This is a genomic window from Alteromonas sp. CyTr2 (assembly GCF_947311905.1).
Classification (GTDB): domain Bacteria; phylum Pseudomonadota; class Gammaproteobacteria; order Enterobacterales; family Alteromonadaceae; genus Alteromonas; species Alteromonas macleodii.
Genome location: NZ_CAMZMZ010000003.1, coordinates 115,344 through 173,014, shown reverse-complemented (window position 1 = coordinate 173,014; position 57,671 = coordinate 115,344). Strand labels below are relative to the sequence as shown.

The 57,671-nt window shown below is 45.2% G+C and carries 51 protein-coding genes, 7 tRNA genes and 1 pseudogene (2 of these 59 cut by a window edge); 39 read left to right on the top strand and 20 right to left on the bottom strand.

Annotated features, from left to right (window positions below; all coding sequences use genetic code 11):
• The 3 genes in view from QME20_RS03435 to QME20_RS03425 are tightly spaced (at most 1 nt apart) and all read left to right on the top strand, a layout consistent with a single transcriptional unit that may run on beyond the window.
• Positions 1–200 carry the 3' portion of a HAMP domain-containing sensor histidine kinase gene (locus tag QME20_RS03435; protein ID WP_014948855.1) on the top strand. It extends 1,198 nt beyond the left edge of the window, so the window shows 200 of its 1,398 coding nt (coding positions 1,199–1,398); its start codon lies off the left edge, out of view; the stop codon is at positions 198–200.
• A gap of 1 nt (position 201) precedes the next feature.
• Positions 202–786, top strand: coding sequence for a hypothetical protein (locus QME20_RS03430; protein ID WP_281715456.1), 585 nt, complete (start codon positions 202–204; stop codon positions 784–786).
• Positions 783–2,123: a sigma 54-interacting transcriptional regulator gene (locus tag QME20_RS03425; protein ID WP_014948857.1), complete on the top strand. Its 1,341-nt coding sequence runs from the start codon at positions 783–785 to the stop codon at positions 2,121–2,123. Before QME20_RS03430 ends, QME20_RS03425 begins: the two co-directional genes overlap by 4 nt.
• A 50-nt stretch (positions 2,124–2,173) precedes the next feature.
• Here the strand turns inward: QME20_RS03425 and QME20_RS03420 are convergent.
• Positions 2,174–3,025 (bottom strand): annotated as a pseudogene (locus QME20_RS03420) (DUF72 domain-containing protein).
• A 247-nt stretch (positions 3,026–3,272) separates the two neighbouring features.
• Here QME20_RS03420 and aspS point away from each other — a divergent pair.
• The 20 genes from aspS to QME20_RS03320 all read left to right on the top strand — a co-directional run bounded on the left by aspS (position 3,273) and on the right by QME20_RS03320 (position 15,938).
• The gene (aspS, locus tag QME20_RS03415; protein WP_014948860.1) at positions 3,273–5,033 is read left to right on the top strand and encodes an aspartate--tRNA ligase; all 1,761 of its coding nucleotides are present in this window, start codon (positions 3,273–3,275) and stop codon (positions 5,031–5,033) included.
• A 3-nt stretch (positions 5,034–5,036) separates the two neighbouring features.
• Positions 5,037–5,477, top strand: a complete 441-nt coding sequence (gene nudB / locus QME20_RS03410) for a dihydroneopterin triphosphate diphosphatase (protein ID WP_039216775.1) — start codon at positions 5,037–5,039, stop codon at positions 5,475–5,477.
• A complete protein-coding gene (gene ruvC / locus QME20_RS03405) occupies positions 5,477–5,995 on the top strand; it encodes a crossover junction endodeoxyribonuclease RuvC (RefSeq protein WP_039216777.1) in 519 nt (172 codons plus the stop codon). The genes nudB and ruvC overlap by 1 nt, the downstream gene beginning before the upstream one ends.
• A 36-nt stretch (positions 5,996–6,031) precedes the next feature.
• Positions 6,032–6,652, top strand: a complete 621-nt coding sequence (ruvA, locus tag QME20_RS03400) for a Holliday junction branch migration protein RuvA (protein WP_014948863.1) — start codon at positions 6,032–6,034, stop codon at positions 6,650–6,652.
• A gap of 68 nt (positions 6,653–6,720) precedes the next feature.
• A complete protein-coding gene (gene ruvB, locus QME20_RS03395; RefSeq protein ID WP_039216778.1) occupies positions 6,721–7,725 on the top strand; it encodes a Holliday junction branch migration DNA helicase RuvB in 1,005 nt (334 codons plus the stop codon).
• Positions 7,726–8,311: 586 nt separating this feature from the next.
• Positions 8,312–8,710, top strand: a complete 399-nt coding sequence (ybgC, locus tag QME20_RS03390) for a tol-pal system-associated acyl-CoA thioesterase (RefSeq protein ID WP_014948865.1) — start codon at positions 8,312–8,314, stop codon at positions 8,708–8,710.
• Complete coding sequence (gene tolQ, locus QME20_RS03385; RefSeq protein ID WP_014948866.1) at positions 8,700–9,389, top strand: protein TolQ; 690 nt, start codon at positions 8,700–8,702, stop codon at positions 9,387–9,389. The genes ybgC and tolQ overlap by 11 nt, the downstream gene beginning before the upstream one ends.
• A 30-nt stretch (positions 9,390–9,419) precedes the next feature.
• Entirely contained in the window at positions 9,420–9,839 is a 420-nt protein-coding gene (gene tolR, locus QME20_RS03380) for a protein TolR (RefSeq protein ID WP_061485248.1), read from the top strand.
• Positions 9,840–9,846: 7 nt separating this feature from the next.
• Positions 9,847–10,740 (top strand): cell envelope integrity protein TolA, encoded by an 894-nt coding sequence (gene tolA / locus QME20_RS03375; RefSeq protein ID WP_278344751.1) that lies wholly within the window; start codon positions 9,847–9,849, stop codon positions 10,738–10,740.
• Between the two features lie 4 nt (positions 10,741–10,744).
• Positions 10,745–12,100 (top strand): Tol-Pal system beta propeller repeat protein TolB, encoded by a 1,356-nt coding sequence (tolB, locus tag QME20_RS03370; protein WP_281715455.1) that lies wholly within the window; start codon positions 10,745–10,747, stop codon positions 12,098–12,100.
• Positions 12,101–12,140: 40 nt separating this feature from the next.
• A complete protein-coding gene (pal, locus tag QME20_RS03365; protein WP_014948870.1) occupies positions 12,141–12,707 on the top strand; it encodes a peptidoglycan-associated lipoprotein Pal in 567 nt (188 codons plus the stop codon).
• Complete coding sequence (ybgF, locus tag QME20_RS03360) at positions 12,707–13,501, top strand: tol-pal system protein YbgF (RefSeq protein WP_014948871.1); 795 nt, start codon at positions 12,707–12,709, stop codon at positions 13,499–13,501. Before pal ends, ybgF begins: the two co-directional genes overlap by 1 nt.
• Before the next feature lie 292 nt (positions 13,502–13,793).
• Positions 13,794–13,869, top strand: a tRNA-Lys gene (locus QME20_RS03355).
• 24 nt (positions 13,870–13,893) lie between these two features.
• Positions 13,894–13,969: transfer RNA gene (locus QME20_RS03350), tRNA-Lys, on the top strand.
• Positions 13,970–14,007: 38 nt separating this feature from the next.
• Positions 14,008–14,083, top strand: a tRNA-Lys gene (locus QME20_RS03345).
• A gap of 38 nt (positions 14,084–14,121) precedes the next feature.
• Positions 14,122–14,197 (top strand) — tRNA-Lys (locus QME20_RS03340).
• A gap of 38 nt (positions 14,198–14,235) precedes the next feature.
• Positions 14,236–14,311 (top strand) — tRNA-Lys (locus QME20_RS03335).
• A 38-nt stretch (positions 14,312–14,349) separates the two neighbouring features.
• A tRNA-Lys gene (locus tag QME20_RS03330) sits at positions 14,350–14,425 on the top strand.
• A 244-nt stretch (positions 14,426–14,669) separates the two neighbouring features.
• Positions 14,670–15,725: a quinolinate synthase NadA gene (nadA, locus tag QME20_RS03325; RefSeq protein ID WP_014948872.1), complete on the top strand. Its 1,056-nt coding sequence runs from the start codon at positions 14,670–14,672 to the stop codon at positions 15,723–15,725.
• A 122-nt stretch (positions 15,726–15,847) separates the two neighbouring features.
• A tRNA-Ser gene (locus QME20_RS03320) sits at positions 15,848–15,938 on the top strand.
• Positions 15,939–16,125: 187 nt separating this feature from the next.
• Here the strand turns inward: QME20_RS03320 and QME20_RS03315 are convergent.
• Together QME20_RS03315 and QME20_RS03310 are read right to left on the bottom strand one after the other, a co-directional pair.
• Positions 16,126–16,560 carry a hypothetical protein gene (locus QME20_RS03315; RefSeq protein WP_039233464.1) on the bottom strand — a complete coding sequence of 145 codons (435 nt, stop codon included), beginning with the start codon at positions 16,558–16,560 and terminating at the stop codon, positions 16,126–16,128.
• Between the two features lie 236 nt (positions 16,561–16,796).
• Positions 16,797–17,966 (bottom strand): patatin family protein, encoded by a 1,170-nt coding sequence (locus tag QME20_RS03310; RefSeq protein ID WP_281715454.1) that lies wholly within the window; start codon positions 17,964–17,966, stop codon positions 16,797–16,799.
• Positions 17,967–18,186: 220 nt separating this feature from the next.
• On the opposite strand from QME20_RS03310, the gene QME20_RS03305 reads away from it, so the two are divergent.
• On the top strand, positions 18,187–19,203 hold the full coding sequence (locus QME20_RS03305) for a 2-dehydropantoate 2-reductase (protein WP_281715453.1): 1,017 nt from the start codon (positions 18,187–18,189) through the stop codon (positions 19,201–19,203).
• Between the two features lie 163 nt (positions 19,204–19,366).
• On the top strand, positions 19,367–20,557 hold the full coding sequence (locus tag QME20_RS03300; protein WP_281715452.1) for a porin: 1,191 nt from the start codon (positions 19,367–19,369) through the stop codon (positions 20,555–20,557).
• A gap of 286 nt (positions 20,558–20,843) precedes the next feature.
• On the opposite strand, the gene asd is transcribed toward QME20_RS03300, so the two are convergent.
• Entirely contained in the window at positions 20,844–21,968 is a 1,125-nt protein-coding gene (gene asd, locus QME20_RS03295) for an aspartate-semialdehyde dehydrogenase (RefSeq protein WP_281715451.1), read from the bottom strand.
• 483 nt (positions 21,969–22,451) lie between these two features.
• Here asd and QME20_RS03290 point away from each other — a divergent pair, with 483 nt between their 5' ends.
• Complete coding sequence (locus QME20_RS03290) at positions 22,452–23,018, top strand: cytochrome b (protein WP_049585883.1); 567 nt, start codon at positions 22,452–22,454, stop codon at positions 23,016–23,018.
• On the opposite strand, the gene QME20_RS03285 is transcribed toward QME20_RS03290, so the two are convergent.
• Complete coding sequence (locus QME20_RS03285) at positions 22,995–23,192, bottom strand: diguanylate cyclase (protein WP_262385675.1); 198 nt, start codon at positions 23,190–23,192, stop codon at positions 22,995–22,997. The genes QME20_RS03290 and QME20_RS03285 overlap by 24 nt on opposite strands.
• A 328-nt stretch (positions 23,193–23,520) precedes the next feature.
• Between QME20_RS03285 and QME20_RS03280 the strand changes: the two genes are divergently transcribed.
• On the top strand, positions 23,521–24,018 hold the full coding sequence (locus QME20_RS03280) for a YgjP-like metallopeptidase domain-containing protein (protein WP_049585887.1): 498 nt from the start codon (positions 23,521–23,523) through the stop codon (positions 24,016–24,018).
• A 112-nt stretch (positions 24,019–24,130) separates the two neighbouring features.
• On the top strand, positions 24,131–24,550 hold the full coding sequence (locus QME20_RS03275) for a CBS domain-containing protein (protein ID WP_049585888.1): 420 nt from the start codon (positions 24,131–24,133) through the stop codon (positions 24,548–24,550).
• Positions 24,551–24,653: 103 nt separating this feature from the next.
• Here QME20_RS03275 and QME20_RS03270 read toward each other — a convergent pair whose 3' ends face one another.
• Both QME20_RS03270 and QME20_RS03265 read right to left on the bottom strand, forming a co-directional pair.
• Entirely contained in the window at positions 24,654–27,695 is a 3,042-nt protein-coding gene (locus QME20_RS03270) for an efflux RND transporter permease subunit (protein WP_281715450.1), read from the bottom strand.
• Between the two features lie 3 nt (positions 27,696–27,698).
• A complete protein-coding gene (locus tag QME20_RS03265) occupies positions 27,699–28,781 on the bottom strand; it encodes an efflux RND transporter periplasmic adaptor subunit (protein WP_281715479.1) in 1,083 nt (360 codons plus the stop codon).
• A gap of 210 nt (positions 28,782–28,991) precedes the next feature.
• On the opposite strand from QME20_RS03265, the gene QME20_RS03260 reads away from it, so the two are divergent.
• Complete coding sequence (locus tag QME20_RS03260) at positions 28,992–29,606, top strand: TetR/AcrR family transcriptional regulator (RefSeq protein WP_014948887.1); 615 nt, start codon at positions 28,992–28,994, stop codon at positions 29,604–29,606.
• Positions 29,607–30,114: 508 nt separating this feature from the next.
• Positions 30,115–32,196, top strand: a complete 2,082-nt coding sequence (locus tag QME20_RS03255; protein ID WP_281715449.1) for a TonB-dependent siderophore receptor — start codon at positions 30,115–30,117, stop codon at positions 32,194–32,196.
• Positions 32,197–32,290: 94 nt separating this feature from the next.
• Here the strand turns inward: QME20_RS03255 and QME20_RS03250 are convergent, their stop codons facing one another.
• The 7 genes from QME20_RS03250 to QME20_RS03220 form a co-directional block, all read right to left on the bottom strand.
• Positions 32,291–32,782 (bottom strand): GNAT family N-acetyltransferase, encoded by a 492-nt coding sequence (locus QME20_RS03250; RefSeq protein WP_239247238.1) that lies wholly within the window; start codon positions 32,780–32,782, stop codon positions 32,291–32,293.
• Between the two features lie 93 nt (positions 32,783–32,875).
• Positions 32,876–36,055 (bottom strand): efflux RND transporter permease subunit, encoded by a 3,180-nt coding sequence (locus QME20_RS03245; protein WP_281715448.1) that lies wholly within the window; start codon positions 36,053–36,055, stop codon positions 32,876–32,878.
• Between the two features lie 9 nt (positions 36,056–36,064).
• Entirely contained in the window at positions 36,065–37,213 is a 1,149-nt protein-coding gene (locus QME20_RS03240; RefSeq protein ID WP_281715447.1) for an efflux RND transporter periplasmic adaptor subunit, read from the bottom strand.
• A gap of 139 nt (positions 37,214–37,352) precedes the next feature.
• Entirely contained in the window at positions 37,353–38,468 is a 1,116-nt protein-coding gene (locus QME20_RS03235; protein WP_239259109.1) for a GGDEF domain-containing protein, read from the bottom strand.
• A gap of 2 nt (positions 38,469–38,470) precedes the next feature.
• Positions 38,471–39,082: an ABC-type transport auxiliary lipoprotein family protein gene (locus QME20_RS03230; protein WP_239259111.1), complete on the bottom strand. Its 612-nt coding sequence runs from the start codon at positions 39,080–39,082 to the stop codon at positions 38,471–38,473.
• A 177-nt stretch (positions 39,083–39,259) separates the two neighbouring features.
• A complete protein-coding gene (gene pqiB, locus QME20_RS03225; RefSeq protein WP_281715446.1) occupies positions 39,260–40,912 on the bottom strand; it encodes an intermembrane transport protein PqiB in 1,653 nt (550 codons plus the stop codon).
• Positions 40,909–42,051 carry a paraquat-inducible protein A gene (locus QME20_RS03220; RefSeq protein WP_239247232.1) on the bottom strand — a complete coding sequence of 381 codons (1,143 nt, stop codon included), beginning with the start codon at positions 42,049–42,051 and terminating at the stop codon, positions 40,909–40,911. Before QME20_RS03220 ends, pqiB begins: the two co-directional genes overlap by 4 nt.
• Positions 42,052–42,375: 324 nt before the next feature.
• On the opposite strand from QME20_RS03220, the gene QME20_RS03215 reads away from it, so the two are divergent.
• Positions 42,376–42,756, top strand: coding sequence for a hypothetical protein (locus QME20_RS03215; protein WP_053103808.1), 381 nt, complete (start codon positions 42,376–42,378; stop codon positions 42,754–42,756).
• 17 nt (positions 42,757–42,773) lie between these two features.
• Here QME20_RS03215 and asnS read toward each other — a convergent pair whose 3' ends face one another.
• A complete protein-coding gene (asnS, locus tag QME20_RS03210) occupies positions 42,774–44,171 on the bottom strand; it encodes an asparagine--tRNA ligase (RefSeq protein ID WP_014948897.1) in 1,398 nt (465 codons plus the stop codon).
• Positions 44,172–44,495: 324 nt separating this feature from the next.
• Between asnS and QME20_RS03205 the strand changes: the two genes are divergently transcribed.
• Positions 44,496–44,984: a hypothetical protein gene (locus QME20_RS03205; protein WP_281715445.1), complete on the top strand. Its 489-nt coding sequence runs from the start codon at positions 44,496–44,498 to the stop codon at positions 44,982–44,984.
• 185 nt (positions 44,985–45,169) lie between these two features.
• Here QME20_RS03205 and QME20_RS03200 read toward each other — a convergent pair whose 3' ends face one another.
• The gene (locus QME20_RS03200) at positions 45,170–46,138 is read right to left on the bottom strand and encodes a calcium/sodium antiporter (protein WP_049585898.1); all 969 of its coding nucleotides are present in this window, start codon (positions 46,136–46,138) and stop codon (positions 45,170–45,172) included.
• A 252-nt stretch (positions 46,139–46,390) separates the two neighbouring features.
• Between QME20_RS03200 and QME20_RS03195 the strand changes: the two genes are divergently transcribed.
• Together QME20_RS03195 and QME20_RS03190 are read left to right on the top strand one after the other, a co-directional pair.
• Positions 46,391–47,878 (top strand): RimK family protein, encoded by a 1,488-nt coding sequence (locus QME20_RS03195; RefSeq protein WP_281715444.1) that lies wholly within the window; start codon positions 46,391–46,393, stop codon positions 47,876–47,878.
• Complete coding sequence (locus QME20_RS03190; protein WP_281715443.1) at positions 47,875–49,149, top strand: GNAT family N-acetyltransferase/peptidase C39 family protein; 1,275 nt, start codon at positions 47,875–47,877, stop codon at positions 49,147–49,149. The genes QME20_RS03195 and QME20_RS03190 overlap by 4 nt, the downstream gene beginning before the upstream one ends.
• 125 nt (positions 49,150–49,274) lie before the next feature.
• On the opposite strand, the gene QME20_RS03185 is transcribed toward QME20_RS03190, so the two are convergent.
• The 3 genes from QME20_RS03185 to bioA form a co-directional block, all read right to left on the bottom strand.
• On the bottom strand, positions 49,275–49,556 hold the full coding sequence (locus QME20_RS03185; RefSeq protein WP_262385672.1) for a hypothetical protein: 282 nt from the start codon (positions 49,554–49,556) through the stop codon (positions 49,275–49,277).
• 469 nt (positions 49,557–50,025) lie between these two features.
• The gene (locus QME20_RS03180; protein WP_014948903.1) at positions 50,026–50,547 is read right to left on the bottom strand and encodes a DUF2937 family protein; all 522 of its coding nucleotides are present in this window, start codon (positions 50,545–50,547) and stop codon (positions 50,026–50,028) included.
• Between the two features lie 175 nt (positions 50,548–50,722).
• The gene (gene bioA / locus QME20_RS03175) at positions 50,723–52,048 is read right to left on the bottom strand and encodes an adenosylmethionine--8-amino-7-oxononanoate transaminase (protein ID WP_281715442.1); all 1,326 of its coding nucleotides are present in this window, start codon (positions 52,046–52,048) and stop codon (positions 50,723–50,725) included.
• Between the two features lie 38 nt (positions 52,049–52,086).
• Between bioA and bioB the strand changes: the two genes are divergently transcribed.
• Genes bioB through bioD form a run of 4 tightly spaced genes read left to right on the top strand, consistent with a single transcriptional unit; the run spans position 52,087 to position 56,424 of the window.
• On the top strand, positions 52,087–53,211 hold the full coding sequence (gene bioB, locus QME20_RS03170; protein WP_049585902.1) for a biotin synthase BioB: 1,125 nt from the start codon (positions 52,087–52,089) through the stop codon (positions 53,209–53,211).
• On the top strand, positions 53,211–54,572 hold the full coding sequence (locus QME20_RS03165) for an 8-amino-7-oxononanoate synthase (protein ID WP_281715441.1): 1,362 nt from the start codon (positions 53,211–53,213) through the stop codon (positions 54,570–54,572). Before bioB ends, QME20_RS03165 begins: the two co-directional genes overlap by 1 nt.
• Before the next feature lie 2 nt (positions 54,573–54,574).
• Positions 54,575–55,657, top strand: a complete 1,083-nt coding sequence (locus QME20_RS03160; protein ID WP_281715440.1) for a methyltransferase domain-containing protein — start codon at positions 54,575–54,577, stop codon at positions 55,655–55,657.
• On the top strand, positions 55,654–56,424 hold the full coding sequence (gene bioD, locus QME20_RS03155; protein WP_281715439.1) for a dethiobiotin synthase: 771 nt from the start codon (positions 55,654–55,656) through the stop codon (positions 56,422–56,424). Before QME20_RS03160 ends, bioD begins: the two co-directional genes overlap by 4 nt.
• Here bioD and pepE read toward each other — a convergent pair.
• Positions 56,395–57,117 carry a dipeptidase PepE gene (gene pepE / locus QME20_RS03150; protein ID WP_061094642.1) on the bottom strand — a complete coding sequence of 241 codons (723 nt, stop codon included), beginning with the start codon at positions 57,115–57,117 and terminating at the stop codon, positions 56,395–56,397. The two genes, bioD and pepE, sit on opposite strands and share 30 nt — an antisense overlap.
• Positions 57,118–57,210: 93 nt before the next feature.
• Between pepE and QME20_RS03145 the strand changes: the two genes are divergently transcribed.
• Positions 57,211–57,671, top strand: the 5' portion of a protein-coding gene (locus QME20_RS03145; protein ID WP_014948910.1) for a low molecular weight protein-tyrosine-phosphatase. It continues 16 nt past the right edge of the window; 461 of the gene's 477 nt are visible here — the first part of the coding sequence; the start codon lies at positions 57,211–57,213; its stop codon lies off the right edge, out of view.

Below are 57,671 nucleotides of genomic sequence, written 5' to 3'. Positions count from 1 at the left end.
TTGCTCCAGAGTCAGTACATACTTTATTTGAACCTTTTATCCGAGGAACCGAGCCGAGAAACGACAATGTCATTGGGACGGGTTTAGGGTTATCAATTGTTGCCGATTGCGCTCGACTGATGCATGGTGATGTGCGTGTTGTAGATGTAGACTATGCCGATGTTTGCTTTAGAGTGACCATTGGGCAACAGGAAAAATAAAATGAGAATAAGTGGTTTAATTGTCGCCTTACTGGTGCTGACAGGATGTCAGAGTTTAACCAGGAACAACGACAACGCAGGTGAGCCAGAAAAGGTGACGCCTGTAGCTAAAATAGAACGTGGCCTTTGTTTATTTGTTGAGCCTCCACAGGGGTTCGAGCACAATTGCGATGCAACGTATTGGCTAAACACGTGGATTTCTGCAGCTAATCAACCTTGGTTAGAGCGAAAGCAGGCATTAAAAGCATTGGGCGACTCGGCTTTCGATACGCTGCATGCCTACATTTTAACCTTACCTACTGACACCCCTTATCAAGACAGATTACGCGCGCAATTGGCCGTAGACGATATCGCTAATAAATTCACACCAACAGCTCAGGAAGTAATTAACGTTATTGCTGGGTCGCATAACAACCAGATCATGCAGCTTGAGTCTGCCATGGTGGTATTAGAGCAGGAAAATACTTCTCGTGGTGAGAAAGTAAAAGCACTTGAAATTGAAGCAGTTAACCTGCGCAAAAAACTAGAAGAATTGTTGCAGATTGAAGCAACACTGATGGATAAAAACAGGAGTACACAACAGTGAGCGAAAAGGCGAGTAGTAACCCTAACTTATTGTTGGTAGATGACGATAAGAGCTTATTGCGCTTATTAACCATTCGTCTGGAAGGTGAAGGTTATGAGGTGACCGCAGTGGAAGACGGTCAATCAGCGTTAAGAAAGCTTCAAAACGACAACTACGATGTAGTATTAAGTGACTTGCGTATGCCGGGCTTAGATGGTCTGAGTTTGTTTGAAGAAATTATGGGAATTAGAAAAGATATTCCTGTAATTCTGATGACGGCTCACGGCACCATTGCTGATGCGGTAGCAGCCACTCAGCGTGGTGTATTTGGGTTTTTGCCTAAACCTGTCGATCACGACGAATTACGCGCGCTGCTGCAAAAAGCACTTAGCCAGTCTCAAGCTGCACAGCCTGGGGATTGGGCAAAGGACATCATTACCCGTTCTCCAGAAATGCTAAATGTACTAGACCAGGCGTTCCGCATAGCTCAGCGTGAAGTGTCTGTGCTTATTAGCGGCGCGAGCGGTACAGGTAAAGAGTTACTTGCTAATGCCATTCATAAAGCCAGTAACCGCAGCGACAAACCATTTGTGGCTATTAACTGTGGAGCATTACCTGAAAACTTGCTTGAGTCTGAGCTATTTGGTCATGCCAAAGGTGCGTTTACCGGTGCTGTAGCTGCTCACCCTGGTCTGTTTAGAGAAGCCGACGGCGGTACCTTGTTCTTGGATGAGATTGGCGATATGCCGATGACGCTGCAGGTAAAACTGCTGCGTGCATTACAAGAGCGTCAAATTCGTCCAGTAGGTAGTAGCAAGCACGTAGACATCGATGTGCGTATCATTTCTGCAACGCACAAAGACTTGCACAAAGAAATGGAAGAAGGCACCTTCCGCGAAGACTTGTATTACCGACTAAATGTAGTCAATCTCAAGCTTCCTTCGCTGAAATCGCGTAGCGAGGACATCCCTTTACTTGCGCGATCATTACTACAACAAAGTGCGCAGCGTCATGGCGTAAACGTAAGTCAGTTCTCAGATGACGCAATGCAGCAGTTAGTGACCTCATCTTGGCCAGGTAACGTACGCCAGCTAGTGAACGTGGTTGAACAGTGTGTGGCGTTAACACAAACGCCGGTTATTCCGCTTCATTTGGTCGAGCAGGCTCTTTCAGCAACCAAGCAAAGCTGGCCTACGCTCACAGAAGCGCGCGATGCCTTTGAGCAACAATACCTTCACAAGCTTCTTAAAATGACCGACGGCAACGTAACGCGCGCGGCAGAGCTTGCTGGTAGAAATAGAACTGATATGCACAAGCTTATGAAAAAGCACGAGCTAGACGCAGCTGATTTCAGATAGACATAGTCGAGCTTAGAGAGTTATTAAACGCATCACTGTTTAGTGATGCGTTAAAACAAGGCATTCTGCTCTGGTTGGCTTTTGATAGATAGGTTATTTAGCACAAGTGATGGATTATCGTTGTTATACAAATCGATAAACTGCTGCGCTAACCAGGGAGCATCTTTGTTGTCTGGGCGGTGACAAAAAAAGTACACGTCTTTTCCTTCACTTTGCCAAATCTTCACTTTTTTCACCCAAGGCAATAAACAGCGTTGGTTGTCATCATCAACATCATTGCCTACAAAGCGCACAATGGGAGTATGGCCTGTAGCAATAACATTTACTGGTACACGAGGCTTTTTCTCTCGCACTTCCTCTAGCATCGCACGTCTATTTGTTCACCCTGCGTCTAAAGAGCCAGTGAAAAGCGCTCGGGTGTCCATAATGATTCTGTTCGCACCGTGGCGGATCAAAAGTTGATTAAGCGCCTTTTCCTCGTCACCCTTTGCAAAAAACGCCAAGTGGCGCACTTCAACCGCTATGTTTAATTCTTGAGGTAACGCCGCTAAAAAGGTATCCAAAATGGATAGCTTTTCTGGCCCAAAAGAAGCGGGCAGTTGCAGCATCATGACTCCTAGCTTTTCTTTTAACGGGCTTAATAAAGCAAGCTGTTGGGCAACCTCTTCATAACAATGCTGTAATTGATGTACATGAGTAATGTTCTGGTGAAATTTGAAAGTAAATCTAAAGTGATCGGGTGTTGAATTGCACCATCTTGCTACAGCGTCTTGGTGAGGAAGAGAGTAAAATGTGGTATTCCCTTCAACCGTATTACACTCCTTAGCATACAGCGACAATCCATTATCAGACTTGGGATAATTAGCAAACCACGTGCTTGGCCAATGGCTGTGTTGCCACATTGGTAATCCAATATAGAGATTTCCTTGTGATATGGCTGATTTGTTCATATTTGTCATTGGGCTTTATCAAGCATTTGTTTATACTATGCGGCCTTTAAATCATTACATTATGCATGTTGTGGGCGGGCCAGCTTATTGGCCAGCAAGTTTACGCGATTTTTGGCAAAGTCTTAAGCCCAAAAGTAAGCGGTTTTGAACGCCAATTCACTGCATGCGAAGCAAGAAAAAACATCAGGGGTCAAGGACCATGCGCACAGATTACTGTGGGAATATCGATTCATCATACATTGGACAAGAAGTTACCCTTTGCGGGTGGGTTAATAAGCGTCGCGATTTAGGCGGTGTAATTTTCATCGACTTACGCGACCGCGAAGGTATCGTACAAGTGGTGTTCGACCCAGATTTACCAGACGTGCTATCGGTTGCTAACACGTTGCGTAGCGAATTCTGCGTAAAGCTAACGGGTAAAGTGCGTGCGCGCCCTGAAGGTCAAGTAAATAAAGACATGCGCACTGGCGAGATTGAGATCCTAGGCACAGGCCTTGAAGTGATCAACAAGTCTGACGTGCTTCCACTGGACTGGAACCAAGAAAACTCCGAAGAACAGCGCCTTCGCTATCGTTATCTAGATCTTCGCCGTCCTGTAATGAGCCAGCGTTTACAATTCCGTGCAAAAGTAACCGGTGCTGTACGTCGCTTCCTAGAAGAAGAAGGTTTCCTTGATATTGAAACCCCTATTCTTACAAAGGCAACGCCAGAAGGTGCACGTGACTACCTAGTGCCAAGCCGCACGCACAAAGGTGAGTTCTTTGCACTTCCGCAATCGCCACAGCTTTTCAAACAGCTTCTGATGATGTCGGGCATGGACCGTTACTATCAAATTGTTAAGTGCTTCCGCGACGAAGACTTACGTGCCGACCGTCAGCCAGAATTTACCCAAATCGATATTGAGACCACGTTCTTAGATGCCGATGGCGTAATGTCTATTACCGAGCGCATGATCCGCGACTTGTTCAACAAAATGCTAAACGTTGACCTTGGCGACTTCCCGCGCATGACGTACAAAGAAGCCATGACGCGCTTTGGTAGCGACAAGCCAGACCTACGTAACCCGCTAGAGTTAACAGACGTTGCAGACCTGCTTGCTAACGTTGACTTTAAAGTATTCAGCGGCCCGGCAAACGACCCTAAAGGTCGCGTAGCAGCTATTCGCGTACCTGGTGGGGCGTCGCTTTCGCGTAAGCAAATAGACGAATACACTAAATTTGTAGGTATTTACGGCGCGAAAGGTCTGGCTTGGATTAAAGTTAACGATGCTGGTGCAGGTCTTGAAGGTCTACAGTCGCCAATCCTTAAATTCCTAACTGAAGACATCACTAACGCCATGCTAGAGCGCACTGGCGCACAAAGTGGCGATATTCTATTGTTTGGTGCAGACAGCTACACTGTGGTTACCGAAGCGATGGGCGCACTTCGTCTTAAGCTTGGTGAAGACTTTGAGCTTCTTGAAGGCGAGTGGAAGCCACTTTGGGTTGTTGACTTCCCAATGTTTGAAGAGTTTGACGGTCAGCTTCACGCTATTCACCACCCGTTTACCGCGCCACGTGGTTTAACGCCAGAAGAACTTAAAGCTAACCCAGCTGAAGCCTTATCTGACGCTTACGATATGGTATTGAACGGTGTTGAATTAGGCGGTGGTTCTGTACGTATTCACAATGAAGACATGCAGTCTACGGTATTCAACATTCTTGGCATTGACGATGAAGAAGCGAAGAACAAGTTTGGCTTCTTGCTAGACGCACTGCGCTTTGGTGCGCCGCCGCATGCAGGTCTTGCGTTTGGTCTAGACCGTCTGGTAATGCTTATGACTGGCGCGACGTCTATTCGTGATGTTATGGCATTCCCTAAAACGACCACAGCGGCATGTCCGTTAACATCGGCGCCTAGCCCTGCAAATCCACAGCAGCTTGAAGAGCTAGCTATTGCAACGGTGAAAAAGCAATCGTAATTTATGGCGTATAAGAAGCCTGAATCTGCACTGGTAGTGTTGTATGACCAACACTACCGAGTGCTGCTTTTGCAACGACAAGATGACCCCACCTTTTGGCAGTCGGTAACCGGCGCGTTAGAAGAGGGGGAGTTACCCTTAGAAACAGCATATCGTGAAGTGTGTGAAGAAATTGGCATCGATGCCAAAGCGCACGGCTTTGTGGTTAACGATCACGATAAGCAAAACCAATACGAAATTCGTAGCCGCTGGCTACATCGCTATCCTCCTGGTACTGTGCACAACACAGAACACGTATTTTCCCTTCAAATAAACAGCGAATTACCCATTGTTTTGACAGAGCACTTGCAGTACGAATGGGTGTCGAAAGAGGAAGCGCTAGCGCGTTTATGGTCTCCCTCTAATAAAGAAGCGGTATCTTTGTTTGTACCGAGTGTGCCTTAATGGTTATACTGGGTATAGATCCAGGTTCTCGGATCACAGGCTACGGTTTAATTGCACGCAAGCAAGGTAAACTGGTGTATTTAGCAAGCGGATGCATTCGCGTTGGAACGGCAGATTTGCCTTCTCGTCTTGCTAATATTTTTACCGGGGTTGGCGATATTATTCGTCAATATAAACCCGACCAATTTGCTATTGAGCAAGTATTTATGGCGAAAAACCCTGATTCAGCGTTAAAGCTTGGTCAGGCCAGAGGTGCCGCCATTGTGGCAGCCACCCAAGCGCAACTTCCTGTTGCTGAATACAGCGCAAGGCAAATTAAGCAGTCGGTAGTTGGAAAAGGTGGCGCAGATAAAACGCAAGTTCAGCACATGGTAAAACACCTGCTTAGCTTAAGCGGCACGCCACAGGCCGATGCTGCCGATGCATTAGCCGTTGCCTTGTGTCATGCACACACCGAACAGAGCCTGATAAACATGGCAGGGCAAGCCCGAAAAACCGTTCGTGGTCGTTTGCGCTAGTACTGCTTAAAGCTCACGCTTTTACAGAGATAATTCATGATTGGACGAATTCGCGGTACGTTGGCTGAGAAACAGCCTCCAGAAATTCTTGTAGATGTAGCCGGTGTTGGCTACGAAATTCACATGCCTATGACCAGTTTCTACCAGCTTCCCGCGGTGGGTGAAGAAGTGGTGGTGTACACACATTTTGTGGTTCGTGAAGACGCCCAATTGCTGTTTGGTTTTGCTGATAAAATGGAAAGAGGGCTTTTCCGAGAATTGATCAAAGCCAATGGTGTAGGCCCAAAGTTAGGCCTTGCTATTTTATCTGGAATGTCGGCAAGCCAGTTCTTGGCAAGTGTACAAAATGAAGATGTTTCTGCACTCGTCAGCTTACCGGGTATAGGTAAGAAAACCGCAGAGCGTTTAGTGGTAGAGCTTAAAGACCGCCTAGCAAAATTTGGCAAGGCGCAGAGTATTGCTGTACCACCTCCAAGTGGCGACTTGCTATCCACCAACACTATTGTTGCTGTAAACGACGCTCGGGAAGAAGCACAAAGCGCGCTTATTGCACTGGGCTATAAACCTGCTCAAGCGAGCAAGCTAGTTGACAGCGTATATAAAGAGGGCATGGAAAGTGAAGCCCTTATTCGCGAATCATTAAAAGCGGCCATATAATGGCGCTCAACGAAGACAGCGGTTCTTAGTCTGCCTGTCTTCACGTCACCGTTTAAAGTAGAACTATCATGATTGAAGCCGACAGACTGATTACGCCTGAAGCCAGCACCGAAGACGAGGTCATCGACCGCGCCATTCGCCCTAAAATGCTGGAAGACTATACGGGGCAGCCTCACGTATGTGAGCAAATGGAAATTTTTATTCAAGCTGCGCGTAATCGCGACGATGCGCTAGACCATCTACTTATTTTCGGTCCGCCAGGACTGGGTAAAACCACGCTTGCGAACATTGTGGCAAATGAAATGGGCGTAAACATTAAAACCACGTCAGGCCCTGTGCTTGAGAAAGCTGGCGACTTGGCTGCACTGCTTACCAACCTTGAGCGCAATGATGTATTGTTCATAGACGAAATACATCGCTTAAGTCCAGTGGTAGAGGAAATTCTTTATCCTGCCATGGAAGACTATCAGCTTGATATTATGATAGGCGAGGGGCCTGCCGCCCGTTCAATTAAGCTAGACCTTCCTCCTTTTACACTGGTAGGCGCTACCACCCGCGCAGGCTCGCTAACGTCGCCATTACGCGACCGTTTCGGTATTGTTCAACGCCTTGAGTTTTACAACGTAAAAGACCTCACCAGTATTGTGGCAAGAAGCGCGAGCTATCTGAATTTAGACATGAACGAGGAAGGTGCGCAAGAAGTGGCACGTCGCTCGCGGGGCACGCCGCGTATCGCCAACCGTTTGTTACGCCGTGTTCGGGATTATGCTGAAATTAAATCTGACGGCACGGTGGGCGCCGACGTTGCGGCCAAAGCTTTAGATATGCTTGATGTAGACAAAGAAGGCTTTGACTACATGGACCGCAAATTGCTTACTGCTATTATCGAAAAGTTTGATGGTGGGCCAGTAGGCTTAGACAATTTGGCAGCAGCCATTGGTGAAGAGAAAGAAACCATAGAAGACGTGATTGAACCCTTCCTTATTCAACAGGGCTTTTTACAGCGCACGCCTCGAGGCCGTATTGTGTCTCAGCGAGCCTATCTTCACTTTGGCTTCGCTCCGTCTGAATAATCTACCGTCCCTTTGTAAGAAGCAACAGATTCGTTTTAAAGGCCTAGCTGGATTGCTGGGCTTTTTTTGGTAACACCGAGAATACAGAAGCCGTTTCAAACGCTACAAGTAAATGCTCGTATGGGGGGAGCTGTCATTCCAGAGCATTGAAAGTGGATGGCGAATTATCGCATAGCCCAAGTTAAGCATGGGCCGCCAATATTTTGTTTTGTACAGATGCTAAATTACAGGCAAAAAAAAGCCCGCTCATTGAGCGGGCTAAAACAACAAGTGTTGAAGGAAATAAATCCAGGGAACTCATGTCTAACAGGAGAATAACTCTTGCATGACCGTGCTAAGCACCATCACGCTCTGTACGACTGATGCTGTGCATTATAGGGAGAGCATAAAAAACTACAATTGAGTAAAATTGTTGGTTTGAATTAGAAAAACTAATGTGTTAACTGGATGTTTCGCATTGGTTTATTTTTGATTAAATGTTAGCTTTGGTGGGCTCTGTGGGGAGGTTTTGTTCTGCATTTTGTCGCGCCAATTAGTTATTTTAACTCCGCTTTGGATTATTAAATTTTTGGGTGAAGGAATAGTTATGCATTTACATCAGGTAAGAGTGTATTACGAAGATACCGACGCAGGCGGTATCGTCTATTATGCGAATTACCTAAAGTTTATGGAGCGAGCCCGTACAGAGTGGCTTCGCGAGCTAGGTTTTGAACAAGACACGCTGATGGAACAATCCATCGCTTTCGTCGTCAAACACGTTGAAATGCATAACTATGCGCCTGCGCGGTTCAATCAACTGTTGAGTATTGAAACTCGCGTTGTAGAATTGAAAGGCGCTAGTATGACGTTTCAACAAATTATTAAAAATGAACAAGGCGTTACATTGGTATCGGGAGATATCAAGGTTGCCTGCGTCGATTTGGCCGTTATGAAGCCAAAAAGATTACCACGTACTTTGTTAGGGGAAATTTCGCGTGTCATCTGATCTCACTTTTATTGGCTTGTTTTTACAAGCGAGTTTTATTGTTCAACTAGTTATGCTTTTGTTATTAAGCGTGTCGATAGCCTCGTGGACATTTATTTTCCAACGCAGCAAGGCGTTGTCGGCGGCACGCAACGAAATGCGTCAGTTTGAAGATAAGTTCTGGTCAGGCGCTGATCTTAACCGTCTTTATCAAGAGCTTTCTGCCAGAACTAACCTAACAGGCATGGGCAGCATCTTTTGCTCAGGCTTTAAAGAGTTTGTTCGCCTGCGCAAATCTAACACCGCTACCAACGGTATCGTCGACGGTACATACCGTGCTATGCGCGTTTCTATGTCTCGTCAAGTCGAAGAACTAGAAAGTCGTTTACCCTTTTTAGCAACAGCAGGCTCAATCAGTCCTTACATTGGCCTATTCGGTACTGTGTGGGGGATCATGAACGCCTTCATCGCACTAGGTGAAGTGCAACAAGCCACCCTTGCGATGGTAGCGCCCGGTATTGCAGAAGCACTAATTGCAACTGCTATCGGCCTATTTGCTGCCATCCCAGCCGTAATTGCATACAACCGCTTCAGCCATCAGGTTGAGAAGCTAGAAAATAGCTATGGCAACTTCATGGAAGAGTTCTCTGCAATCCTTCATCGCCAAGCCGTTGCTGCGCAAGCACAACAACAAGCCTAAGCGTTTACATTCCAAAACGGAGGACTTGTTATGTATGTAAGAAAACGCCGCAGGCCGGTATCTGAGATAAACGTAGTGCCCTACATCGACGTAATGCTGGTGCTACTTATTATCTTTATGGTAACGGCGCCGCTTATTTCTCAAGGGGTAAAGGTAGATTTGCCTAAAGCAAGTGCCAACCCGATAGAGCAAGAAGATACACCACCTATTATTGCGTCAGTGGATGTTAAAGGTCGCTACTTCCTTAATGTAGGCGAAGACCAGGAATCGCCAATTAGCGAAGATGAGCTTGGCGCTATTGTAAAAGCACAATTGACCAAAGAGCCCAATACGCCCGTAGTGGTAAAAGGCGATGGACAAGTAGCGTATAACGAAGTGATACAGCTAATGGTGTTATTACAGCAGGCGGGTGTGCCTTCAGTAGGGTTAATGACGGATCCGGTTGAGTAATATAGATATGTCGAAACCTGAAGTGTCGAAAAGCACATCAACCGCTAGCCACTCAAACAACGCCAGTAACGGTGTAAGTGGTGATAAAAAGAACGGCAAAAGTGCCAAGCAAGCCAACAGTATAAGCCCAGAACAATTAGGCTTGTACAAGTCCATTGGTTTGCATCTTTTTATTGCTGCGCTGTTGCTAATTAGCGTCAGTTTCTCTCCTGACCCTTTGCCAAGTATGCCGTCGAATGCGCCTGTGATAGAAGCGACGTTTATTGATGCGCAAGCGATTGCGGATCAAAAAAGGGAGCAGGCACAAGCTGAAGCTCAAGCGAGAGCCGAAGAGCAAGAAAGGCAAAGAAAAGCAGAAGCCGCGGCAGAGAAAAAACGCCAGCAGAAGCTAGCAGCCAAGCGTGCGAAAGAGAAGCGTGAAGCAGAAGCGGCTGAAGCGAAACGTCAGAAAGACTTGGAGCGCTTAGCGGCGCAGAAGGAACAAGAGCGTAAGGAGCGCGAAGCAAAAGCGAAAGCTGAGGCTGAGCGAAAGAAAAAAGAAGCAGCTGAACGCGCTGAAATGGAAAGGATCATGCAAGAGCAGCTTGCAAAAGAACAAGCTGCTCAGCAAGAACGTAGGCGAAAACAGGTACTTACTGAAGTAGAGCGTTATACCGCGCTTATTCAGCAAACCATAAAGCGCAATTTGTATTCGGACGACAGCTATCAAGGCAAAACCTGTCGATTGAATATTCGGTTAGCAACGACAGGGTTTGTTACGAGTATTCGTGTACTCGGCGGCAATGATGCGCTGTGTAGAGCGGCTGAAAGCGCGGTTCGCAGGGCCGAAAAGTTACCGGTATCTGATGCGCCAGACGTTTACGAGCAGTTAAAAGACATTACTTTAAAAGTGGAATTATAGTGGTATGAAAAAACTAGGTTTATGGATAGCGCTTATTACGATGGCATTCAGTGCCAACGTGTTTGCATCCTTAGAAATTGTGATAACCGAGGGCGTAGATAGTGCACGTCCAATCGGGGTTGTGCCATTTAAATGGAAAGGTCAAGGCAGTATGCCTGGCGATATTTCTAAAGTGGTGATGGCCGACTTAATGCGTAGTGGTAAGTTCAATCCGGTATCTGTCGACAAAATGCCACAGTACCCAGAGACAGCGGAGCAAGTGTCTTTCACTGCATGGGCAACCTTAGGTGTGGACACGGTTTTAGTAGGAAGTATTGAGCCACAAGCAGGCGACCGTTACCTTGTATCCTATGAGTTGATTGATGTACTTAAAGGGCAAGTTGACAATGGGCAGGCTAAAGTACTCAAAGACGGCAAGTTGGTATCGAGTAATGATCACGTACTAGCTGCCCGTCAGGCAGTGATCAACGGTCGAGATTTTCGCCAGTATGCGCATCGAATTAGCGACATTGTGTATGAAAAATTGACCGGTGTTCGCGGTGCCTTTTTAACGAAAATTGCTTACGTCATTGTTCGCGACCGTGACACGGTTGAAAAACCTTACCAATTAGTCATTGCAGACTACGATGGTGAGAACGAAACGCGCTTGTTGTCTTCGCCAGAGCCGCTTATGTCGCCAGTGTGGTCGCCTGATGGCGAGAAGCTTGCCTACGTTAGTTTTGAAAATCGTAGACCGCAAATATTCATTCAGAATATCTACACCAGCGAGCGTACGCGCATTACTGATTTCCCTGGAATAAATAGTAGCCCGGTGTTTTCACCAGATGGCAAGCAACTTGCAATGGTTTTATCGAAAGATGGAAACCCTGAACTCTATGTGATGGACTTAGCGACAAAAAATCTTCGCCGAGTAACACGAAATAGAGCGATTGATACGGAGCCCGCGTGGCTACCAGACGGCAGTGGGTTAATATTTAGCTCGGAACGGGGTGGTAAACCCCAGATATATAGCGTAAATTTAAATTCTGGGAAAGTAAGGCGAGTTACCTTTGTAGGTGAACAGAACCTTGGCGGTACGATTTCCCCAGACGGCAAGCAAATGATTATGGTAAACCAAACTAATGGGAACTATCACATTGCGAAGCAGTCTTTGGATGGTGGATCACCTCAAGTACTGACACGGACGTACTTAGATGAATCACCAAGTGTAGCGCCGAATGGAAGCATGATTATATACAGCACCCTTCACGAGGGAACCCAAGTGTTGTCACTGGTTTCTTTAGATGGGCGTTTTAAAGCTAGGTTACCAGCAGCCAATGGGCAAGTTAAATCGCCAAGTTGGTCACCATTTTTGTTCTAACAATTTAACGACTAAACAATAAAATTTAAGGATTAGTAGGATGCAAATGAATAAAGTGATGAAGAGCTTCATTATCGCATTGCCAGTAGTGACAATGATGGCATGTTCTTCAGGCCCTAGCGAAGAAGAATTGGCAGCAGAGCGTAACCGCCTTGCACAAGAACAAGCGGCTGCGGAAGCGGAAGCACGTGAAGCTGAAGCACAGCGCGTTAAAGCAGAAGCTGCACAGCGTATGAAGCGTCAGGAAGAAATGGTTCAGCAAGAAATGGAAGCGCTGAAAAACGAACAAACCGTTTACTTTGACTTTGACCGCTCAAGCATCAAGCCAGAGTTCCAGCGTATTCTAGACAAGCACGCGGCGTTTTTGGTGAAAAACCCAAGCACTAAAGTGACTATTGAAGGTCACACTGATAGCCGTGGCACGCCAGAGTACAACATCGCGCTAGGCGAACGTCGTGCACAGTCTGTTGAAACTTACCTACTTAATGCTGGCGTAAGCAGCAGCCAAGTAACAGTAGTTTCATACGGTGAAGAAAAACCAGCAGTGATGGGTTCTACTGAGTATGCATTTGCTCAAAACCGTCGCGGAGTGGTTGTTTACCGCTAATGACTATTCTAACGAATAAGACATTAAAAATGGGCGTCACTTTATGTGCCGCCCTTGCTGTTTCTACCGCATTTGCGCAAGCGCCTGTGGTAGACGCCAATGGCGGCAGTGAATTAGAGCAGCGTATTGTTGTACTAGAGCGTATTGTTAAGAGCCGAACCGAAATGCAACACAGGCTTCAAACGCAGCTAGACAATATGCAAATGGAAGTCGACCAGCTGCGTGGTGCGGTTGAAGTTAATACCAATGAACTTCAAAAAGTACTTGAGCGTCAACGTGAGCTTTATCTTGAAATAGATAAACGCGTGGAGGCACTTAAGCAAAGCGGCGCGCTACAAGGTAGTGCCATGCCTAGTGCAGGTGTTGATTCGGGCTCTGTGAGCTCTCCAACAGCATCTACACCAACGCAAGCACCGCAAGCAGGTGAAGATGAAGCCTACGAAAATGCGGTGAATTTGATCCTTAAGTCTCGTGAGTACGATAAAGCCATTCCTGCGTTTCAATCGTTCATTTCACGCTTTCCCAACAGTGGTTACGCACCAAATGCGCACTATTGGTTAGGGCAACTGTTGTTTAATAAGCAGCAGTGGAGCGAAGCAAGTGAACAATTTAATATTGTAGCTAATCGCTTTACCGATTCTTCCAAGCGTCCTGATGCCTTATTAAAACTAGGTGTCATTGCTGAGCGAACGGGAGACAGTTCAACAGCACGTCAGCTGTTCCAACAAGTTGTAAATGATTACCCTGATTCTTCGGCGAAACGCCTCGCTGAATCTCGGTTAAATAACTTGTAATGAACAAAGCCTCTTTTAAAGAGGCTTTTTTATGAGTTAGAGAAAAGTTTTTTTCAAAAAATTCCATTTAGAGTGCATAAAACTTCTGCACCAAATTTCACTGTATTTCGTAAAAATCTGACTAAACTCAATTAGCACTGGTATAAATACTCAGCGATTTGTTTTCATTTTGACCGTTTAGTCGTAATTTGACAGAAAAATGAAAATAAAAGGACGTTATGGGTTGCGTCGAATAAAAATCTGAGTATTATATGCCGCCGTTGCCAAGACACAGGCAACAACAGGAAAGAAAGGGTCGTTAGCTCAGTTGGTAGAGCAGTTGACTTTTAATCAATTGGTCGCTGGTTCGAATCCAGCACGACCCACCACTTTCTCTCCTAGCATCAAATGATGGGTCGTTAGCTCAGTTGGTAGAGCAGTTGACTTTTAATCAATTGGTCGCTGGTTCGAATCCAGCACGACCCACCATCATTTGAATTGCGAAACTTATCTGTGTGTCACTTGATGGGTCGTTAGCTCAGTTGGTAGAGCAGTTGACTTTTAATCAATTGGTCGCTGGTTCGAATCCAGCACGACCCACCATCATTTGAATTGCGAAACTTATCTGTGTGTCACTTGATGGGTCGTTAGCTCAGTTGGTAGAGCAGTTGACTTTTAATCAATTGGTCGCTGGTTCGAATCCAGCACGACCCACCATCATTTGAATTGCGAAACTTATCTGTGTGTCACTTGATGGGTCGTTAGCTCAGTTGGTAGAGCAGTTGACTTTTAATCAATTGGTCGCTGGTTCGAATCCAGCACGACCCACCATCATTTGAATTGCGAAACTTATCTGTGTGTCACTTGATGGGTCGTTAGCTCAGTTGGTAGAGCAGTTGACTTTTAATCAATTGGTCGCTGGTTCGAATCCAGCACGACCCACCATCAAGTCTCAAGCTCAAATATTCCTTTTTTAAATAATCTCCTCAGTACAAAACGCCAATGCTTATTGCGTTTTAAAACGCTACTCGTCTCATTTGCACTTTGATCTGGTTTACCTAACCCCATGTAGTAAAACAGGTAAGCATAACTACGACTATTTAATTACCCTTATGTTGATTAGGTAGTGTGTAATTTTTATGACAGTTGGGTATAATCCGCACCCTTGTCGCAAAAGAGATGTAGGTTAATGTCAGTAGCATTTCGAGTGGATCAGGTAGAGTACCCGTTCCCAGCAAAACCACAGCCATTATCAGAAGCACGTAAAGCTGAGTTAAAGGCTGAGATCAAAGCTTTACTTAAGGCCCGTAACGCTGTGCTTGTCGCACACTATTACACCGACCATGAAATTCAAGCGTTAGCTGAAGAAACCGGCGGCTGCGTGGCAGACTCATTGGAAATGGCGCGCTTCGGAAGAGATGCACAAGAACAAACCTTAATTGTTGCTGGCGTTCGCTTCATGGGTGAAACGGCAAAAATTCTTAGCCCTGAAAAAACCGTACTAATGCCAACACTTGAAGCAACGTGTTCGCTTGATATTGGTTGCCCGGTAAAAGAGTTTAGCGAATTCTGTGATCAGCACCCTGACCACACTGTAGTAGTTTACGCAAATACATCAGCGGCAGTAAAAGCGCGCGCTGACTGGGTAGTAACGTCAAGCATCGCGCTTGAAATCGTTGAGCACTTAGACAGCCAGGGCAAGAAAATCATTTGGGGCCCTGACAGGCACTTAGGCTCGTACATTGCCAAGCAAACGGGTGCCGACATGCTAATGTGGCAGGGCGAGTGTATCGTTCACGACGAGTTCTCTGCACAGAAACTAGCAGACATGAAAGCACTGTATCCAAACGCCGCGATACTGGTTCACCCTGAATCACCCGCAAGTGTGGTAGAGATGGCAGATGCAGTTGGCTCAACCAGTCAGCTAATAAAAGCCTCGCAAACCATGGATAACGACACCTTTATTGTTGCTACCGATAAAGGCATCTTTTACAAGATGCAACAACTTACTCCAGAGAAGACGTTTATAGAGGCTCCAACGGGCGGTAACGGCGCTACTTGTAAAAGCTGTGCTCACTGCCCTTGGATGGCAATGAACGGCTTAGAAGCGATTAAGGCGTCTTTAACGGGTGAAACTGATGGGCATGAAATCTTTGTTGATGATGAATTGCGTAAAGGTGCACTCATTCCACTTGATCGCATGCTTAACTTCTCAGCCGAGTTAAAAGCGAAAGGCGGGCTATAAGCGCACGTTTTATAAGCACTTGCTGAATATTTTCCAGCAAGTTCTTGATTAAGCGCGCGGCTTTACCTACTATACGCGCGCTCAAGGGTTTTCGTCGTTGAAATCTTCTTGATACAAAATTTGGAGAGATGGCTGAGTGGCTGAAGGCGCACGCCTGGAAAGTGTGTATACGTTTATAGCGTATCGAGGGTTCGAATCCCTCTCTCTCCGCCAAATACTGAGAACCGGCTTTAGGCCGGTTTTTTTGTGCCTACCGATCAGCGCTGGATGATGCACGGACACTTTTCGCTTACGTAAAAAGAAACCCGCTATGAAGCGGGTTTCTTTTTAAACGCGATTGTTGCGACGCTGGTATGCTAAAGCTAATGGCTTTTCATCTGTGATGTCGCGCCGCTGCTAATTACTTCGCAACCTGCTGGTGAAGCTTGATTAGGTCAGGAAGCTTTTTCGCGTAAATCGCTTTCTTTGTACCTGGGTGAAGTAATTGGCTCACGAACGTGCGTAGGAAGCCAAGTACAAACGTTTGAACGCGATCAGCGTCTGCATCACTTGGGTTAGCAATAAGCTTTTCTGTCTCCGCTTGTACTTTGTGTACAATCGGGTCCATGGTGTCTTTTCCAGAAACTAGGTCATTACCAGTCACAACGCCTTTGCCAAGCAAGTCTCTAACTGCTGAGTATAAATCAGCAGAAACAGCATTAGACTGTCCCCAGTTCGCAATGTTGAATTCCTCAGCAATCTTATCTAGATCAGCAGTTGGGTCGTTCGACTTCAATAGGCTGTCGATAAGTTTATGGGCTTCAGTTTGTTTTACGGGTGTTGATAATTCTGACATGGTTACATTTAATGATTATGTGGGTGAGCGCGTTATAAATATTCTGCCAGACAATGTCAACCCGTTTGCCGCTAATAGTGGCAAGAACGGGCGAGGAGCTTGCTAAGACATGATGTAAACATGGCGAACAAAGCACCGAAATAGCACCGAAATAGCACAGAAATATTACTGAAAGAGTAGCAAAATAGAGAAAATGCACCTGCTGCCAAGCACCCTTTATCAAATGAGTAAACGGACTACGCGGAGATCCTATTCTCTTTGTCTACTTTATCTACCTTGCCTGTTCGACGTGCTGGGAAAGGCAACTTAATTGGACGTTTACGATTTAATGCAGCATGTTCTGATTTCACACTATAATTAGCGCTGTCTTTACTATGCATGCCCTTGGGTGCATCAGTTACATCGAAAAGCGGAGCAACAGGCTGTCTGTTTTCCTCTAGCTGGTAAGCAATGACTTTGTTTTCGGTTTCTAAAAAGGCACTTCCAGCTTGCTTACCAAGCTTATAATCGTGACGAAGTTGTGCGTCTGTACTACCTAACAATTTACTTTGAAGCTTATCTGACGCAAAAATTTGAATAACCTCTACGCCTTCTGGCGGGTTTTCAATAAATGCCAATTCTTTTTGATACGCTTGCTCGTGCTGCAGCAGATAGTCGATGGTCTTTGGGCACGTGCCCGTTGCGCACATTACCGCGCTTAACTTTTGTAGCCAAGGCGACTGTACTTGAAAGCCTCTATCTACGGTGCGAATAACTACGATTTTCGTCGCGCCGCGCTTGTATGCTTTGGTAACAGGCAACGGTGCAGCCAAGCCACCGTCTAGAAAGAAATCGGTATTGGCTGCCTGTTTCGTCTCGACGTCAATGTGCAGCGGTACGCCCTGTTTGTAAAGTAAAGGGAGGGCGCTCGAAGCCTTGATAAGATCGACCCAGTTGTGAGTACTTTTCATTGGATCGAGAAAATACGCCTGTCTGTCTCTGGAATTTGTGGCGGTAAATAAAATTTCTCTGTCCGCAACATTAGCCTTCGCAGTATCAAGATCAAGTAAACGGTTCGCTTCTTGGGTTTTGTCAAAGTACCAGTCTAAATCGACAATATGTTTGCCCATTAAACCTCTTCCCATTTGGAAAAAGCGTTTGTGTCGAGTTAAGCCGCGAATAAGACGCTTTGCATAGCCTTTTTGACGCGCCACAAAACTCGTTAAGTTCTGTGAACCTGCTGAAGTGCCAATAAGAATATCGAAAGGGTCGTGTCCGGCGTCTAACCATGTATCGAGTACGCCTGCCGTGAAAATTCCTCGCTGTCCACCACCTTCCGCAACCAAGGCAACTTTGCCATTGTTCGACATTTCAGCATTGCGTGCTTTTGAATAAGCGAGAGAAGGAGCAGATTGTTGACCCGACATGATAACCCTCTATTTGACCATGACTATAAATTGACTACTTGGTCTAATTGTAGGGAGATCACGACGCAGGAGAAAATTGAAAGAATAAATCGGACTGATAGGAAATAACTGATACTGAAACACTTTTTGTTATTTTATTGTGATTTTTGTGTTTACATTTTGATCATTTAATCGCAGTCTAACAAGGTGTTGAAAGCTAAACTTTCATTGGGAGTCAATAATGAAAATTGCCGTGTTAGGTGCGGGAAGTATTGGATGTTATGTAGCGGGCTGCCTGTTAGCCTCTGACCCCACATTGAGCGCCGCTAATGCACTTACGCTCATTGGCCGTCAGCGTTTATATGATGATATTACTGCTAATGGTCTTAAAATAACGGATTGGCAAGGGCGTGAGCAGCTAACAAAGCCTGAGCATATCGCTTTTTCAATTGAGAACGATAGTTTAAGTCATGCTGACGTCATTTTGCTTTGCGTTAAAAGCCAAGATACTGAGCAGGCTGCGGCAATAATCAATCAGCATGCAAAGCAATCAGCAGTCGTAGTCAGTCTTCAAAACGGAGTGGGTAATGCACACCTGCTTCGCCAGCACATAAAGCAATGCGTAATTGCAGGCATGGTGCCTTTCAATGTTTTTTATAAAGGCAACGGCCATTTTCACAGTGGTACTGAGGGTAATATTGCCCTTGAAGACCCCAATAACCAATGTAGTGACATCATAAAAGCGCTTAACAACGCGTCGTTGCCCGTTACGGTTTATAACGATATGAAAGCTGTACAATATGGCAAACTTATTATGAACTTGAATAACGCGGTCAATGCACTGTCGGGTATACCGCTGAAATCACAGCTAGGGGACAGGCAATATAGGTTGGTTATGGCAAAGGTGTTGTCCGAGGCGTTAGCAGTATTAAAAGCGGAAGGAATTGCACCAGCAAGAACCGGTAAGGTCATTCCCAAACTGATGCCAAAAATTATGAAGCTACCTAATTTTTTATTCAATGTGGTGGCTTCATCTACGCTTAAAATAGATCCCGAAGCTCGTTCATCAATGTATGAAGATTTGGCGCTGGGGCGACGAACGGAGATTGATTATTTGAACGGCGAGATAGTCAGGCTAGGTGAAAAAAATCACATAGCTACGCCAGTGAATAAGCATATTGTTAACCTGATCAAACAACACGAAGTTGCTCAGAAAGGAAGTCCTCACTTACCGGCAAATGCTTTACTGTTTAAGTGAAAGGTCTACCTAACGGTGTATTTCAACGTTAAATATTACAGTTTTGTGTCATTTTTATGTCAGAGCACTTGATTCTTATACTAATATGTATATCCTGCGTGCAAACTTCCGTTATATTTAGTGTGCTTTGCTTTTCCTAAATCGTTTTTCTTCTTGTCTTCTGTTGAGTACTTTATGTGCGTCGCTTTTCCATACGACTGTTTTAGCGGCTGAGGTTGATGTCGAGCGTGAATCTAGCGAAACGTTCTCTCAATACAATGGCAACGGCCTTTCATTTCAAAGCGACAACAATACCTTCTCACTACGCGTGCGCGGTAGACTTCAGTTTCGCTATGCCAATCCCGGTATAAGCCAGCCTACCGAGCGTGCTGACTTTGAGCATAATGCCGGTAATCAATTTGGCATTAACAGGGCGCGGGTTAAATTAGATGGTCACATTGGTTTGCCTTGGATTAAATATGGTGTGGAATACGATGCTGTCGATCAGCGCACGCTCACCGCTACACTATCCTTTGAAAAGTATGACGCGCTTCGGTTAAAGGTTGGTCAGTGGAAAGTCGAGTATTCCAGAGAGCGCAGTGTAAGCAGTGGCGGCCAGCAAATGATGGATCGTTCAATCATCAACAGAATATTTACGCTAGATAGGCAAATGGGGGCATCCCTTTACGGAAATCTTGATGGTCCAGGCGCGGCCAATTTCAATTACTGGGTAGGAGTATTCAATGGCTCAGGCCGTGGTGATTATAGCAATCACGATGGCGAGAATATGTATACAGGGCGATTACAGTGGAATTTCTTAGGTGAGTCTGTCGGGTTTAAAAACAGTGACATTAAACGAACAGCTACCCCCAAAGCAGCGCTAGCAATAGCAGGGGCGAAGTTCAAAAGCCAGTTTACACGTTTTTCATCGTCTGGCGCTGGTAATTTAGCCAACTTTAGTGCGGGCGAAATCGAAGGTCAGTACGACATTCAGCAGTTTGTGATTGATGGTGCCTATTTTTATAAAGGGTTTAATGCTCAAGCGGAATATCATGAAAAAGATATTGTAGATTTAGCGAACAACAATAGAGAAACTACGCTGCGCGGCTATTATGTGCAGGCAGGTTATTTCTTGAGTGAATCAATCAGCTGGTGGCCAGAGCCCCTTGAAATGGCTGCACGGTTCGGGACCTATTCGCCCCGAGCCAGTGAACAAGACGATCGCTTTTTTGAAAAGACAGTGGCATTCAACTATTTTTTTAATGGCCACAAAAACAAACTAACCGCAGAGGTAAGCAGGGTTTCACTGGATCAGTTCGATACTGAAGTAGGGGACGAGACCATCTACTCTCTGCAGTGGGACGTCACTTTTTAACTACTCACGCCGAGTGAGCAAGAAACTCACCTAGTGTGTTATCAAGGCGAGCCTTGTCTACGGGCTTGCCCACATGGGCATCCATTCCTGCCGCGTGACAGCTGTCGATATCTTGCTGCATGGCGTTAGCCGTCAGGGCAATGATGGGGATTTTTTCTGCGGAACGTGTGATGAAGGCAGAAAGTGGGGCGCCTTTATTGGCTTTTATAGCCTGATAAAAAACGCCTTGCGTGTAACGACACAGCAAGGCGCTCTAAATTCAGATTAATTTGCTATAAGCTTGTCGTTACTTTTGCTCAAGCACAATGCGCAGCATTCTGCGAAGCGGCTCTGCGGCACCCCACAATAGCTGGTCGCCAACAGTAAATGCCGAGACATATTCAGGACCCATGTTAAGCTTGCGAATACGGCCTACGGGAATAGACAGTGTACCGGTCACTTTCGCTGGCGTAAGTTCTTGCATCGTCGCGTCGCGATCGTTAGGAATCACTTTTACCCAGTCGTTGTGATTAGCCAAGATTGTTTCAATTTCGGCTAGAGGCAAGTCTTTCTTCAGCTTAAGTGTGATAGCCTGGCTATGACAGCGCATGGCGCCAACACGTACACAAATACCGTCAATCGGCACTTCACTGCCTTTAATACCTAAAATCTTGTTGGCTTCCGCTTGGGCTTTCCATTCTTCGCGGCTTTGACCTGAAGGTAGTTGCGAATCGATGTACGGAATTAAGCTACCCGCAAGCGGAACACCGAACTGTTCACTAGGGTAGTCTGCGCTTCGAATAAACTCAGACACTTGCTGGTCAATTTCTAAAATCGCGGTAGCAGGATCTTCAACTTTAGCTTTCACATTACTGTGAATTGCACCCATTTGATTAATTAGCTCACGCATGTGCTGTGCACCCGAACCTGAAGCGGCTTGATAGGTCATTGGCGAAGCCCATTCAACCAAGTCTTTCTCAAACAGGCCACCGAGTGCCAGCAGCATAAGGGAAACCGTGCAGTTTCCACCTACGTAGGTACGAATGCCTTTTTCAATGCCGCTATCAATTTCTTTGCGGTTTACTGGATCTAGAATAATTACGGCATCGTCTTTCATACGAAGCGCTGACGCAGCATCAATCCAATAACCGTTCCAGCCAGTGGCTCTTAAATCGTTGTACACGGCTTTTGTGTAGTCGCCGCCCTGACAGGTAATAATGATATCCTGTTTAGATAGCGCTTCGATATCGTGCGCATCTTCTAGAACACCAGCATCCTTTCCAGCAAAATCTGGTGCTGCACTACCTTTTTGCGAGGTAGTGAAAAAGGTGGGCTCAATGTGCGCGAAATCTTGCTCTTCTTGCATGCGCTGCATTAATACTGAGCCAACCATACCGCGCCAGCCCACTAAACCTACTTTTTGTTGTGACATTAAATTGAGAACCCTTGTTACTAAAATGAAAAGTACTTCACCGCTTATGTTTGTAAAAATTGGTCAATACCCAGACCTTTTAATTAATTGGCGTGTATTGGAAAAACATAAAAGTGATGTCGAGCGCCGCGTGCCTAGGGCACTGGCGCAATACCTGTCGTTTTTATTTTTGTCTTTGCAGTCTAAGTGTTATTCATCCCGCTGGCTAGATGGTTTTTATAAATAATCTATCGCTGATATAAGCATTTTAGAAACGGCTAGTTCATGGCAAAAAATTTCAACAAAACACTTGAAGGAGCAATCAAAGCGCAGGGTAGAGAGTGAACCTGTATTAACCCCTCAATGTGTTTATGCACTGCTTACGGTCTAAAAATTGCTCTATGAATAGAATTAATCCCTCACAATGTGTGAGGAGATATACAATATTGAGATACGCTTTAAGGAAAACGTAGTTCTTAATATGAAAATAAAAGTGAGGAACGCATGCAGTACGATAGTCATAACAAATTTGCTACCACTACGGTATTTTTGCATTGGTTGGTTGGATTAACCATTATTGGCTTGCTTGCCACGGGGATTTACATGTCGGAAAACGGTGTATATGCACTATACCCCTGGCACAAAGCGATTGGTTTTCTTGTACTCTTTGTAGCACTAGCACGTGTGGTATGGCGCATGAAAAATGGTTGGCCTAGCGCTGCTGCTAAATATAAGCCAATAGAGCACAAATTAGCGTCAGTTGTGCACTGGGTGTTGATTATCGCCACGCTCTTAATGCCAATTTCAGGCTTGATGGCGTCGGTATTGGGTGGGCACGGGCTGTCAGTTTTTGGCCTGGAGGTTTTCGCGCCAAATTATAGTGTTGAAGATCCTGAGAAAACACTACCGATAAATTACGAGCTTTCCAAAGCAGGTGGCGCTATACACTTCTATCTTGGTTATACCGTTATTGTCGCACTCTTGCTACACATTGCTGGCGCTCTTAAGCATCATTTCGTTGATAAAGATGGCACATTGAAGCGCATGCTAGGCAAAACCATTGGGGAGTAGTACTTCGTCGCCCGTATCATGACCGAAAATATCGTTCACCGCTTTGAAGCCGTTCAGGTCAATTAACGCGAGAGCGAAGTGGCGGTTTTTTCTCATTAACTTCGCAATCGGTTTTTCACCGCCATTGCGATTATAAATACCTGTGAGTGCACCAAAGTCTGTCTGTAAGGCCAGTTTCTGGAGTTCGTGTTTTCGACTAGAAGCATCATTCAGCGTAAGCTGATAGTAGCGTTCGCCATCTTCAGTGGCTAAAGGGCTGGCGATTAGTTGAATTCATGTGGCGTCGTCAGTTTTCTCTGGTTTTAGTTTATATTCACCCGTAGCAAACTCATTGCGAGCAAAAGCCTTTAATCAATAAATTACAGTTGTTGTAAGGCGTAGTGTAGCTAATGTCCCCTCCATCAAAGCTTCTTGCGGGAACAATACCGTAAACCTCGGTGGGGACTTTCACTGTCTACGGCTCCAATTTGCTTTATAATTCCTGACGTAAAGGAGAAAAAACGTGAATGAATATGCGCGGTATTTTAACGGCTACCCTTCAACTATTGTGGAGCAAGCCTTACAGCTCATTTCCAGCAATCGGCTACAGCGTTATTTACTAAAAAAATACCCAGAGGCCCATGATATAACCACCGACAAATTGCTGTATCAGTACGCGACGGAATTAAAAAAGCGATACTTAAAAAATGCGCCACCGTTTGGGCGAGCCGCGTTTAAAAAGCAAGGTGATATGATAACTAACGCGCTAGGTACGCATACTTACCGTATGCAGGGTAAAACGCGCAAACACGATTTGGCCATTAATAACGATTTACTCTATGCCCCAGAGGCCTTATTAAAAGCCCTTGTAGTGCATGAACTGGCGCACTTCAAAGAAAAAGACCACAACAAAGCCTTTTATAAGCTTTGCTGCTATATGGAGCCAGATTATCATCAACTAGAGCTGGATTTACGCTTGTTCTATGTGGCCGTATCAATGGGAGAAAATCCGTACACGTAACATGAGAATGCCTTATTGGGTGTCGCTATGTTTAACCCGTGTTAGGTACAATTGTCGTGTGCTTGCTATAACTAAATTAAAGCCGAAGCACTGGAATTAATGAGGAGTATTAATGAGCATTGCTAAAATTATGTCTACGCGGGTGGTTAGCGTGCACATGGATGACAGTTTACAGTCATTGCGCGAGCTCTTTGCTGCTGCGGAGTTTCATCATTTGGTCGTGGTGCATGACAATAAGCTGCAGGGGATTATATCTGACAGAGACGTGATGAAATCGATTAGTCCTTTTGTAGATACCTTAAGCGAACGAAAGCTTGATCGCGCTACATTGGATAAAAAAGCGCACCAAATCATGACTCGTGAAGTCATTACACTTAACCCAAGTGACTCTGTTTATTCGGCTATTGAGCTTTTTAATACCCACAAAATTTCCTGCATTCCTATTATCGACACGAAAAGGCATCCAGTAGGAATGGTGTCGTGGCGCGATGTGATGAAGTTTATGCAAAGTAGGGTAGAGGCAAAGCGTTAGGTCGGTACTCGTATGTTATTAATAGTGAACACCGCTTGAAAGGGGAGTGGTCTCTCTACCTGCGTTTATAAATTGCGGTGAAGAGACCGTTAGTTTTAAAGCGTTAGCTTTTGCGGTAGCTGACTTTAAACAGCAAACTGTAGAGTACGGGCACAGCGATAAGTGTAAGTACCGTCGCAAAGGCCAGGCCACCCATAATGGTCACTGCCATATCGGCAAAGAAGGCGTCGAACAGCAGCGGCGCCATCCCTAATATGGTCGTTACCGCCGCCAGTGAAACAGGGCGTACACGGCTGATAGTAGCGTCAACAATCGCTTGGCGAATGGCTAAGCCTTCTTCTATCTGAAGGTCAATTTCTTCAATAAGTACAATAGCGTTCTTAATAAGCATGCCAAACAAGCTTAAGAAGCCGAGTAGCGACATAAAGCCAAACGGCATATCGGTACCTAATAGACCAGAGACTACACCAACAATAGCCATAGGTACTACAAGCCAGATAATCAGCGGCTGACGAGCATGACCGAATAGCAACACTGAGATAATAAACATGACTAGGAAGCCAGCAGGCAAGCCAGCGCCCAGCGCTTTTTGTGCATCGCTAGAGCTTTCAAATTCGCCACCCCATTCTAATGAATATCCAGCTGGAAGTTCTATGTCTTCAATAAGTGGGCGGATTCTCGCTAACGCTTTGGCTGCAGTTTCATCGTCACCCGGCTCAGCTTCTACCGTAATGGTGCGAACGCGGTCGCGACGGTGAATACGCATTTCTTCGGTCATTAACTCCAAGCCCTGAGATACCTGTGTGAAAGGCACGTATTGGCGCTGTTGCGTAGACCATACTTGTGATTCACGTATTGATTGAAGCTCGGTATCTTCAGCCTTACCCATCTTTGCAATAATGTTGTAAGCATAATCACCGTCTTGCACCGTACCTAGCTGAACGCCGCTACTTGCATACTGTATGGTCTGGCTAAAGTCACTATGCGAAACGCCAGCAATCCCTGCGTTGTAGTTGTCAAACTGCGTATTAATGGCAAAGCCTTTTTCACGCCAGTTATGTCGAACGTCTTTCACTTGTCCGTCAGCAAAAAGCAGTGCTTTGGCTTCATCCGCCAGTTCGCGAAGTATTTCAGTATCTGGGCCTGAAAAACGGGCCTCAAGTTTTGCACCAGAGCCGGGGCCAAACTGCATGCGCTCCATATAAAAGCTAGCGTCGAAGTCCAGGTCGGTAAGCTTACTCGCAAGCGCGCTTTGAATAGCCGGAATATTATCAAGTTCATTCGCACGAACCATGAAAAAGGCATAGTTTTCGTTAGCACTTTTAGGTGCATAAGTGAGGGTGAAACGATCGGCGCCTTGCCCTATAAAGGTGGTTACAGCCGTGACGTTTTCCATTCCCAAAATACGAGCTTCAGCTTCTTTTGCAATGACTTCAGTGGCACGTATATCTCTATCTTGCGGGCCCCAATAATGCACAAAGAACAGCGGCGCGTTTGACGGAGGGAAGAAGCCTTGTTTTACCATGCCAAAACTTCCATAAGCCACGATAGTAATAACAAACAGTGCACCAATGGTTACCCAACGAAGCTTAAGTGCGCCTAAAAGTGCACGCTTAAACCAGCGTTGCGATGCAGAGAGTTCGTTGCCTGTGGTTTGCCCAATACCTTTGCGGTAAAAATATGCGCCAAGCACGGGCACTAAGGTTACCGCTAATACCCAACTTATCATGAGGGAAACCAACACTACGGCAAACAACGAATAAAGAAACTCGCCTGTAGCATCGTTTGAAAGGCCTATGCCTGAAAAAGCCGCAATACCGATAACGGTTGCGCCAAGTAAAGGCCACTGCGTACGCTTAACAATAAAGCTGGCTGATTCTTTGGCTGTAGAGCCGGTGGCCATGCGCAGCATCATCCCCTCAGCAACTACGATAGCGTTATCTACCAGCATACCCATGGCGATAACCATGGCACCAAGTGATATCCTTTGAAGCTGAATATCCATAAGCCACATGATTAGAATAGTACCTAGTACGGTGACAAGTAGCACAGAGCCAACTACCACGCCTGAGCGCCATCCCATGAACAAACATAGCGTTAAGGTAACAACCGCCACCGACATAACGAGGTTATTAATAAAGCCACTAACCGATTCGTCGACGACTGAGGCCTGATCGTAAATAGGCGTAAGCGTAATACCGACAGGCAGTTCTTGAAGCAGCTTTTCTACTTTTGCGTTAACGCGCTCGCCCACATCAACAATGTTAACGTCGGTCAACGCTGATACTGAAAGCGTAAGTGCTTCTTCGCCGTTGTAGCGTACATGAACGGGCTGTATGTCGGCAGGCTCTAACTTTAGCGTGGCAATATCAGCAACCCGAAGGGAACGATTTGTGCCAGGCACTACCACTGACAGATTAGATATTTCTTCTAGTCTGTCTGGCGCGCGCTCTACAATTAGGCGCACATTTTTTTCGTCAACTTTAATACGGCCGCCGTTGAACGGGCGCAGGTTGTCTTCAAAAAGAGAGGCGAGATCAGGAAATGAAATGCCTAAGCCTGCGAGTTGATAAGGGTTGATATAGGCCACTATCTGTTCTCTTTGAACGCCAGTGACATTTACTTTGGCAACACCTTCTGTAGTAAGCAGGTCACGTCGAATAATTCGGGCGAATTCTCGAAGCTCCCGGGTATCGAAATCAGGTGCACTTAACGCGTAATAAAGCCCGTAAACGTCACCAAAATCATCAAATACCACTGGGTTTTGTGCACCCGTTGGCAACGAGCTTGCGGTGTCGCGAAGTCGCTTTCTCAACTCATCCCATATCTGTGGTAAGAGGTTGCTGTCGTAAGTACTCTTAACTTCAACGGTAATTTCTGAAAGGCCCGGCGATGAAACTGACGTCACTTCCTTTAACTGCGGCATTTGCTGAATGGCAATTTCCAATCGTTCAGTGACTTCACGTTCTACCTTTTCAGCACTGGCTCCAGGATAGTTGGTGTATACCTTTACCTGTTTGATGGTAAACGCAGGGTCTTCTAAGCGACCAATTTTGCTCATAGCCAAAATGCCGCCTAAAAGCAGGATGACTACCATTAGCCAAATGTTGACGGGCTTATCAATTGAATAGCGTGCGATATCCATAAATTACTTCTCTCCTTGGTAAGGAAGTACTTTCATGTCTGCACGCATTTGTGTTGCTCCAGCAGCAACCACTTGCTGGCCAAGAGTGATTTCACCTTGGCTTTTACCTTCGATAATTGCTAGTTCATTTTCAATATGCTTAACATTTACAGCTCGCTTTGTTACTGCATTCGTTTCTTCGTTGTATACCCATACGGCAAAGCCAGAGTCCTTGTTACCCACAAGTGATCTTACAGGCACAACAAAGCCTTCTGGATAAAGGCTACCTTGTAGGCTGACTTTTACCACTGCGCGCGCGCCCGGTGTTAGGGGAAGTTCTTCGCGAGGCTCCATGGCAAACACCACTTCATAAGTTTGCGACACAGGATCAGGTTGGGTAGAGTGCTCTACATAGTTCACCGGATACCACTGACTGCGATTGGTGGCTAATGTGGCGCTGGCTTGTTTTATCCCACGGCCAATATTGGCAGTAAGTAAGCGCTCAGGAACATTTATGTTGAAGTATATTTTAGACACATCTTGCAGGCGAGCAATCGGCGTTCCTGCGGCAACAAAACTGTTATTTTCAACAAGTCGTTGAGATACTTTTGCATCAAAAGGAGCATATAGCTGTGTGTAGCTCAAATCTTGCTCTGCATTTTTTAAGTCGATAACCGCTAGTTCGTAAGATGTTTTTGCAGTATCCAGAGAGCTCTGTGCAACTAGCTTTTGAGCGAACATTTTCTCAATTCTATCAAGCTCTCGTTTGGCCTGTTCAAGTCGTGTCGTAGACTCGTCCACGCGTCTTTCGAATGGTTTACGATCAATAGTGGCAAGTAACTTGCCTTTATTGATATCACTGCCTGTCACCAAGTCAGTCTGGATAAGGCGGCCTGAAACTTCAAAGCTTAAATCGACGGTCTTCACTGCCGATACAACGGCAGGGAAGGTGAATTCGTCAAAATCTGGAATGTTGCTAACCGTAGCGAGTTTGACATAACGAGGTGCAACGTTTGCTTGTTGCTCGGCAGGCTCTTCGGAAGAACATGCACTTAAAGTGGAAACCGATAAAACGCTTAAAAATAAAATGTGAGAGAATCGCATCATGGACATAGGTGTATGTAATCCATAGTCAGGGTAATTAAAGTATAGATGTGTAAACCCCAGGTAGTGATGGTATGCACAACGGCAGCAAAGATAGTTATTACCTAAAGTAAACTGGTGAGTGCATTTTAGTGCGGTCGCATTGAAAAGTAAACTGTTCGGTGTAAAATGATCGGGTTAATGTAGCGGATAACTAATTTTGAGAATTTCCATATGGTAGGCAACACACGTACGCGTAGCGACATCAAACGCGAAGCCATTATTCAGGCGGCAACACAGGCGTTCCAAGAGTTTGGCGTTAACGGCACAAGCATGGATAAGCTGGCTGAACTGGCAAATGTGTCAAAGCGCACGGTGTACAATCACTTTTCTACAAAAGAAGAGCTGGTGATGCATTTGGTTACGCAGCAGTGGCAAACGGCTATTTTAAATATTAATAAAAAGTACGATGCTACGCTTCCGCTAGACGAGCAGCTAGAAGACCTTATTTTGCAAGACATTGAGTTTATGGTGAGTGAATCACACCTCGATTTAGCTCGGGTTGCGATTGGCCACTTCTTCTACGAGCCGGAAAAACTAAAAGATGAAGTTGCGCAATTAAAAGCCCAAGAGACGGCTATGCACCGCTGGTTAAAGGATGCCAAAGCCGACAATAAACTCGCGTTTGACGACTTGGATCGGGTTGTCGATGAAATTGATAGCTTAGTAAAAGGACAGTGCTTTTGGCCTCAGCTGTTCAAAATAGAAGATTCCCTCAGCGATAACGATAAGAAGAGCTTAGCAAAAAACACAGTGGCTTTGATTTTAAGCCGCTATGCTGTTGTGTAGTTGGCAGTCTGTATCAATGAGTTTGTTCAAGGCTCTATCAGTATCGAAGGGCCATTGAACTTTTACTTCCCAAACATTTTTTCCGCTTATCCGTCTTCGCGCTAACTTCACAGATCCCTCTTGATTCACACGGACTACACTTCAGATGATGTAGCCAGTAAATACCTTTTCACTTAGCTGTTTGTTCTCCCTGTCGCTTGGCCTCCGGCACTGGCAATATGCGCCTCTATAATCGTACGAAATATACCCAACTGCTTATTCTTTAGTCTAATTTGGCGTAATTTTAGTCAGATTCATCTAAAAAATTAAGAAAATTTTAAAGAGTTTTTAAATTTTGTTGCTTTTGCTCTCGTCATTTGTTCTAAATTTTTATAATATCCCGACCAAAAATAACAACTATTATTATTTGCAATTGCAAAATTCGGCAGAAAGCCGGGTCGTGATAATAGGGTTTTACAGATTTTTAAAAGTAAACACACAACACTTACAGAACACTTGGAGAGCAATTTTGGAATTCAAACTCACGAGTATTGCTGCTGCGATAATTCTAAGCCCAGCAACTTTTGCTGCTGATATGGAAGATATTGAGAGACTAACGGTGAAAGGTAAGTACCTTTCGGTTAACCAGTCCAACTCTATCAAAAGCCCTACACCTATTATCGACGTGCCACAGAGCTTGTCGATTATTACGGCTGAAGAAATAACGGCTCGCGGTATTACTAGCATTGGACAAATTATTGACTACGCACCAGGTGTTAATACATCGCAAGGTGAAGGTCACCGCGACGCGGTAGTATTCCGTGGCGTGCGCTCTACTGCAGATTTCTACTTAGATGGTAACCGTGATGACGTTCAATACTACCGTGCACTTTACAATGTTGAACAGGTAGAAATTCTTCGTGGTCCAAATGCATTGCTATTCGGTCGCGGTGGTACGGGCGGTATCTTAAATCGTGTATCTAAGAAAGCGAAAACGAGCGATAAGTTTGTAAACTACAACGTATCTGCTAATACGTTTGGTGCATACAACTTACAGTTAGACACCAATGTTGACACGGGCGATAAGTCGGCCCTGCGCATTAACGCCATGTACGAAAGCTTAGATAATCATCGCGACTTCTTTTACGGAGATCGTTACGGCTTCAACCCAACGGCACGCTTTGAGTTAAGCGATGACACAATTGTTGATGTGTCGTATGAATATATCGACCACGAGCGCTTTATTGACCGCGGTGTGCCAACAGCCAACGGCGAGCCAGTTGAAGCGTTTGAAGAAATCGTGTTTGGCGATCCAGATAACAATTACCAAACATTGGGCGCTGACGTGTTCCGTGCAAACGTTGAGCACACTTTCTCAGATAACCTGAAAGGTAACTTCAACGCTTTTTACGGTGACTATGACAAAGTTTACTCGACCTTTTATGCGGCAGGTTATAACGCTGAGACTGAGCAAGTAACGCTAGACGGATACGTTGATACTACGCAGCGTGAAAACATGATCTTGTCTTCTAACCTAGTTGGCGAATTTGAAACGGGAAGCATTGGGCACACGGTTATCTTCGGTGGTGAGGTTATTAATACCAAGTCAAACCAAGATCGTTACAACCCTGTGTTTGATTCCACTGACGGTGATAGAGAAACGTTTAATATTTCACGTCCGTTAAGCTTCCGTGGTTTAACTGGTACAAATGCTGAAGGCGTAACAGTTACAGCAGACTTCTCTGACTTGAACGACGATACGCATGTAGACTTGGATGTATACTCTTTCTATGTTCAAGATGAAATTGCACTATCAGACAACTTCGACCTTGTACTAGGTGCACGTTTTGACAGCTTCGATATTGAAGTATTCAACGCGGACCCTGAAGTTTTAGAGACACGCAGCAGAAAAGACGAAGAAGTGTCACCGCGTGCAGGCCTAGTGTATAAGCCACAGAAAAATATCTCTATATACGCTAGCTACAGTGAGTCATTCTTGCCACGCAGCGGCGAGCAATATGCGAATATTAATGGCGACGCAAACGCGCTAGATCCAGACACGTTCACGAACCAAGAAATTGGTGTTAAGTGGGACTTCAACGACAGCATGAGCTTTACAGCAGCTATCTTTGAGAACGAGCAGACGTCATTGGATAACGACCCGAATGACCCTGAAAGCTTTGTTGAAGTTGACTCAGATGTATCTGGTTTTGAGCTACAGCTGCAAGGTTATATCACAGACAAGTGGTATATTACTGCGAACTACAGCAACCTTGATGGCGAAAATGCAAGTGGTGTGGAGCTTCGTGAGCTACCTGAAAACACCATGTCAGTATGGACAACCTACGAAGTGAATGAAGTATTTGGCTTCGGCATTGGTGCTACATATCAGGACGAAAGTAAAGTATCGACAAGTGCTACGTCACCTGTACTGCCAAGCTATACCCGTGTTGATGCGTCTGCTTACTACACGCTTAGCGACAAAATGCGCCTTCAGTTAAACGTTGAAAACTTGACTGATACGCTTTACTTCCCGAATGCACACTCTACGCATCAGGTAACAGTAGGTGCGCCAATTAATGCGCGTCTATCACTGATTGGTTCTTTCTAAACTAACCGTCAGTTTTAAAATATTGTTTAAAAGCCATTCGCGAAAGCGAATGGCTTTTTTTATCTCTGCACTTTGTATTTAGAGACTTTGTGCTCTATTCGCCTTGCTTTGCAAAGTCGATAAGTGTCTGTCCATCCATACGATAGCCTAACCATTCACTCTTTGGTTTAGCGCCAAGTGACTCGTAAAAATCGATAGCTGGTTTGTTCCAATCTAATACGCTCCATTCGAAACGCCCGCAGTCGTTTTCTACCGCTGTTTTAGCTAAGTGTTGCAATAATGCTTTCCCTGCACCCAGGCCACGTGATTTTGGTGAAACATACAAATCTTCAAGGTAGAGTCCATTGCGTCCTTGCCACGTAGAGTAATTAAAGAAATACACAGCGAAACCAATAGGCGCGTCAGCGCTTTCACACATTACACAATGCGCGGTTGCGCCTTCTCCGAATAATGTTTTTAATAGCGCTTCTTCATCTGCTTCTACTTCATGCTCTGCTTTTTCATAAATAGCAAGTTCCAGAATGAACTGGCGAATTTGTGAAATATCCTCAGGCGTGGCTGGTCTTATTGAAATGGTGTTGCTCATGGTGACTCCCATCATAAATAATCAAAAAAAATGAGCCAATAAAGGCTCATTTTAAAACAGTTAGGTGTTTGTAGCTTTTCTCAGCGATAAAAGCTAGTCCATCGATGCACTTGGCTGAGGTACATGTGTATGAGAAGTACTATTGCCGTCGTTATCCTTAGTAGGCTTTTTGCGTACAATCTTGCGCTTAATAAACGTAAACGGACCACGTAAATCAAGCAGTATTAAGTACAAGCACGGCACCAATATAAGCGTTACAAGCGTAGCGTAAAGTACAGCAAAACCGAGTGCCGCAGCCATTGGTACAACAAACGCTGCCTGTAGGCTTGTTTCAAACATAATGGGCAGTACGCCCACAAACGTAGTGATTGAGGTTAACGTAATCGCTCGGAAGCGCGCGGTACCAGCCTCGGTCACCGCTTCTTTAATGCTGTAGCCTTGTGCACGGCGCTGGTTCACAAAGTCAGTCATAACTAGTGAGTCATTGATAACAACCCCTGCGGCAGCGATTAGGCCAAAGTTAGACATCATAGATAAGTCTAAGCCCAGCACAAAGTGGCCGAAGACTGCGCCTGTAAAGCTAAACGGGATAACCGACATGATAATAAGTGGTTGCCCATAACTTTTAAGTGGTACAGCAAGAAGGATATACACCATGATCATGGCAGCTAAGAAAAACAATATCTGCTCATTCTGTTGCGCTTGCTGCTCCTCAATGTCACCGCCAAGTTCAGTCATAACCGACGGGAACGACTCTTTTAATTGAGGAAGTAGCTTCTCTCTAATTTCAGTGACCACTTCGTTTGGTTCAATCTTTTCTTCATCGATATTGCCCCAAATGTAAACGCTACGGTATCCACCTTCACGGCGAATGTAGCTTATACCTGGTTTCTCCTCTAAGGCCACAACGTCACCCAGCATAACTTCCTGACCATTAGGCGTGGTGATCAAAGAGTACTTCAAGTCGGCGAAGCGTTCGCGGGTAAGCTCTGGGTAGCGCACCATCACTTTCACTTCTTCACCCTTTCGAATAACACGTTGTGCCTCGCCGCCGTAGAAGCCAGCACCTACTTGAGAAGCGATATTAGACAGAGTAAGACCCAAGTCGTACGCAACTGGAAGCAATGTCATTTGTACTTCTTTGCTTGGAGGGTCGATAGTTGAGCTAACGTCAAACAAGCCTTCTTGCTGCTGCAGCATTTCAATAAATTTAAGACCTGCTGCGTTTAGGGTGTCGATATCAGGGCCAAAGAGTAAATAGCCAAATTCGCCGTCATCACCATCACCGTTTACGTCATCAACTACGGTAAATGATTTCATGCCGGTAATTTCAGGAATGGCTTCGCGCCAGCGACGAGCAAGCTCAAACGTGTCGATAGGGCGGTCTTCTTCGTTAACTAACGGCGCTAAAATACGGCCTTCAGTTCTGTCTTCATTAAATGCGAGGCGATCTCTTATCATGCCTTGACCGAACTCATCGATGATTTGTTCTTCAACATCTAAAATTGTTTGCTCAACAATTTTCAACGCGTTAATGGCTGCTAAGTCTGAGACGTTTTCATTCATCTCTATTTTAACGCTTGGAAAGTCATGAGGTACTTTAGGATTTGGCACCATCCTTACGTAATTAGCACCAATTAGGCCCATGCTTAACATTAACAGTGCGACAAACATCATCAGCACTGCCCAGCGCCATTCAATCGCTTTCGCTAGAGAACGCTTGTAAGGACCGTTAACAAAAGCAAAGAATCGCTTGTTAAAACGCGCCCGCCAGCTGTTTGGTTTAACTGGGGAAAATTTAGTGTGGGCTAAGTGTGCCGGCAGAATGAGTTTTGATTCAACTAAGCTGAATGCTAAACACAAGATTACGACAACAGCGATATTGTAGAAGAAAGTGCCTTCAGGTCCGCTGCTTAGCGTAAACGGCGCAAACACGGCGATAGTGGTTAATACACCAAATGTAGCGGGTGTGGCTACGCGCTTGGCACCGCGGATAACATTGTCAACACCGCCACCTTTGCTTTCAATTTCGGTGTAAGCACTCTCGCCAATAACAATGGCATCATCAACCACAATACCTAATACCATTATAAATGCGAACAGTGAGAGGATGTTTATGCTTACACCAAACAAAGGCATTAACATCATGGCACCAAGGAAACATACCGGTAAACCAACCATTACCCACACGGCAAGCCTAAAGCGCAAGAACAGGGTTAACATTAGCGCCACTAGAATTGAGCCTTGAACCAGGTTAGACAACATCATGTCTAAACGAGCGTTAAGGTAATAGGTCATATCAACCAGAATTTCTAGGCTTACTCCTTGAGGAAGGCTTTCGTTTTTCTGATCAATATAGGCTTTTACGGTTTCGGCTACAGGAATGGTGTTTTGGGTTTTAGTGGCTTTAACGGCAATGTAGATAGCGTTCATGCCGTTGTATTTAAAGTAGCGTTCACCTTCAACAAATCCATCGTTGATATAAGCGACATCGCCCAAGGTTACCTTAGCGCCGCCCGCACCGATTTTGATGGGAATTTGCTTAAACTCATCGCCGCTGTAGTACTGGTTTTCAACGCGTACCGATACGATACCTGAGTTAGTTCTAAGCTGACCTGCGGAAATGTTGGCAGAGTAACTATTAATTGCCTGTGTAACGTCGGCAATAGTTAAACCGTACTTTCTAAGCGTATCCGGTTTAATTTCAATGGCAATTTCATCGTCCGGTGTATTGGCTTCAACCAAAGAGATAGAGCCAAGTTGTAGAAGCTCATCTTCCACCTCTTTTGCCAGCACTTTGAGTTCTGACAAAGGCAAGTCACCGACAAGAGGCATTTCAATAACTTGCTGCTGGAACTCTACTTGGGAAACATTAACTGGCTCCATGCCAGCGGGGAAGGTGGCAATACTGTCAACGCGAAGCTTCACCTTATCAAGTACATCTGTTAATTCAGCTTTGGTATCAATTTCCAGTGTAACTGCACCGCCGCCGCGAAATGCACGTGAAACCGTACGCTTAATCTCAGTAATGTCTTTTACTGCTTCCTCAACTTTAATGAAAATACTCTCTTCAATCTCTTGAGGTGAAGCGCCAGGGTAGTTGGCTTCAACGGTGATGTAGTTTATTTCAATGTTTGGAAACATCTGACGCTGAATGGTGAAATAGCTCGCTATACCCATGATGACGATAAAAATCATCAATAGGTTGGCGGCCACGGAGTTTCTGGCGAACCAAGAAATAATGCCTGTTTGTGTATCGTTGTGGTTTTCCATGACAGCTCCTTAGTTTGCTTTTGCTGTCACAATTTCGGTCGTGGTCTCAATGACCTTAACAGGCATACCGTTTTGAGGATATTCAGGCAAACTCATCACGACTTTTTTGGCATTGAAATCGCCTTGAATAAGGAAGTCGCCATTTTCCTCGCGAACAACTTTAACCTTTTGCGATTTTAACCTGTCTTCGTCATCTAACGTCCATAACAATCGATTGGTTACCAACTCTTGAGGTACGCGGTATACGTCACTAAGGGTTTTTCCTTCAAATGCGATTGTGCTATACGAACCAAACTTCACGATAGGCTTCGACGAATTGATGGCGTAAGGATCTTCAATACGGGCAACGAAATAGCTCATACGCGTGGTGTTATCTACCACACCCGTATCACGGTGAATGGTACCTTTTACGGTAGTGCCCTGTACATCATCTACTTCGATGGCGATTTCACTACCAATGGTGTTGTCTGCTAGAAAAACACGGTCAAAGCCTGCTACAGGGAAGGTTACTTCAGCGTATTCGATGTTGTTAATAACAGCGACTGGCGTGCCTTGAGTAACATAGTCACCAGTGCTGATATCTCTCGATACTATAAGTGCATTGTATGGTGCTTTTACCTTACAGTTGTCTAAATCACGCTTGGCGATTTTAAGCTGCGCCTCTGCTGATTTTACACCAGCTTGCGCACTCATCACTTGAGGTTTGCGAAGGTAAAGGTCAGTTACCCTTGCGTTAGGCATCGTTTTCGCTTCTTTGGCAGCAACATCAGCTTGCGCTTGCTCTTGGATAAGCTGTGCTTGCGCGCTAGCGAGGTTAGCTTCAGCCAGCAATAATGCCGCTTCATATGCGTCAGCTTCTATTTCAAATAAGGTTTCGCCACGTCGAACCAGACCGCCGCTCACAAATTTAGGGTTCCAGCGCTCAACTTCTCCCGATACCTGAGCTGCAAGGTTTGTGGTTTCAAGGGGCGTTATTTCGCCATACGAGGTAAGTTGAACGCGCACGTCTTCTGGCGATAAGGCTTCAATAGTCACCATTGGACGGGTATCAACTTCCTCTGTAATAGTATTATCAGAGGCAGAGGCTTCGATTCCTTTCATACCTAAGTAGCCTACTAATAAAACACCAATAGGCAGTGCAACTTTCATCCATTTCATGGCTAAATCTACTTTTATAGCGAATACTTTACATAGTGTAGCGCTAAAGTGTTTCAGGAATACAGCGCAAATGTAACCAAACATGAGTCAATTTTGTATAAAGTCAGTTATCCCTACTAATTTAAACAGGGAAATTGGTTTAGTTTTCTGAAAAAGAGGGGGAGCTCAGCGCCGAAAATTCACACACGCAATCTCGACCATTATCTTTGGCATAGTAAAGTGCTTGGTCTGCTCGACGAACGGCGCAGGAAATATCTATATCGGGATTAACTTCGCTCACCCCGAAACTACTCGTTACATGGATCTCGCTACCGTTAATATTAAGCGGTGCGTTGTTCAAAATATCTCGAATATTTTCCAAAGCATTTACAGCACCCGCTTCATCGGTATCGGTAAAGATGAACATGAATTCTTCGCCACCCCACCGTGCGAGAATATCTTGTCCTCGCAGGCGAGAACTAAACACTTTTGAAATCTGACGAAGGACCTCGTCACCTTGTTCATGGCCTAAGGTGTCATTAATACTTTTAAAGCGGTCAATATCTGCAAGGGCGACCGAAAATTTACGTTTGCTTCTCAGCATTCCTGCGTACTCGCGCTCTAGACACTGCTGCGCCCCTCGCCGGTTTAATAACTGAGTTAAGTGGTCATGCTTGGCCTGGCGCTCAAACTGCTCACTTAAATAAAGTGCGGTGTCGTAACTTTTTTGTCTACTGTACTCATAAAACGCCGACAGAAATGAAACGGTTAAAAAAGAATACAGTAAACGAGTTTTAAACGCGTAGGTGTAGTTTGCTACAAATGAAGCGTCATTGAAGCCGAAAAGTACGATGGCGCTAACTAGCGTGAAGGCAATAAGTGCGATGAGGCCTCTGACAAAGCCTGCAAAAAACATAGTGACTGGCGGCACCAAGTAAATCCAAAGGGGACCGGTATTGTCTTTACCACCGGTAATCAGCAGTAGGAGAGTTAGTACCATTAAACAGATAATGAGAAGTGTTATAGACCATGTACGAGCTTTGGCTGATGCAAACCGAACTTGTAACCGCTGTGAAATAGCAAATACTACACTGGCAGTAAATAGGGTAGTGGAAAGGGAATATTCACCGTCAATAAAAGCCCTGGAGCCAAGCAAGAACGTGATAGACATACCCACTGCCGCAAAAAGGTTCACCACCATAATGCGTCTGTTGGTTTCATCTTTGTAGTGACGGCTTACGCCACTAAATACGTATTGCTTGAGAGAGCCGAACATGATTAAGCAGATTTTGTCACAGTTTTTCTAATATCTTCTGCAAGTTGTTGGATAGTATTTCTCATTGCTTTGATACTTGGAGAAAATCCATCATCTTCAAGGAGCGTTTTGTATAAAAATGGGTAGCTTTGCGTTTGGCCTTCCACGTGAGTAATCACATATTGGCCAGATAGAATAACTTCCCCTTCATAGGTGCTGACAAAATCATTGAGGTGCAACGCCATATGAATGGCTTCTTCACTTGCGTAGTGATCGGGGCGAAGCAATGACACTTGCTTTGATGCTAACGCGCTGGTTAGCGCCTTAGTAAGCCCTTCGTCTACAGGCTCGGCCCACAAGTGACTGGTTGAGATATGCAAGTTGGTGTCACTGGTTTGGTACACAAGCCCACGGTGTTTGAGATATTCCGGTAGGGTTATCTTATCTATTACAACAGCTGTTGATGCTTTGTTTACGGTATATGCACTGTCACCCGTGGTGTGAAGTAAATAGTATGTCAGCGAACGAGGCGCGCTACTACACGCCGATAATACGCAGGTGAAAAGCGCAAATACACCGATAAACAGCGCTTTACCTGTAGGTTGAGATGGGAAAACATTAAACTGCTGTATCATTCTATTTATTCCTTCCATCCTTGTTTTTGAATGTTTCGCTATGGCATTACTGTCAATTGACATTCACTGTAGCGTATTACTTTCTTAATATCGGCTAATTATCAAGGATAAAGAGCATTCATTTTTTACACCATTGTTGCTCGAAAATTAACCGCGCATTTGTTTGACTCTGCTGCGCTAATTCTTTGCTTTAGGTTGAATGTCCGCTTCATCATCCTTTGAAAATATTAAACTATTCGGAGACTGGTTTAGCTTTAACAATAAAGGCTGAATATTGCGCATGGTTTCTTGCAGCGCATCAACGGTCTCTTTTATCTCAGACTGGTTAAAACCACCCTCGCTGTAATTTTTAAGCAGGCCATCAAGGCTAACAAGAACCTGATTAAGATTACTATTTAATGCTTTCGCATCAATATCAGCGATAAGTACATCAAAGTCGCTGCTTGCCGTTTCCACAGACTCAGCAGCTAAACGCATGTCTTCAACGGCTAACTGCACATTTTCCACCATTTCCTTAAGCGGAAGCTGATTGATTTTGTCTAAAATTGCGTCGGCCTTTTGCGTCAATTGCGTGAACTCGTTACTAACAGTAGGAATTACTTCGTAGCCGTTAATCACTTCAATGCCGCTGTTACTGTCGGCATCAGGTACATGCTGTAAATCTACATACAAACCACCTGTTAATACATTACCCATGCGTAGCGATGCGCGAAGATCTCTTTCTAGCCAGTTTCGAATGGTTTGCTTTATTGCACTAAGGCCTTCTTTGGTATCTGGCTGCCTTGCTTTACCGGGGTAAATATTAATAAGCACGGGGATGGGATAATCTCGCTCCAAAATGTTGCCATCTAAAGCAGGGAAGGAGTTGATAGCAGTTACGTTGCCAATTTCAATACCACGGTATTCAACCGGTGCGCCAACGGTTAGACCTCGCACACTTTCATCGATAAGTAGCAAGTATTCAGCGGCGACTTTATAACGTGCATCTGAGGCGGATGTGCTATCCCCATAAATTGTGAAAAAGGCGTTATCTAGCACTTGTTCACCTTTTGGCACGCCGTCAGGGATCCCAAAGGTGATACCGTTTGCTAATAAGGTTTCCAAGCTGCCTGTTTCAACGCTTACACCGTTCGATTCAAGCAACAATTTAACACCGCTAACATCCCAGAAACGTGTCGTGTTGGTTATGAGTTTATGGTAAGGCGCTTCAATAAATGCGTCGTAATACACCACACGTTCTTCAATATTAAAGGTAGCGTCTTCAAACTCGCCAACTTTAAACCCTTTATAAATAACAGGATCGCCAGGTTTGTAGGCAAATTCGTCGTCACTTTTTAACATAACATGCAGCCCTGGAGTGCCAGGAGGCGTAACCGGTGGGCGCTCAAGTGCCGTAAAATGGAGTTGCTCTTTGCCTTTATCACGGGCTGACATGGCAATATAGCTGCCAGACAAGAGGGTGTTAAGCCCTGAAACCTCTGAAAAACTTATACGGGGGGCGACAACCCAAAACTTTGCATTTTCATTGAGTAGATGGGCCGCGCTAGCATCAATTCTGGCCGTGACAAGTACGCCGTTCAAGTCAGGTTTTAGCGTTATCTTTTTTACCTGTCCAATATCTAGGTCGCGCACTTTTATTGGTGTTTTGTTTACCTCAATACCTGTTGCCGAATGCAGCTCTATCGTAATAAGAGGGCCCTGATTCTTCCATTGGTAGTACACCATCCAGCCACCAATAACGATAACAAGAATTGGGATAATCCAAATGCGAGAAATGGACGAGGTCGGTTTGACCTTAGCTTCATTAATGTTCGGATCGTTTATGGTCATGGTAATTGCTTCCACTGCTGCCAAATTAGCCTCGAATCAAACGTCATCGCGGCTATCATCGTTACAAATACAACGGCACAAAAGGCGAGTGCCGCTTGGCCTGGATAAATAGACATGGTGTTCCCCATCTGAATAAGGGATACCAGCACTGCTACAACAAAAACGTCTATCATCGACCAGCGGCCTATCGCCTCAGTGATGCGGTAGTAACGTATACGTAATTGTTTTGAAGTGGTTTTCTCTCGCTGTACGGAAAAATTCAGCCAAGCAAGAATGATAATTTTTGCCACTGGCACTACCACGCTGGCAACTAAAATAATAATCGCCACTGGATACGAGCCCGATTCCCACAACGATATGACACCACCAATAATGGTATTGGGCGTCTCTTGGCCAAAAAATTCAGTATACATAATTGGCAGTACATTAGCAGGAATATATAAGATACAAGCGGTGATCAACAACGCCCACGTGCGCTGAATACTCTCTTGCGCTTGTGCTTCACACAGTGGTTTAGGTTGTGGTGGTTGGCCTTGAGACATCCACATGGCGTAGCGTGTGGGATCAAATTGGGATATACAAAGAGCCGTGAACGCTGAAAAGCCAACGAATGCGTAAAATGATAGGCCTATGGAAACGTCGGCCAATTCGGTAATTTTTATAAGGCTAACCAAGGTACCAACAAGAAAAATTTCTGCCATGCTCCACGGTAAGAGGGCTTTCACAAGTTTGTAAAGCCGCGGCAAGTAAAAGGGGCGTCGGTTTTGTAATTGAGCTAACGATAACAATAGCAGGCCGCCGAGTACCATTCCGGGCAGCAGTAGCGTCGCTAAGCTGGTTATTATCGCTAGTGATAAATAATCGTTTTCAATGAGTACGGTAATGCCGGTGGGCAAGTCAATACTGTGCTTTTGACCGCTAGCTTTAAATGTCAGAAAGTTAAAAGGTAACGAAAGTAATAAAAATATCAGAGCACTGAAAGTATAAGCGAGCAACTTTTCGCTTGCGCCATCGCGATGAGATATTAGTGTGTGGTTACATACTGGGCACACGGCCCGTTGCCTGTGTGCTAGGGCGGGAATGTGTACCTGAGTATGGCATTGCTCACAAACTATAGATAACGTATTTGATTCAGCCATATGCTTTTGCACGCCACTTTTTGTATGCTCGTTGTATGATAGATAGCAGCCTAGAGGTATAACCCGTTGATTTTTAGAATCAACAGCATAGCTTATTGCAGGCATGTCGGGAAGTATAGCCAGTCGTATTTATCAGTATAACAACAATAATTGACGATTAAGTGATGGAAATAGCAAACGAAATTCGTAGTGTATATGGAAAAATTAAGAAGCAGGTAAGTCGTTTATTCCTGAAAAGGCGTGTTGGTTTTTTGCGTTTTTGGATAAGTATTACCTTCGCTCAGCGATGTTATTTTTTAGCAACCAGCATGCTTTTGGGGTGGTATGCTTCTTATTATTTTCTATCTGTTTTTCTTACTGCTATTGAAGCCGTTTGGCGTTGCGCGGTTTTGGCATCCAAAACACTATCGGTTCGCTACCTCTACCACATTGGTAAGGCTAGCATGGACACGGGGCGTGGCGCTGCAGCTGGGAGTTTTAGCTGGGCAAGTTGGGCTACTCTCTGAATTTAGTAGTGAAAGTGCTAACCCTTTAATAAGCATAGAAAACGTAACGGAAAATGAGCTTGAAAATGGTGAAGCGCAACTTACTAAGGAACAAGCAGAAGATATTTCTGAGTTAGAAAAGGACTTAACCACGCTACTGACTATAACGGTTCAAGAAGTAAAAAAGCCCGCATGTAGCAATCTACATGCGGGCTTTTAAATCTAGCGAACAACTGCTTAGAAGCTAGCGTTGCCCGGTGTACGTGGGAATGGGATCACGTCACGTACGTTTTGCATGCCAGTTACGTATGCTACAAGACGCTCGAAACCAAGACCGAAACCTGAGTGAGGTACGGTGCCGTAGCGGCGAAGGTCGCGGTACCACGCGTAGTCTTCTTTCGATAGGCCCATTTCGTCAAGGCGTGCATCGAAAACGTCTAGGCGTTCTTCACGCTGTGAACCACCGATGATTTCACCGATACCTGGCGCGAGTACATCCATTGCTGCAACAGTCTTACCGTCATCGTTAATGCGCATGTAGAACGCTTTAATATCTTTCGGGTAGTTTTGCATGATAATTGGCGCACCAACGTGTTCTTCTGCAAGATAGCGCTCGTGCTCAGAAGATAAATCGATACCCCATTCAACAGGGAATTCGAATTCTTTGCCGCAGTTTTGCAGAATTTCGATAGCGTCAGTGTAGTCCATGCGAACAAAGTCAGAGCTTACTAACTTTTCTAAACGCTCAATGGCGTCTTTCTTAATACGCTGAGCAAAGAACGCCATGTCGTCAGGCAGTTCTTCAAGCACGGCCTTACATACATACTTCAGCATGTCTTCAGCTAGTTGTGCTACGTCTTTCAATTCAGCAAACGCCACTTCAGGCTCAATCATCCAAAACTCGGCGAGGTGACGAGATGTGTTTGAGTTCTCTGCACGGAACGTAGGGCCGAAGGTGTACACCTTAGACATAGCTGTACAGTAAGTTTCAACGTTAAGCTGACCTGATACCGTAAGGTAGGTTTCTTTGCCGAAGAAATCTTCTGAATAGTCAACATTACCTTTGTCGTCGCGTGGAAGGTTCATCATATCAAGGGTTGATACGCGGAACATTTCACCTGCACCTTCCGTATCGCTTGCCGTTAGAATAGGCGTAGAGATCCAGAAGTAACCTTTCTCATGGAAAAAGCGGTGAATCGCCTGAGACAAACAGTTGCGAACACGGGTTACCGCGCCGATAACGTTAGTGCGTGGGCGAAGGTGCGCATATTCGCGAAGGTACTCAATGCTGTGACGTTTAGCGGCCATTGGGTAGGTATCAGGGTTTTCTACCCAACCCAAAACTTCAACGTCAGTTGCGTCAATTTCAACGGCTTGGCCTTGGCCCTGAGACTCTTTCACTGTACCGGTAACCGATAATGAGCAGCCTGCTGTTAAGCGCTGGATATCGGCATAATTTGACAGAGAATTTAGCGCAATAACTTGTACAGGATCGAAGCAACTACCGTCGTGTAGTGCAATAAATGATAACCCCGCTTTAGAGTCGCGGCGTGTTCTTACCCAACCCTTTACGGTTACCGATTCGCCAACGGCGTACTTACCTTTAAGTACGTCAACTACGGGCGCATGCGTCATGTTAATTTCTCCGTCTTACTAATTTTATGTTGTTGCTTACTATTGAGTCATTTTCAACAACACAGTGCATTAAACTGTGAATGAAAAAATGCACTAAAATTTGCTTTATAGTCAATGTTTTTGGATTGTCATGCCGATAACTTACTAGAATCCGTAATAGCTTTTCGCTTTTCAAAAGGCTTTTCGCAATTCGCTTGACGCCAAATGTAAGCAAAATACAGATCGAAACATGACTTGGTGATGTAAAAATAACCAATGAAATACAATCCAATAGCACGCTAGTATACCCAACATAAAGCGGGATGCCAGAGAACAGAGTGACAAATGGGAAATAAAAATGATTCGAACACGCCAGTGTCTCAGCAAGCACAAGAACCGAGTGCTACGCAAAGTGACGCTGACCGTTCTAGCGATGCCGAAAATGAGAGAAGTTCTATGACTTACGAGCAACTTGCAGAGCGACGTTCAACGCCCCGTTCTAAAACGCCTTTTTATAAGGTGATGCTTGGGTTAAACATCGTTGGCTGGGTTGGCATGGTTGTCGTACTCATACTGTTTCACTATGCGCGCCCTGACTTTATCAGTGGCGTGCAGCAGTACTGGGAAATAAAAGGCGATACCAGTTGGTCTGAAAGTCATTTATCGGCCATGACCATCATGCTGCAGGTATGTTTAATAGTGAGTTTGGTTAGCATAATTATGCGTGCCAGAAGAAACCGTCGTCAAAGCGATAGCTTTGGCATAAACCTATTCATTCTATTTGCTATTGCGGCGATAAGCCTAATCACGCTGGCTACCACACTGGGCCTGTAAATAATAGAGAAAGCGCTCTACATGCGGTGCACGACAAAAATATAACTCAAGGACAAATAACAAAGCCTTGTGAGTAGCGCTTTCGACAAGCTGTGTTTATGTTACTTGATGGGTTTGCAGTGAGCTTCCCATCAAGTGAGCGATGCATAATAAGCGTTATTATTTACAAGGCTTGCGGCAATAACTTAAATAAAAGCAGCTTGGATAAGCCAGTACGTATAGGCCGCGTAGGCCAGCACAAATGCTCCGCCTTCCAGACGGTTTAAACGTCCTTGGCGCTTAATGCCAATACAGAAAATGAATAGGGCAATGGTTGATGCGAACATCACCATAACGTCGCGGTATAAAAACTCAGAACCTACAGTCATTGGCTGAATGGTGCCTGCAATGCCCACTACTGCCAAAGTGTTGAACATATTAGATCCGATCACGTTACCAATGGCTAAATCGTGTTCGCCTTTCTTCACCGCCATTAGCGATGATGCAAGTTCTGGTAACGATGTACCAATTGCGATAACCGTCAACCCGATAATAGTATCGCTAACACCAAAGAAGGTGGCGACTTCTACCGCGCCCCATACCAGCATACGCGAGCTTGCAACTAGCAATAAAAGCCCCGCAATCAACCACATTACGTGGGTTTTTACCGTACCTTCGTTGCTATTAATCTCTTCATCGTATTCGTCGGCGAGGGCGTCTTTGTCGCCTTTCATACCGTGATAAATACTCCAAGAAAGCAGAAGCACAAACAGTCCCAACAAAGAGAATGCGTCGTCTTTCGAGATATTTAAGTCCCACACCTGCCATGCGGCAAAGAAGGTGATGCCAAGTAAAACAGGCAGCTCTTTCTTAATGATTTCAGATTTAACCGCAATAGGACTAATGATTGCGGTAAGGCCAAGGATTAACAGGATATTGGCGATATTTGAGCCATAGGCGTTGCCCAGCGCTATGCCAGAGTTGCCCTGGATTGCAGCAAATATGGAAACAATAATCTCGGGGGCCGATGTACCAAACCCAATAATGAGCATACCGATGAGCAAGGGGGAAACACCGAAATGATTGGCTACCGATGCGGCACCACCTACAAACTTCCCTGCGCTCCAAAGCAAAACCGGTAATCCGATTAAAATAGCCAAGCTGGCTAATAACATACGTACTCCTTAAACCATTCGTATCTTGTTTGCTTACTTCAATGTATAGGCAAACTCAATAAACAAAAGTCGTTTCAATCTATTCAAATGCACATTAGTTTTCGTTGTCTTAACGATGAAAAAAAGCCGTGCTGATAATGCTATGCAAATGATGAGTAAAGCGTAAACTCAGCGCTACTTTAATCGTGTTTGTAAATTGAACAAACACGCCCTTAATTGTAACTGACAACACACTACTTAGAAGCGAATTACATGCACAATACACTGATTGTTACTGATGATGTTACTCCTTTTTGTAACACAGCTTTAACCGTGCTGACTTTTCAAGATTATCTTGCTGAGTTTCCAAAGTTGAACGAGCCCAAAACACGCGTTATTAATATTTGTGATACCACGCGTTACTTAAGCGAAGGGTACTATTGTTCACTTTTGGCTCAGGCACGTAATCACTCTGTATTGCCTTCTGTAAATACCATTAACGATTTACGCATGGCGGAAGAGAAAAGTATCGATCGCATCGTCTTCTCTTTGTCGGTATCTCAAGACAATACAGAAATTACTGATGAGCCTATATTAGTACTTTTCGGCGAAGTGAAAGATCAGCGCTTTAAGCGTTTGGCGCGCCAAGCGTTTGAAAAATACCCGTACCCTGTTTTGGTGTTAAGCCCAACAGTTACCGATACGAAAGTGTCGCCTAAAGCCACGGGTAAAGTACAAATTGAAGGCTTTGCAAGCGTACAGGCAAAAGCGTTTAAAGACTTAGATGCCAAGCAACAAGCGCGTTTCATTGAGCAATTAGAAGCACATACCAAAATACAGTGGAAGGCTGGTAAAACGAGCAAGCGTACTCGTTGGGACATGGCCATTTTGGTTAACCCAGAAGAGAGCACGCCGCCTAGTGACGAACGCGCCATTAAAAACTTTGTTAAAGCAGCTGAAAAAGTGGGCTTTCGCGCAGATGTGGTGAGTCGCCTGTCGCAAGAAGAATTGGGTCACTATGATGCATTGTTCATTCGTGAAACGACGGCGATTGACCATCATACTTACCGTTTAGCGCGTGCCGCAGAGCGAGAAGGCATTGTGGTTATGGACGATACGCAGTCAATTCTGCGCTGCTGTAACAAAGTGTACCTGCAAGATGCGTTTGCTTATCAAAAAGTGCCAGCGCCGAAAGCGACGTTTGTATCGAGCGCTACTGATGAAGTATGCGAAAAACTCATAGCTGACTTTGGTTTGCCGCTTGTTTTAAAACTGCCAGAAAGCTCGTTTTCCCGCGGTGTGCATAAAGCTGAAAATAAAGAAGCGTTAAAAGCGCGCTTAGAACAAATGCTGGCTGAATCGGCACTTGTTTTGGTTCAGGAATATATATTCACTGAATTCGACTGGCGAATTGGTGTATTAGGTGGCAAACCTATTTACGCTTGCCAATACTTTATGGTGCGCAACCATTGGCAAATTTACAACCATCAGGGAGATCGATTCTCTTCGGGTGGATTTGCCACTATGCCAACATTTGAAGTGCCTAAGCCGGTGTTACAAGCCGCTATCAAGGCCGCTAAAGCCGTGGGCGATGGCTTATATGGTGTAGACATCAAGCAAGCCGGCAATGCGGTTTATGTTATTGAAGTGAACGACAACCCTAGTATTGACTCGGGTGTGGAAGATAAATATTTAGGCAAAGAGCTGTACGAATTAATTATGCAGGAATTTGCTGACAGGTTGGAGCAAAGAGGGCGATGATCACATCGGCTGAGCGAGTAATTGAAGTGAATAATGCAAGTCCACAGGAAAGCGCAAATCGTGCATTTGGCCTAGCTGAGGGCGTATCTAATACTAAATCGACAAATGGTGCCGGTGTGCCTTCTACGCAGTCGAGTGTAGTGCTACGCGTTGCGACATTACACGACCTTGCTTCGCTTCAGCACATTGAGCAAACTTGTTTCACCACCGACAGGTTAAGTAAAAGCCGTTTCAAATTTTACATTGATGCACAGCACGCAGAGCTTATTGTGGCCGAGCGTGAGCCGTCGACTTCAAGTTCTAACCTCGACAAAAATAAGCCGAGTGTAAATAGTATTGTTGGCTATGGACTGTTGCTGCTGCGTCGTGGAACGCAGCTCACTCGACTTTATTCTATTGCAGTTTTGCCTGAAGCGAGGGGGCTTGGCGTTGCTGAAAAGCTCATAAATAGCTTGGGGGAGCGGGCGCTTTTGCGGGGAAAGCGATTTATGCGCCTGGAAGTGGCAGTAGGTAATGCTGGCGCCATTGCTCTGTATAAAAAGTTAGGGTTTACTCAGTTTGGTATGTATACCGATTACTACGACGATCACACTGACGCATTACGTATGCAAAAAGTGTTGGTGCCGAGTAAGTCAGTTAAGCCAGAGGTTTATCCGTGGTACCAACAGACGACTGATTTTACCTGCGGTCCGTCAGCATTAATGATGGCAATGTGTGCATTGAACAATCGCTATGAGATGACCCAAAAAAAAGAACTATCGTTGTGGCGTACTGCTACCACGATATTTATGATGTCAGGTCATGGCGGTTGCCACCCGGTGGGATTAGCGCTCGCCGCGGTAAACGAAGGTTATGCAGCGAAAGTGGTCATCAATCAGGATGTCCCGCTTTTTGTTGATGGCGTTAGAGATACTAACAAGAAAGCGATAGTCGAAAATGTTGAGTCGCAGTTTATGGCAGAGGCACGTAGAAAAGGCATTTCTGTTGAAATCTCTGACTGGCGAGTTGATGTTATCGACCAAACCCTTAAAGCTGGCGGGGCAGTATTGTGCTTAATCAGCACATACGCGTTCGATAAGAAAAAGGTTCCCCATTGGGTTGCGGTGACTAGCTGCGATTCTCATTGCTATTATCTGCACGATCCAGATGCGAGTGAGGGGCAGCCTGTCGAGTATCAACACATTCCGGTTGCCCGCGAAGACTTTCTAAGGCTTGCCAGCTATGGCACGCGTAAAGTAAGAACATTGGTACTCCTTAAAAAGAAAAAGTAACACGAATTTTTGCTTAGGCCTGAGGCACGGAGAATGCTTGAGGCCTCATACCATTAGTCCGCAAAGATAAATACCCACTCAGCGAAACTTAAAATAGCCATAACCGTGGCGTGTCATCGCAGGTATTAGTGATGAACTCGTGTAACGTTAACCTTTTTATTTAGCGTTTTAAGTTGTTTTACTAATTGAGAAAGCTCTTTCACCGAACCTGAATAATCAATGTGCTTATTCATTTCCTGGCCTTTCACAGCACTTCTATAAAGCGCCTCAGTTTCAAAACACGCTGTTTGCTCATTTAACGTGTTCCATTCCGCTTTTAGGTCGCTTGGAATACAGTGACGTTTTGCAATAATTTTGTCTTTTATTTGCAACACTTTCCCGATTAATAATTGTGCATCTGTTGGCATAATAATATCTCCTGTATAGCTTTTTGTGCTTAAGTTGCTGTTTATCAAAGGCATTAAGTGTTTACTTTGATAGACGTAGTGTAAATTCAGCAACATCTCAACACACACTCATAATAAGTGTTGCAGCAAAGATGCCAACTCTTACTAGTAGATGACTTAGAACACGCCAAATGTGCCTAATGCGGATCGCAACTGTTGAGGCTCACTTAAGCGAGAAAAAGAGAGCGAGAAAAAGAGAGAGGAAAAAAACGAGGAAAAGCTATACGAAAAAAATAGCTAAGCCGGCTGACGGATAGAGAGAGGCCCGAGCGATTCTAGTGCATGCCGTGTATAACGCCTTGAAATCTCAGGCAATGAAATACCAAAGCCATGAAGCTCATTAAGATCTAATGTGTTGGTTTGGTGGGACTGGTAGAAGTGGCTTTTTAAAAAAATAATAAACCACGTATTAACAAGATAAACCCAAGTGCTATTTATAAGCGTAGCGTTTGGGTTTATTTTTAATTTTCTTAACCTGACAATAGCAGAAGTGTGGCGTCCAAATTAACAGGTTAAGTAAGATAGCGGTAACAAGGCTGAACACAATTGACGAAGGCGTTAGTGGGACAGAGGGGCTGAAATTATCTAACACGCGCTTCAGCGTACCATATTGAGAAGGCGAGGCCATAAACACAAGCTTTTCGAAGTAATGACCGTGCTCTAACTTCCTCATGCCTTGCTCTAAAGTGGTGATCTGGGCGAAGCGTGTGGCTTTCATCGAGGCATTCTCTCGCACAACTGGCTCACTGTTTTTCTGTAAGCTTTCAAGCATGGCTTCAACCGAAGAAAAACCATGCTGCTTGGCGAGCGCTGACGAACTAGAAACTTCATCTCTCAGTGCATCATAATAACCATTGAGGTATTGACGATAATGATCCGCCAAGATGGGGACTTGAAGTGTAATGATAAACAAGACTGCAAATACAACTTTATCTAAAACACGTACTATCATTCAAATCTCGCTATAAACACTCTGCATTAATGATCTAATTAGTGACCCGCTTTAAAGTTGAATGTTCACTTTATAACAAAACTAACATCAACCCTCGGGCCATCTGATGTTAATTCGTCATTCAAAACTCATATTTCACCCAAAAAGAAGATAGTTAGCGTAACAATCTCACACACTATTTCAAGGCGGTGTAAATCGCATGGGTCAGCTTACTTAACTGCTCGGAAGATATAATGTACGGAGGCATAATGTATACCAGTTTCCCAAATGGCCGTATCCACACGCCTTGTTCTACAAAATGGCGCTGAATTTCGGCTACATTGACGGGATTTACCGTCTCGACTACCCCTATAGCACCTAACACCCTTACGTCAGCGACTCGCGGCAAGTCTGCACATTTTGCCAATTCGGTTTGTAATTGTTTCTCAATGATAGGGACTTGTTGCTGCCAATGATTTTCGTTAATGAGCGACAGGCTGGCATTGGCCACCGCGCAGGCTAACGGGTTGCCCATGTAGGTTGGACCGTGCATAAAGACGCCAGGCTCCCCTTGGCAAACCCCTAAAGCCACGTCTTCGGTACACAAGGTCGCGGCCAGTGTCATATAACCACCCGTAATCGCTTTACCCAAACACATGATGTCAGGCGAAATACCTGCATGCTCGCAAGCGAAGAGCTTACCTGTACGGCCGAAGCCAGTAGCAATTTCATCGCAAATTAAAAGTACGTCGTAGGTATCGCAAAGCTGTCGGCAGCGCTTTAAGTATTCGGGGTGGTAAATACGCATGCCTCCCGCGCCTTGAACAACAGGTTCTAGGATAAGGGCTGCCATCGTGTGGTGATGCTTTTCAAAAATCTCTTCAAGTGGAAGAATGTCATCTTCGCTAAACGTTTGGCCAAAGCGAGTTTGAGGAGCGGGCGCAAAAATCTGCTTGCTTAGTACACCCTCAAATAAACTATGCATGCCGTTAACGGGATCGCACACGCTCATTGCAGCGAACGTGTCGCCATGGTAGCCATTGCGCGGCGCGACAATGCGTGACTTCTCTGAGCGCCCTTGACACGCCCAATACTGAATCGCCATCTTTATCGCAACTTCAACAGACACTGAGCCAGAGTCTGCTAAAAATACACGCTCTAAACCTGCCGGCACCATGTTGAGCAAAGATTTACACAAATCTACCGCCGGCTGGTGGGTAATACCGCCAAACATAACGTGAGAAAATGCGTCAATTTGCTTGTGCGCAGCATCGTTGAGTACAGGATGGTTGTAGCCGTGAATAGCTGCCCACCAGCTAGACATGCCATCTACTAGCACTTCACTTGTGGCCAAGGTAAGTTCAGCGCCTTTTGCACTAACTACTTCATAGCAGGGAAGGGGATTAACCGCCGAGGTATAGGGGTGCCAAATGTGTTGTTTATCAAATTCTATATTGTTCACAAAATAACCATTGGTAAAGGTTTTGAATTGATCAGAGTTGACAACTCGATATTGGGGCATAGACTAAGCCAGCGATAATAATTAGTAAAGGACAGTCAATGACGCTGGCTAGTGCGCCTTCTGCGCAAACGACAACTATTCGAAACGATTGGACCAAAGCCGAAGTCGAAGCTTTGTTTGCCATGCCATTTAACGATTTACTGTTTAATGCCCAAGTAGTGCATAGACAGCATTTTAATCCGAATGAAGTGCAGGTCAGCACGCTTTTGTCGATTAAAACCGGTGCTTGCCCTGAAGACTGTAAGTACTGCCCGCAAAGTGCTCGGTATGATACGGGCCTTGAAAAAGAACGATTACTGGAAATTGAAAAAGTCATCCAGCGTGCGAAAGAAGCAAAGCAAGTAGGCTCAACCCGTTTTTGTATGGGGGCCGCTTGGCGAAACCCACGCGACAGAGACATGCCTTACATTTTAAAAATGGTTGAAGAGGTGAAAAGCTTAGGCTTAGAAACCTGCATGACGCTGGGTATGTTAACCCGCGATCAAGCTGTGGCCTTAAAGCAAGCGGGCCTTGATTATTATAATCACAACCTTGATACCTCTCCGGAATACTACGGCGATATTATTACGACCCGTACTTACCAGGACCGACTGAATACATTAGAAAACGTGCGTGCTGCAGGCATGAACGTTTGCTCTGGGGGAATTGTTGGCATGGGAGAAACGGTGAGCGATCGGGCTAGTATGTTAGTGCAATTAGCAAACCTTCCTGAGCAGCCTCAAAGTGTACCTATTAATATGTTGGTTAAAGTAAAAGGTACGCCACTCGATAGTGTAGAAGACTTGGACTATTTTGAGTTTATCCGCACTATTGCCGTTGCTCGTATTATGATGCCTAAGTCACATGTGCGCTTGTCGGCAGGCCGCGAAGCAATGAACGAACAAATGCAGGCGCTTTGTTTTATGGCAGGCGCGAACTCTATTTTCTATGGCTGCAAGCTGTTAACCACGTCAAATCCAGATACCCACGAAGACGTAATGTTGTTCAAAAAGCTTGGTATTAACACTGAACGTACTAGGGATTACTCAGACGAAGCACATCAACAAGTGTTAGAAGAAGAAATTGCCCAGCAACAAGAACAAGGCGACGACAGTAACGACTTGTTTATTGATGCAACCAAGCCTAAGGTAGCGCCAAAGAAACAGCATTTAACGGAGGCGTAATGGCCTTTCACTGGTTAGACGATTCGCTGAGCGCGCGTGCCGAGCAGGGCTTGCTGCGCCAGCGCCACTGCCAACAATACGAAAAAGACAGCATTATTTGTATTAACGGTGAGCACTACCTTAATTTTTCAAGCAATGACTACCTAGGCATGCGCCAGCATGAGGGTGTATTGCAAAGTTGGGTTGAGGGGCTAGCGCAATTTGGTGGTGGCAGTGGTGCATCGCCTTTGGTAACTGGGCACACACAGGCTCATTTGGCGCTAGAAGCCTACATTGCCGATGGGTTAAACCGAGAAGCTGCGCTGTTGTTTAACTCTGGCTTTGCCGCCAATCAGGCACTGTGCATGGCACTTTTTCCACACATGTCTCACCCTAATAAAAGCGCGAGTGCGGGTCATATTATTGCCGACAAGCTCATGCACGCTTCGTTTTTAGAGGGGGCACAGTGTGTATCTGACAGCGCTAAGCTTCGCCGTTTCAAGCATAACGATCTAAGTCATTTAGAGAGCGTGCTATCAAACGTTTGTCACAGCCAGTTATCCGATGCGGTTGGTAATTCTGATGCAAACCAGCAAGACATTCTGATTGCCAGTGAAGGTGTGTTTAGTATGGACGGTGACGTAGCGCCTTGCGAAGGTATCGCTGAACTGGCCGCTAAATATAATGCATGGTTCTTGTTAGACGATGCACACGGTATGGGTGTATTGGGTGAAAACGGCTTCGGCACAGCAGAAGCACTAAACTTAAGCCAGCAACAAGCGCCTATTGTTATGGGAACATTTGGCAAAGCAGTGGGCACGGCCGGCGCCTTTATTGCGGGAAGCCAAACCCTAATTGATTATCTGGTGAATTTTTCGAAGCACTACGTGTATTCCACTGCCATGCCGCCAGCGCAAGCGGTCGCGACCTTGTACTCTCTTACACATATCGCCAGTGATACTGCCCGCCGTGAGACGCTACATACCAATATCGCCTATTTCAGAGAGTCGTTTCAAAAACGCTTTGGACAGACACTCAATTCAACCGAGAAAGACAAAGCACCAATTGAAATCACTTTGGGGCAATCGCAAAGCGCGATTCAGCCTATTATTGTTGGTAGCCCAAAACGTGCAATTGCACTAAGTGACGGGCTAAAACAGCGCGGCATTTGGGCAACGGCTATCAGGCAGCCTACTGTACCGAAAAACCAAGACAGGCTGCGTATAACGCTTACGTCAAATCATACATCACAAGATATTGACGTATTGCTTGATGCGCTAGAACTTTCACTTAATAACTTTCTGTTAAGTGAGACTTCAGTAGAAAAAGAATCAGACAGCGCTGTGAATACTCCTGACTCTGTAAGTAAAAAAGAGATGTAACGATGTCACTAAGTCCCGCTATAAAAGCTGCTATGTCGGCAGAATCGAGAAGTCTCTTCGACGGTAAGCTGTCGCGTGACGCGGCGCAGGCGGCTTTTAAGGTAAACGGGGCTTTTTTGTCCGAGACATCTTTTAAATCTGAGAGGGCGACCAACGCTAAAGGGACTCTCACAGTTAAAACTGCTTACCCTTCTGATTGCCTTTCCAAAGCTGCAGCACACTTGAATGCTGAGGAGAGCGCTAAGACTGAAGGCAATGTTACAGCTGAAGGCTCTATAACAACTAAAGGCGCAGCAAAAGCTGAGCGTAATGGTACTGCTTCAGCAATTAATGAGCAGGACGTGGCACATCGTTTTTCAAAAGCGGCTGTGCAGTACAACAGTATTGCGGGTGTTCAGCGCATTATTGCTAAGCAGGCAATAAGAAACTTACCTATAGCCTTACAGGGGACGGCTCTTGATATTGGCTGTGGTACAGGCATTCATACCCAAACGCTTGCAAGTAAAGGTGCAGCTGCAACTGGCGTAGACATTGCCGTGGGCATGTTAGCACAGGCCAGAAAAATGTACTCTGACCCCATTTTTATTCAGGGTAGTGCGGTTGATTTGCCTTTCTGTGATAGCCAATTTTCAACCGTATTTTCATCTATGGCGCTTCAGTGGGTTAGTGATACTGGGCTTGTTGCTAATGAGATAGCGCGAGTGCTTAAAAAAAGTGGTATTGCCGAACTGGCTATCATGGTGGCGGGTTCATTTAGTGAACTTAAAACGGCGCGCAAAGTAGCGCAGCTTCCACAGGCCGAAACCTATATGCCAACAACCGCACAATGGGTAAGTAGCTTTAAGCACTCGGGCCTCTCTTTGCAACGGGTGATTACTAAAGATTATGTCGATACTCACGGCGATATTATGTCGCTACTGCGCTCTGTGAAAGGTGTAGGGGCAGGAGAGACCGGCCAAAAACAACCGCCGCTCACCCGTCGAGATATTAAAAAATTAGCCATGGTTTACAGCAATATGAGCGGTGTAGAAAGTAAGTTACAGCTTACCTACCGCGTAAGTCATTTTAGATTGGAAAAACGATGAAGCAGTATTTCATTACCGGTACCGACACCGAAGTAGGTAAAACCTATGTTACCTGCCAACTACTACAAGCTGCGCAAAAAGCCTCGTTAAGCGCCATCGGCTACAAGCCTATCGCAGCCGGATGCGAACAGATAAACGGCGAGTGGGTTAACGAAGATGCGCTAAATATTCAGAAAGCGTGCTCCAAAATACGCACAAATAAAGCCATTAAAATTACAGATAATCACCAGCTAAAAAGCGCAAATGAAAAAAACGAAGAAAGTGGACAGACACTTCCTTTGCATCAAATAAACCCAATTGCACTAAAGCCGGCTATTGCACCACATATTGCTGCCCTTGAAGAAGGTGTTGCGTTAACGTTTGACGAGATTGCAAAAGGGCTTGACGAACTGCACGCCTATCAACCAGATCTTTTGTTAATGGAAGGTGCAGGTGGGTGGCGTTTACCGCTAACGGTAGGTGATGAGTGTACGCCCACTTACTATCTTTCTGATGTCGTGAAAACACTCAAAATGGATGTGATTTTAGTTGTAGGCATGCGACTAGGTTGCGTGAATCATGCGCTATTAACCGCAGAAGCAATTCGCGCCGATGGACTTACCATTAAAGGATGGGTTGCGAACGACATCACGGGTAACATGACGCGATACCAAGAAAATCTGCACTCTCTTAAAGCCATGTTACCCGAACCGCTACTGGCAGAAATTCCCTACCAAGTAGCGCCTAATGATGAGGCGCTATTCGCCGCTATCAAGCAAATAAGTTAAATCATCACCTGAATGAATTGACGTTTTTTCTTCACCTAAAAAGATAAAGCCGTCTTTTTCACCCACTAGGGTAAGTTGATTATGAGTAAGGCGCAGCGCAGTGCCTTCGCGAATAGCAACTACTGGCGTGGTTGGATTAAGCGTGGTGAACTCTGCCAGACGTTGGTCGCGGGTTTCGCCATTGTGGCCCGGCGGCTGATAATCGGTGTAGTGCGGGTTTAACTGAAACGGCACGATATCTAGTGCATCAAAGCTAGGCGGCTCGATAACGGGCATGTCGTTAGTGGTTCTAATTGATTGACCACAAATATTCGAACCCGCACTCCAGCCAATATAAGGCGTACAATCGGCGATGGCGTGCTTTATTGGCACAATAAGCGCGTTTGCATAAAGGGTAGAAAGCAAGTGAAAGGTGTTTCCACCGCCTACAACAATGGCTTGGCCGTTTTTCTTTGCGTTATTTACAGCGGCAACCGGATCTTCAACGGTATGTAGGCCCGTAACCTTGCACTCTGGCAGGGCGGTTGCAACGGCGTCTACATAGCTATCGTACGTTTGAGTGACGGCGGCATAAGGAACAAATAGAAGGTCGCGAATTTCGCCTAAGTGTGCAAAAATAAGCGCTCTAGCGTGCTCTAAGTAAGCCTCGTCGCCTTGACGTGAGCTACTTAGCATAAGTACATGTGCGGTCATACTAACTCCACAATTTTTCTGACGGCGTATCATACGTGAAACTAGGCATAAAGTTTAGTCGCGCTCCGTCACTGCGTTGAAATAGGATTTTGAATGAAACAATCTACATCGGTGTTGTTCGTGTGTTTGGGTAATATTTGTCGTTCTCCAACCGCAGAAGCCGTGTTCAAACACAAGGCTGCACAAGCCGGATTAAATATTGAAATTGACTCAGCGGGAACCCACGGCTATCACATTGGTAACCCGCCCGATAAGCGTTCGCAAGCCGCAGGCGTAGAACGTGGCTACAGTTTCAAAGGGCTAAAATGCCGACGTGTGGATGAAAGCGACTTTGAGCGATTTGATTTCATTCTTGCCATGGATAACAGCAACCTTGCTAATTTGCACGGTATGTCGCCTAGCCAGTACCACGATAAAATTAAGCTGTTTCTTGATTTTGCAAATGCAGACGATAAAGAAGTACCTGATCCATATTATGGCGGCAAGCGCGGCTTTGAGCTGGTGTTGGATCTTATCGAAGAAGCGTCGGACGGTTTGATTGCGCATATTAAACA

Excerpts from the sequence above, each read along its gene's own strand:
- QME20_RS03305 (WP_281715453.1), top strand. The coding sequence starts at position 18,187 with ATGAAAATTGCCGTGTTAGGTGCGGGAAGTATTGGATGTTATGTAGCG.
- QME20_RS03230 (WP_239259111.1), bottom strand. The coding sequence starts at position 39,082 with ATGATACAGCAGTTTAATGTTTTCCCATCTCAACCTACAGGTAAAGCG.
- nudB (WP_039216775.1), top strand. The coding sequence starts at position 5,037 with ATGGCGTATAAGAAGCCTGAATCTGCACTGGTAGTGTTGTATGACCAA.
- asnS (WP_014948897.1), bottom strand. The coding sequence starts at position 44,171 with ATGACGCATGCGCCCGTAGTTGACGTACTTAAAGGTAAGTACGCCGTT.
- QME20_RS03190 (WP_281715443.1), top strand. The coding sequence starts at position 47,875 with ATGATCACATCGGCTGAGCGAGTAATTGAAGTGAATAATGCAAGTCCA.
- tolA (WP_278344751.1), top strand. The coding sequence starts at position 9,847 with ATGTCGAAACCTGAAGTGTCGAAAAGCACATCAACCGCTAGCCACTCA.
- QME20_RS03270 (WP_281715450.1), bottom strand. The coding sequence starts at position 27,695 with ATGGATATCGCACGCTATTCAATTGATAAGCCCGTCAACATTTGGCTA.
- QME20_RS03180 (WP_014948903.1), bottom strand. The coding sequence starts at position 50,547 with ATGATAGTACGTGTTTTAGATAAAGTTGTATTTGCAGTCTTGTTTATC.
- QME20_RS03250 (WP_239247238.1), bottom strand. The coding sequence starts at position 32,782 with ATGAGCAACACCATTTCAATAAGACCAGCCACGCCTGAGGATATTTCA.
- bioB (WP_049585902.1), top strand. The coding sequence starts at position 52,087 with ATGACGCTGGCTAGTGCGCCTTCTGCGCAAACGACAACTATTCGAAAC.
- ybgF (WP_014948871.1), top strand. The coding sequence starts at position 12,707 with ATGACTATTCTAACGAATAAGACATTAAAAATGGGCGTCACTTTATGT.
- QME20_RS03195 (WP_281715444.1), top strand. The coding sequence starts at position 46,391 with ATGCACAATACACTGATTGTTACTGATGATGTTACTCCTTTTTGTAAC.
- QME20_RS03245 (WP_281715448.1), bottom strand. The coding sequence starts at position 36,055 with ATGGAAAACCACAACGATACACAAACAGGCATTATTTCTTGGTTCGCC.
- QME20_RS03185 (WP_262385672.1), bottom strand. The coding sequence starts at position 49,556 with ATGCCAACAGATGCACAATTATTAATCGGGAAAGTGTTGCAAATAAAA.
- pqiB (WP_281715446.1), bottom strand. The coding sequence starts at position 40,912 with ATGACCATAAACGATCCGAACATTAATGAAGCTAAGGTCAAACCGACC.
- QME20_RS03200 (WP_049585898.1), bottom strand. The coding sequence starts at position 46,138 with ATGTTATTAGCCAGCTTGGCTATTTTAATCGGATTACCGGTTTTGCTT.
- QME20_RS03260 (WP_014948887.1), top strand. The coding sequence starts at position 28,992 with ATGGTAGGCAACACACGTACGCGTAGCGACATCAAACGCGAAGCCATT.
- QME20_RS03265 (WP_281715479.1), bottom strand. The coding sequence starts at position 28,781 with ATGATGCGATTCTCTCACATTTTATTTTTAAGCGTTTTATCGGTTTCC.
- QME20_RS03290 (WP_049585883.1), top strand. The coding sequence starts at position 22,452 with ATGCAGTACGATAGTCATAACAAATTTGCTACCACTACGGTATTTTTG.
- pepE (WP_061094642.1), bottom strand. The coding sequence starts at position 57,117 with ATGACCGCACATGTACTTATGCTAAGTAGCTCACGTCAAGGCGACGAG.
- QME20_RS03235 (WP_239259109.1), bottom strand. The coding sequence starts at position 38,468 with ATGTTCGGCTCTCTCAAGCAATACGTATTTAGTGGCGTAAGCCGTCAC.
- ruvB (WP_039216778.1), top strand. The coding sequence starts at position 6,721 with ATGATTGAAGCCGACAGACTGATTACGCCTGAAGCCAGCACCGAAGAC.
- QME20_RS03215 (WP_053103808.1), top strand. The coding sequence starts at position 42,376 with ATGCTTCTTATTATTTTCTATCTGTTTTTCTTACTGCTATTGAAGCCG.
- ruvA (WP_014948863.1), top strand. The coding sequence starts at position 6,032 with ATGATTGGACGAATTCGCGGTACGTTGGCTGAGAAACAGCCTCCAGAA.
- pal (WP_014948870.1), top strand. The coding sequence starts at position 12,141 with ATGCAAATGAATAAAGTGATGAAGAGCTTCATTATCGCATTGCCAGTA.
- ruvC (WP_039216777.1), top strand. The coding sequence starts at position 5,477 with ATGGTTATACTGGGTATAGATCCAGGTTCTCGGATCACAGGCTACGGT.
- QME20_RS03165 (WP_281715441.1), top strand. The coding sequence starts at position 53,211 with ATGGCCTTTCACTGGTTAGACGATTCGCTGAGCGCGCGTGCCGAGCAG.
- QME20_RS03310 (WP_281715454.1), bottom strand. The coding sequence starts at position 17,966 with ATGTCGGGTCAACAATCTGCTCCTTCTCTCGCTTATTCAAAAGCACGC.
- QME20_RS03275 (WP_049585888.1), top strand. The coding sequence starts at position 24,131 with ATGAGCATTGCTAAAATTATGTCTACGCGGGTGGTTAGCGTGCACATG.
- QME20_RS03430 (WP_281715456.1), top strand. The coding sequence starts at position 202 with ATGAGAATAAGTGGTTTAATTGTCGCCTTACTGGTGCTGACAGGATGT.
- bioD (WP_281715439.1), top strand. The coding sequence starts at position 55,654 with ATGAAGCAGTATTTCATTACCGGTACCGACACCGAAGTAGGTAAAACC.
- nadA (WP_014948872.1), top strand. The coding sequence starts at position 14,670 with ATGTCAGTAGCATTTCGAGTGGATCAGGTAGAGTACCCGTTCCCAGCA.
- QME20_RS03160 (WP_281715440.1), top strand. The coding sequence starts at position 54,575 with ATGTCACTAAGTCCCGCTATAAAAGCTGCTATGTCGGCAGAATCGAGA.
- QME20_RS03220 (WP_239247232.1), bottom strand. The coding sequence starts at position 42,051 with ATGGCTGAATCAAATACGTTATCTATAGTTTGTGAGCAATGCCATACT.
- asd (WP_281715451.1), bottom strand. The coding sequence starts at position 21,968 with ATGTCACAACAAAAAGTAGGTTTAGTGGGCTGGCGCGGTATGGTTGGC.
- tolB (WP_281715455.1), top strand. The coding sequence starts at position 10,745 with ATGAAAAAACTAGGTTTATGGATAGCGCTTATTACGATGGCATTCAGT.
- ybgC (WP_014948865.1), top strand. The coding sequence starts at position 8,312 with ATGCATTTACATCAGGTAAGAGTGTATTACGAAGATACCGACGCAGGC.
- bioA (WP_281715442.1), bottom strand. The coding sequence starts at position 52,048 with ATGCCCCAATATCGAGTTGTCAACTCTGATCAATTCAAAACCTTTACC.
- QME20_RS03205 (WP_281715445.1), top strand. The coding sequence starts at position 44,496 with ATGGGAAATAAAAATGATTCGAACACGCCAGTGTCTCAGCAAGCACAA.
- QME20_RS03315 (WP_039233464.1), bottom strand. The coding sequence starts at position 16,560 with ATGTCAGAATTATCAACACCCGTAAAACAAACTGAAGCCCATAAACTT.
- QME20_RS03240 (WP_281715447.1), bottom strand. The coding sequence starts at position 37,213 with ATGAAATGGATGAAAGTTGCACTGCCTATTGGTGTTTTATTAGTAGGC.
- tolR (WP_061485248.1), top strand. The coding sequence starts at position 9,420 with ATGTATGTAAGAAAACGCCGCAGGCCGGTATCTGAGATAAACGTAGTG.
- aspS (WP_014948860.1), top strand. The coding sequence starts at position 3,273 with ATGCGCACAGATTACTGTGGGAATATCGATTCATCATACATTGGACAA.